Annotated in this window: 53 protein-coding genes (1 of these 53 running past the window's edge); 26 read left to right on the top strand and 27 right to left on the bottom strand. The window is 70.2% G+C overall.

Annotated elements, in window-relative coordinates:
• From ASG63_RS00250 to ASG63_RS00205, 10 genes are all read right to left on the bottom strand, one after another.
• A protein-coding gene (locus ASG63_RS00250) for an MFS transporter (RefSeq protein WP_244479774.1) crosses the window boundary here: on the bottom strand, positions 1–857 show its 5' portion. Its footprint begins 319 nt before the window's first position; only the first 857 of its 1,176 coding nucleotides appear in the window; it begins with the start codon at positions 855–857; the stop codon falls past the left edge of the window.
• A complete protein-coding gene (gene lnt / locus ASG63_RS00245; protein ID WP_056210912.1) occupies positions 854–2,530 on the bottom strand; it encodes an apolipoprotein N-acyltransferase in 1,677 nt (558 codons plus the stop codon). The genes ASG63_RS00250 and lnt overlap by 4 nt, the downstream gene beginning before the upstream one ends.
• Positions 2,531–2,540: 10 nt before the next feature.
• Positions 2,541–3,653, bottom strand: coding sequence for a hemolysin family protein (locus ASG63_RS00240; protein ID WP_056210910.1), 1,113 nt, complete (start codon positions 3,651–3,653; stop codon positions 2,541–2,543).
• 36 nt (positions 3,654–3,689) lie between these two features.
• Positions 3,690–4,232, bottom strand: coding sequence for an rRNA maturation RNase YbeY (gene ybeY / locus ASG63_RS00235; RefSeq protein ID WP_056210908.1), 543 nt, complete (start codon positions 4,230–4,232; stop codon positions 3,690–3,692).
• Positions 4,229–5,353 carry a PhoH family protein gene (locus ASG63_RS00230; RefSeq protein WP_056210906.1) on the bottom strand — a complete coding sequence of 375 codons (1,125 nt, stop codon included), beginning with the start codon at positions 5,351–5,353 and terminating at the stop codon, positions 4,229–4,231. The genes ybeY and ASG63_RS00230 overlap by 4 nt, the downstream gene beginning before the upstream one ends.
• A 132-nt stretch (positions 5,354–5,485) precedes the next feature.
• Positions 5,486–6,826 carry a tRNA (N6-isopentenyl adenosine(37)-C2)-methylthiotransferase MiaB gene (gene miaB, locus ASG63_RS00225; RefSeq protein WP_056210904.1) on the bottom strand — a complete coding sequence of 447 codons (1,341 nt, stop codon included), beginning with the start codon at positions 6,824–6,826 and terminating at the stop codon, positions 5,486–5,488.
• Entirely contained in the window at positions 6,823–7,755 is a 933-nt protein-coding gene (locus ASG63_RS00220; RefSeq protein ID WP_082487698.1) for a lysophospholipid acyltransferase family protein, read from the bottom strand. The genes miaB and ASG63_RS00220 overlap by 4 nt, the downstream gene beginning before the upstream one ends.
• A 27-nt stretch (positions 7,756–7,782) precedes the next feature.
• Positions 7,783–8,304: a GNAT family N-acetyltransferase gene (locus ASG63_RS00215; RefSeq protein ID WP_056210902.1), complete on the bottom strand. Its 522-nt coding sequence runs from the start codon at positions 8,302–8,304 to the stop codon at positions 7,783–7,785.
• Positions 8,301–8,978, bottom strand: coding sequence for a tRNA (adenosine(37)-N6)-threonylcarbamoyltransferase complex dimerization subunit type 1 TsaB (tsaB, locus tag ASG63_RS00210; protein WP_056210900.1), 678 nt, complete (start codon positions 8,976–8,978; stop codon positions 8,301–8,303). Before tsaB ends, ASG63_RS00215 begins: the two co-directional genes overlap by 4 nt.
• A 159-nt stretch (positions 8,979–9,137) precedes the next feature.
• Positions 9,138–9,704, bottom strand: coding sequence for a NifU family protein (locus tag ASG63_RS00205; RefSeq protein ID WP_056210898.1), 567 nt, complete (start codon positions 9,702–9,704; stop codon positions 9,138–9,140).
• A 270-nt stretch (positions 9,705–9,974) separates the two neighbouring features.
• Here ASG63_RS00205 and rplS point away from each other — a divergent pair, with 270 nt between their 5' ends.
• Positions 9,975–10,430: a 50S ribosomal protein L19 gene (gene rplS / locus ASG63_RS00200; RefSeq protein ID WP_056210896.1), complete on the top strand. Its 456-nt coding sequence runs from the start codon at positions 9,975–9,977 to the stop codon at positions 10,428–10,430.
• Between the two features lie 100 nt (positions 10,431–10,530).
• Here rplS and ASG63_RS00195 read toward each other — a convergent pair whose 3' ends face one another.
• Both ASG63_RS00195 and ASG63_RS00190 read right to left on the bottom strand, forming a co-directional pair.
• Positions 10,531–12,483, bottom strand: a complete 1,953-nt coding sequence (locus ASG63_RS00195) for a putative bifunctional diguanylate cyclase/phosphodiesterase (protein ID WP_156394031.1) — start codon at positions 12,481–12,483, stop codon at positions 10,531–10,533.
• A gap of 441 nt (positions 12,484–12,924) precedes the next feature.
• Positions 12,925–14,514: a catalase gene (locus ASG63_RS00190; RefSeq protein WP_056210892.1), complete on the bottom strand. Its 1,590-nt coding sequence runs from the start codon at positions 14,512–14,514 to the stop codon at positions 12,925–12,927.
• 150 nt (positions 14,515–14,664) lie between these two features.
• Between ASG63_RS00190 and ASG63_RS00185 the strand changes: the two genes are divergently transcribed.
• The 8 genes from ASG63_RS00185 (at position 14,665) to ASG63_RS00150 (ending at position 24,501) form a co-directional block, all read left to right on the top strand.
• On the top strand, positions 14,665–15,639 hold the full coding sequence (locus ASG63_RS00185) for a LysR substrate-binding domain-containing protein (RefSeq protein WP_056210890.1): 975 nt from the start codon (positions 14,665–14,667) through the stop codon (positions 15,637–15,639).
• Positions 15,640–15,687: 48 nt separating this feature from the next.
• A complete protein-coding gene (locus ASG63_RS00180) occupies positions 15,688–16,737 on the top strand; it encodes an AbrB family transcriptional regulator (protein ID WP_056210889.1) in 1,050 nt (349 codons plus the stop codon).
• 14 nt (positions 16,738–16,751) lie between these two features.
• Entirely contained in the window at positions 16,752–17,108 is a 357-nt protein-coding gene (locus ASG63_RS00175; protein WP_056211420.1) for a diacylglycerol kinase, read from the top strand.
• A gap of 145 nt (positions 17,109–17,253) precedes the next feature.
• A complete protein-coding gene (locus ASG63_RS00170; RefSeq protein ID WP_443189760.1) occupies positions 17,254–18,312 on the top strand; it encodes an asparaginase in 1,059 nt (352 codons plus the stop codon).
• Positions 18,313–18,416: 104 nt separating this feature from the next.
• Positions 18,417–20,009 carry a threonine ammonia-lyase, biosynthetic gene (gene ilvA / locus ASG63_RS00165; protein WP_082559120.1) on the top strand — a complete coding sequence of 531 codons (1,593 nt, stop codon included), beginning with the start codon at positions 18,417–18,419 and terminating at the stop codon, positions 20,007–20,009.
• A gap of 220 nt (positions 20,010–20,229) precedes the next feature.
• Positions 20,230–22,380: a methyl-accepting chemotaxis protein gene (locus ASG63_RS00160; protein ID WP_056210885.1), complete on the top strand. Its 2,151-nt coding sequence runs from the start codon at positions 20,230–20,232 to the stop codon at positions 22,378–22,380.
• Positions 22,381–22,525: 145 nt separating this feature from the next.
• Entirely contained in the window at positions 22,526–23,422 is an 897-nt protein-coding gene (gene lgt / locus ASG63_RS00155; protein ID WP_056211418.1) for a prolipoprotein diacylglyceryl transferase, read from the top strand.
• Complete coding sequence (locus tag ASG63_RS00150) at positions 23,419–24,501, top strand: class I SAM-dependent methyltransferase (RefSeq protein ID WP_056210882.1); 1,083 nt, start codon at positions 23,419–23,421, stop codon at positions 24,499–24,501. The genes lgt and ASG63_RS00150 overlap by 4 nt, the downstream gene beginning before the upstream one ends.
• Positions 24,502–24,515: 14 nt before the next feature.
• On the opposite strand, the gene ASG63_RS26735 is transcribed toward ASG63_RS00150, so the two are convergent.
• Complete coding sequence (locus tag ASG63_RS26735; protein WP_274534705.1) at positions 24,516–24,638, bottom strand: hypothetical protein; 123 nt, start codon at positions 24,636–24,638, stop codon at positions 24,516–24,518.
• 253 nt (positions 24,639–24,891) lie between these two features.
• Between ASG63_RS26735 and ASG63_RS00145 the strand changes: the two genes are divergently transcribed.
• The 4 genes from ASG63_RS00145 to rimM all read left to right on the top strand — a co-directional run bounded on the left by ASG63_RS00145 (position 24,892) and on the right by rimM (position 27,881).
• A complete protein-coding gene (locus ASG63_RS00145) occupies positions 24,892–25,116 on the top strand; it encodes a hypothetical protein (protein ID WP_056210880.1) in 225 nt (74 codons plus the stop codon).
• A gap of 38 nt (positions 25,117–25,154) precedes the next feature.
• A complete protein-coding gene (gene ffh / locus ASG63_RS00140; RefSeq protein WP_056210878.1) occupies positions 25,155–26,717 on the top strand; it encodes a signal recognition particle protein in 1,563 nt (520 codons plus the stop codon).
• Positions 26,718–26,821: 104 nt separating this feature from the next.
• Positions 26,822–27,184: a 30S ribosomal protein S16 gene (gene rpsP / locus ASG63_RS00135; RefSeq protein WP_055957770.1), complete on the top strand. Its 363-nt coding sequence runs from the start codon at positions 26,822–26,824 to the stop codon at positions 27,182–27,184.
• Between the two features lie 10 nt (positions 27,185–27,194).
• The gene (gene rimM, locus ASG63_RS00130; protein ID WP_056210876.1) at positions 27,195–27,881 is read left to right on the top strand and encodes a ribosome maturation factor RimM; all 687 of its coding nucleotides are present in this window, start codon (positions 27,195–27,197) and stop codon (positions 27,879–27,881) included.
• 118 nt (positions 27,882–27,999) lie between these two features.
• Here rimM and ASG63_RS00125 read toward each other — a convergent pair whose 3' ends face one another.
• The 3 genes from ASG63_RS00125 to ASG63_RS00115 form a co-directional block, all read right to left on the bottom strand.
• Positions 28,000–29,547 (bottom strand): sensor domain-containing diguanylate cyclase, encoded by a 1,548-nt coding sequence (locus ASG63_RS00125; protein WP_056210875.1) that lies wholly within the window; start codon positions 29,545–29,547, stop codon positions 28,000–28,002.
• Positions 29,548–30,005: 458 nt separating this feature from the next.
• Positions 30,006–31,697: a methyl-accepting chemotaxis protein gene (locus ASG63_RS00120; RefSeq protein WP_056210873.1), complete on the bottom strand. Its 1,692-nt coding sequence runs from the start codon at positions 31,695–31,697 to the stop codon at positions 30,006–30,008.
• Between the two features lie 207 nt (positions 31,698–31,904).
• On the bottom strand, positions 31,905–32,807 hold the full coding sequence (locus tag ASG63_RS00115) for a LysR family transcriptional regulator (protein WP_056210871.1): 903 nt from the start codon (positions 32,805–32,807) through the stop codon (positions 31,905–31,907).
• A 125-nt stretch (positions 32,808–32,932) separates the two neighbouring features.
• Between ASG63_RS00115 and ASG63_RS00110 the strand changes: the two genes are divergently transcribed.
• The 3 genes from ASG63_RS00110 to ASG63_RS00100 all read left to right on the top strand — a co-directional run bounded on the left by ASG63_RS00110 (position 32,933) and on the right by ASG63_RS00100 (position 35,168).
• Positions 32,933–33,334, top strand: a complete 402-nt coding sequence (locus ASG63_RS00110; protein ID WP_056210869.1) for a DoxX family protein — start codon at positions 32,933–32,935, stop codon at positions 33,332–33,334.
• Positions 33,335–33,401: 67 nt separating this feature from the next.
• On the top strand, positions 33,402–34,436 hold the full coding sequence (locus ASG63_RS00105) for an Atu2307/SP_0267 family LLM class monooxygenase (protein WP_056210867.1): 1,035 nt from the start codon (positions 33,402–33,404) through the stop codon (positions 34,434–34,436).
• A gap of 210 nt (positions 34,437–34,646) precedes the next feature.
• Entirely contained in the window at positions 34,647–35,168 is a 522-nt protein-coding gene (locus tag ASG63_RS00100; RefSeq protein ID WP_056210865.1) for a hypothetical protein, read from the top strand.
• A 20-nt stretch (positions 35,169–35,188) separates the two neighbouring features.
• Here ASG63_RS00100 and ASG63_RS00095 read toward each other — a convergent pair whose 3' ends face one another.
• Positions 35,189–36,001, bottom strand: coding sequence for a class I SAM-dependent methyltransferase (locus ASG63_RS00095; protein ID WP_082559118.1), 813 nt, complete (start codon positions 35,999–36,001; stop codon positions 35,189–35,191).
• A gap of 71 nt (positions 36,002–36,072) precedes the next feature.
• Between ASG63_RS00095 and trmD the strand changes: the two genes are divergently transcribed.
• The 3 genes from trmD (at position 36,073) to ASG63_RS00085 (ending at position 37,600) form a co-directional block, all read left to right on the top strand.
• Complete coding sequence (trmD, locus tag ASG63_RS00090) at positions 36,073–36,774, top strand: tRNA (guanosine(37)-N1)-methyltransferase TrmD (RefSeq protein WP_056210863.1); 702 nt, start codon at positions 36,073–36,075, stop codon at positions 36,772–36,774.
• A 74-nt stretch (positions 36,775–36,848) separates the two neighbouring features.
• The gene (locus tag ASG63_RS26730; protein WP_274534704.1) at positions 36,849–37,115 is read left to right on the top strand and encodes a dienelactone hydrolase family protein; all 267 of its coding nucleotides are present in this window, start codon (positions 36,849–36,851) and stop codon (positions 37,113–37,115) included.
• Positions 37,115–37,600, top strand: a complete 486-nt coding sequence (locus tag ASG63_RS00085; protein ID WP_274534707.1) for a dienelactone hydrolase family protein — start codon at positions 37,115–37,117, stop codon at positions 37,598–37,600. The genes ASG63_RS26730 and ASG63_RS00085 overlap by 1 nt, the downstream gene beginning before the upstream one ends.
• Before the next feature lie 54 nt (positions 37,601–37,654).
• On the opposite strand, the gene ASG63_RS00080 is transcribed toward ASG63_RS00085, so the two are convergent.
• Both ASG63_RS00080 and dctA read right to left on the bottom strand, forming a co-directional pair.
• Positions 37,655–38,818, bottom strand: coding sequence for a mandelate racemase/muconate lactonizing enzyme family protein (locus ASG63_RS00080; RefSeq protein ID WP_056210860.1), 1,164 nt, complete (start codon positions 38,816–38,818; stop codon positions 37,655–37,657).
• Between the two features lie 59 nt (positions 38,819–38,877).
• Positions 38,878–40,212 carry a C4-dicarboxylate transporter DctA gene (gene dctA / locus ASG63_RS00075; protein ID WP_056210858.1) on the bottom strand — a complete coding sequence of 445 codons (1,335 nt, stop codon included), beginning with the start codon at positions 40,210–40,212 and terminating at the stop codon, positions 38,878–38,880.
• Between the two features lie 148 nt (positions 40,213–40,360).
• On the opposite strand from dctA, the gene ASG63_RS00070 reads away from it, so the two are divergent.
• The 4 genes from ASG63_RS00070 to mtnA all read left to right on the top strand — a co-directional run bounded on the left by ASG63_RS00070 (position 40,361) and on the right by mtnA (position 45,497).
• Positions 40,361–41,254 (top strand): LysR family transcriptional regulator, encoded by an 894-nt coding sequence (locus ASG63_RS00070; protein ID WP_056210857.1) that lies wholly within the window; start codon positions 40,361–40,363, stop codon positions 41,252–41,254.
• 148 nt (positions 41,255–41,402) lie between these two features.
• Positions 41,403–42,581 carry a phosphoserine transaminase gene (locus ASG63_RS00065; RefSeq protein WP_056210855.1) on the top strand — a complete coding sequence of 393 codons (1,179 nt, stop codon included), beginning with the start codon at positions 41,403–41,405 and terminating at the stop codon, positions 42,579–42,581.
• A gap of 107 nt (positions 42,582–42,688) precedes the next feature.
• Positions 42,689–44,281, top strand: coding sequence for a phosphoglycerate dehydrogenase (serA, locus tag ASG63_RS00060; RefSeq protein ID WP_056210852.1), 1,593 nt, complete (start codon positions 42,689–42,691; stop codon positions 44,279–44,281).
• 118 nt (positions 44,282–44,399) lie between these two features.
• Positions 44,400–45,497: an S-methyl-5-thioribose-1-phosphate isomerase gene (mtnA, locus tag ASG63_RS00055; RefSeq protein WP_056210850.1), complete on the top strand. Its 1,098-nt coding sequence runs from the start codon at positions 44,400–44,402 to the stop codon at positions 45,495–45,497.
• 4 nt (positions 45,498–45,501) lie between these two features.
• Here mtnA and ASG63_RS00050 read toward each other — a convergent pair whose 3' ends face one another.
• The 5 genes from ASG63_RS00050 to ASG63_RS00030 form a co-directional block, all read right to left on the bottom strand.
• A complete protein-coding gene (locus ASG63_RS00050; RefSeq protein ID WP_056210843.1) occupies positions 45,502–46,497 on the bottom strand; it encodes a MaoC family dehydratase in 996 nt (331 codons plus the stop codon).
• 84 nt (positions 46,498–46,581) lie between these two features.
• A complete protein-coding gene (gene ychF / locus ASG63_RS00045; RefSeq protein WP_056210841.1) occupies positions 46,582–47,679 on the bottom strand; it encodes a redox-regulated ATPase YchF in 1,098 nt (365 codons plus the stop codon).
• Positions 47,680–47,746: 67 nt separating this feature from the next.
• Positions 47,747–48,355 carry an aminoacyl-tRNA hydrolase gene (gene pth, locus ASG63_RS00040; protein WP_056210839.1) on the bottom strand — a complete coding sequence of 203 codons (609 nt, stop codon included), beginning with the start codon at positions 48,353–48,355 and terminating at the stop codon, positions 47,747–47,749.
• A gap of 126 nt (positions 48,356–48,481) precedes the next feature.
• Positions 48,482–49,174, bottom strand: coding sequence for a 50S ribosomal protein L25/general stress protein Ctc (locus ASG63_RS00035; RefSeq protein WP_056210838.1), 693 nt, complete (start codon positions 49,172–49,174; stop codon positions 48,482–48,484).
• Between the two features lie 445 nt (positions 49,175–49,619).
• Complete coding sequence (locus ASG63_RS00030; RefSeq protein WP_056210837.1) at positions 49,620–49,847, bottom strand: hypothetical protein; 228 nt, start codon at positions 49,845–49,847, stop codon at positions 49,620–49,622.
• 714 nt (positions 49,848–50,561) lie between these two features.
• Here ASG63_RS00030 and ASG63_RS00025 point away from each other — a divergent pair.
• The gene (locus tag ASG63_RS00025; RefSeq protein ID WP_056211415.1) at positions 50,562–51,092 is read left to right on the top strand and encodes a retropepsin-like aspartic protease family protein; all 531 of its coding nucleotides are present in this window, start codon (positions 50,562–50,564) and stop codon (positions 51,090–51,092) included.
• Between the two features lie 91 nt (positions 51,093–51,183).
• Here the strand turns inward: ASG63_RS00025 and mutS are convergent, their stop codons facing one another.
• Together mutS and ASG63_RS00015 are read right to left on the bottom strand one after the other, a co-directional pair.
• Positions 51,184–53,838, bottom strand: coding sequence for a DNA mismatch repair protein MutS (mutS, locus tag ASG63_RS00020; RefSeq protein WP_244479552.1), 2,655 nt, complete (start codon positions 53,836–53,838; stop codon positions 51,184–51,186).
• 259 nt (positions 53,839–54,097) lie between these two features.
• Positions 54,098–54,400 carry a hypothetical protein gene (locus ASG63_RS00015; RefSeq protein WP_338011801.1) on the bottom strand — a complete coding sequence of 101 codons (303 nt, stop codon included), beginning with the start codon at positions 54,398–54,400 and terminating at the stop codon, positions 54,098–54,100.
• 196 nt (positions 54,401–54,596) lie between these two features.
• Between ASG63_RS00015 and ASG63_RS26725 the strand changes: the two genes are divergently transcribed.
• Together ASG63_RS26725 and ASG63_RS00010 are read left to right on the top strand one after the other, a co-directional pair.
• Complete coding sequence (locus ASG63_RS26725) at positions 54,597–54,725, top strand: hypothetical protein (RefSeq protein ID WP_274534703.1); 129 nt, start codon at positions 54,597–54,599, stop codon at positions 54,723–54,725.
• Between the two features lie 40 nt (positions 54,726–54,765).
• Complete coding sequence (locus tag ASG63_RS00010; RefSeq protein WP_056210836.1) at positions 54,766–54,990, top strand: hypothetical protein; 225 nt, start codon at positions 54,766–54,768, stop codon at positions 54,988–54,990.
• Positions 54,991–55,255: 265 nt separating this feature from the next.
• Here ASG63_RS00010 and ASG63_RS00005 read toward each other — a convergent pair.
• The coding region (locus tag ASG63_RS00005; protein WP_244479773.1) for an exopolysaccharide biosynthesis polyprenyl glycosylphosphotransferase at positions 55,256–55,859 on the bottom strand (604 nt) is incomplete at its 5' end.

The raw sequence follows: 55,859 nt of genomic DNA, 5'->3' as shown, positions 1-55,859 counted from the left end.
AGGGCCAGCACGCAGAGGGTGAGCAGGCCCGCCGCGAAGCCCCGCTGATCGCGGACCCGGGCCGCGAAGGACGGCACCAGGAGCGCGGCCGGCGCCTGCCCGATGCTCATCAGCGAGGACACGAAGCCCGCTTCCACCGCGCTGAGCCCCCGATCGTGTAGCACCAGGGGCAGCCAGCCGAACATGATGTAGGCCAGCGACGATTGCAGGCCCATGAAGCCGGTGACCTGCCACGCGAGGCGATCGCGCCATAGGGAGATCCGCGGCGCCGCGCCGGGGGCGGTCTCGGGTGCCCGGGCGAAGGGGGCCCAGGCGAGGGTGGCCGCCAGGGCGGGTACACCCCAGAGGGCGAGCGCGGTGGGCCAGCCGCCGAGCCCGTCGGCGAGGGGCACCGACAGGCCTGCGCCCGCCGCGGCGCCAAGGCAGAGCACCATGGTGTAGAGGCCGGTGACGACGCCCGTCAGGCCCGGGAAGTCGCGCTTGACCAGGCCCGGCAGCAGCACGCCCGAGAGACCGATCCCAAGGGCGGCGAGGCAGGCGCCGACAAAGAGCGGTCCCAGCCCCCCGAGGCCGCGCAGGCCGGAGCCGAGGGCGACCACCGCCACGGCGAGGAGCACGCCGCGATCGGAGCCGAGGCGCCGCATCACCCAGGGGCCGAGGGTGCAGGCGAGGCCGATGCAGAGCACCGGGAGCGTGGTGAGCAGCGCCGCCCCGGCCGCACTCAGGGCCGTTTCGGCCCGGATGCGCTCGAGGAGCGGGCCGACGGTCGTCAGGGCCGGACGCATGTTGAAGGCGACCAGCATGATGCCGAGACCGAGCAGGATCGGGCGGGCCGTGATCCGCAGGGTGGTCTTCACGCGCTTCGCCGCCGTGCCGCCAGGAGGGTCAGGAAGCATCCGACCCAGACCAGTCCGAAGGGCAGGTCGCCGAGGCGGGCATAGAGGGTCCGGCCCGGCAGGCGCGCCGGAAGATCGGCGTCGAGGACGCCCTCGACGCCCAGCGGCAGGCTGGCGGTGATCCGGCCATGGGCGTCGATCACGGCCGAGATGCCGGTATTGGCGTCGCGGACCAGGGGGAGCCCTTCCTCCACGGCGCGCAGGCGCGCCTGGGCGAGGTGCTGGCGCGGCCCCGGCGTGTCGCCGAACCAGGCGTCGTTGGTGAGGTTGAGGATCAGCCCCGGCACCGGCGGCGGACCGTTCGGCGTCGCGCCGGGCACGATCGCCCCCGGAAAGATCGCCTCGTAGCAGATCGTCGCCGCCACCGGCGGCAGGCCCGGCACGGTCATGATCCGCTGGGTTGCCCGGTCGCCCGCCGTGAAGCCCCCCGGAATCGAGACGAACTGCCGGATGTGCAGGGCGCGCAGGGTCGCGTCGAGGGGGCCCGGCAGGTACTCGCCGAAGGGGACCAGGTGGACCTTATCGTAGATGTCGCCGAATTTCGGTCCGGCGGAGAGCGTCAGGATGCTGTTGAAGAAGCGCGGCCGCTCGTCGCCCACCGGCACCTCGGCCCGGGCCGCGCCGGTGATGAGCTGCTTGCCCGGCGGGAACGCGGCGGCGATCCGGGCCAGGGCCTCGGGGTCGCGCTGGATCAGGAACGGGAAGGCGGATTCCGGCCAGATCACGTGGGTGACGTCGGCGATGCCGGTGCGGTCGGGCGCGGCGGCGCGGTCGCTGAGCTCGAGGTAGCGGTCGAGGATGTCCTGGCGGTTCTCGGGCCGGAACTTGGCGTCCTGGTTCAGGTTCGGCTGGACGAGGCGCAGGCGCACGCCCTGGACCACCGGATCCGCGGCGGCCGGCACCCGCCGGGCGCCGAAGCCCGCGAGCCCCGCGAGGGCGAGAGCGGCGAGGCCGAGGGGAACGAAGCGGCCGCGCCACGTCTCGGCGACCGCCAGGGTCGCGGGCGCGGCCGCGACGAGGATCGCCAGGACGGTCAGGCCGTAGAGGCCGACCACGGCCGCGCCCTGCATCAGCCAGAGGTTCTGGCCGAGCGCCATGCCCAGGGTGTTCCAGGGGAAGCCGGTGAAGAGATGCCCGCGCAGCCACTCGCAGGCGGAGAGGCCGAGCGCGAGGCTGACGAGGCGCAGCGCCCCCCGCGACCAGAGCAGGCGGGCCAGCGCGAAGCCGAAGGCGTAGAACAGGGCGAGCACCGCCGGCAGGCCGACGACGCCGAGGGGCAGGGCCCAGAGGAATTCCTCGGCCTCCACCAGGAAGGCGGAGCCGAGCCACCACAGGCCGGCGGTGAGGTAGCCGAAGCCCCAGGCCCAGCCGATCACCGCGCTCGCGAGAACCGCGCCGCGGGTGGCCCGGCGCCCCGTGGCAGCTCCGTCGACGAGCCAGACGGCGACGCTCAGGGAGACCACGAGGGCGGGGAACAGCCCGAAGGGCGGCATGGCGAGGGCGCCCAGCGCGCCGGAGGCTATCGCGACGGCGAGGCGGCGCCAGCCGGCGGTCAGCATCACCCACTGGGCCAGGGCGGCGAGCGGTCCCGTCGCCGGACCGCGCCCGGCGCGGTCCGCGAGGATCGAGGTCATGCCGACTCCGTCACGCGGCCGGCGATTCGGGCGCGGGCTTCGGGGCGGGCAGCGCCAGGGGCACCACCGCGGTGATGCGGGCGTCGCCGCGCTGCAGGCGCAGGCGCTTCACCCGGCGCGGATCGGCGTCGAGCACCTCGAATTCGAGATCGCCCGGCCCGCTGATGAGCTCGCCGCGCGACGGCACCCGCCCCGCGAGGGTCACGATCAGACCGCCGATGGTGTCGATCTCCTCGGCCATCTCCCCGACGGCCGCTACGAGGTCGACACCGCTCGCGGCCGAGACCTCGGCAAGGCCGGCCCGGGCATCGGCCACGAAGACGTCGCCCTCCCCGTCGACGCGCTGGACGAGGTGTCCCTCGGCAACGTCGTGCTCGTCCTCGATGTCGCCCACCACCACCTCGATCAGATCCTCGATCGAGATCAGGCCGTCGGTGCCGCCGTACTCGTCGATGACGAGGGCCATGTGGGTGCGGGTCGCCTGCATCCGCACCAGAAGGTCGATGGCCGGCATCGAGGGCGGCACGAACAGCACGGGGCGCTGGATGCGGGTGGCGGCCAGGGTGGCCGAGAGGTCGACATTGGCGAGGTTGAGGGTGCGCAGGGCCCGCGCGCCCCGTCGCGCCCGGGGCGGCAGCACGGGGGCGGCATCGCCCTCCGTCGCCGGGGCCGCGGGCGGCGTGCGACGGCTGCCGGCCTCGGCCCGGGCCGCGATGTGGTCGACGAAGTCGCGGATGTGGACCATGCCGCGGGGGTCGTCGAGGGTCTCGCCGTAGACCGGCAGGCGCGAATGCCCGGCCGTGCGGAACAGCTTCAGGAGATCGCCGAGGCTGGTCTCCATCGACACCGCGACGATGTCGGCCCGGGGGATCATCACGTCGTCGACCCGCACCTTGTGCAGGCCGAGGACGTTCTTGAGCATGGCGCGTTCGAGGGGCGAGAACGCGTTCTCGCCGGTGTCTGGCTCGGCCAGCGCGTCCTCGATGTCGTCGCGCAGCGAATCGCGTGGACGAAGGTGGAAGACGTGCAGGAGGCGGTCGTACCAGGGCTCGCGGGCCTGGCTCTCACCGTCGCCGGAACTGGGCGCGGCCTGGGCCGCGCCGCGACTTCGATCGTTTGTCATGTCTCTCTGATCTGGAGTGTCAGGCGGGATCGCCGCTCACGGGGCCGCTCGCTCGGCAGGCGGTTCTGTCGAAGAGGGGTCGGGCGCATAGGGATCGGGCACGCCGAGGGTACGGAGGGCCGCGACCTCGAGGGCTTCCATCGCATCGGCATCCGCCTCGCCGGTCTCGTGGTCCTGACCAAGGAGGTGAAGGGTGCCATGGACGAGGAGATGGGCCAGATGATCGCTGAGCGGCTTCGACTGATCCGCACTTTCGCGCAGCATCGTGTCATACGCAAGAACCACGTCGCCCAGGGGCACCGGCATGCCCGCATGGGCGGGTTGCGCCGGCGCCGGGAAGGACAGCACGTTGGTGGGCTTGTCCTTGCCGCGCCAGGTCCGGTTCAGGTCCTGAACCACCGCGTCGGTGGCCAGCAGGATGCTGATCTCGACTGGCCCCCCGGGCAGCGCGGGGGCCACGGCGAGGCCGGCCTCGACGGCCCGAATCACGAAGGCTTCGAGGTCGGGCACGACGCTCTCCCAGCGCGGGTCCTCGATCGCGACGTCGATCTCCGCCTCGCCGGCGGGGTCGGCGCTCACGACAGCGGCCTCCGGCGCGAGACCGTCTGGCGGTCGGCGTCGCCCTCCCCGTGGGCCGCGGCCTCGTAGGCGGTGACGATGCGGCGCACGAGGTCGTGGCGCACCACGTCGACGTCCCGGAAGGTGATGCGGCCGATGCCCTCGACGCCGTCGAGGACGCGCACCGCCTCGACGAGGCCGGATTTCTGGCCCGGCGGCAGGTCGATCTGGCTCGGATCGCCGGTGATGATCATGCGGGAATTCTCACCGAGGCGGGTGAGGAACATCTTCATCTGCATGGACGTGGTGTTCTGCGCCTCGTCGAGGAGCACCACGGCGTTGGTCAGGGTGCGGCCGCGCATGAACGCGAGGGGCGCGATCTCGATGACGCCGGTCTGCAGGCCGCGGTCGACGTGGCGGGCCTCCATGAAGTCGTAGAGGGCGTCGTAGATCGGCCGCAGGTAGGGGTCGACCTTCTCGCGCATGTCGCCGGGGAGAAAGCCAAGACGCTCGCCGGCCTCCACGGCGGGGCGCGACAGGATCAGGCGCTCCACGTGCCCCTGTTCCAGCAGCGACACGGCGTAGCCAACGGCGAGCCAGGTCTTGCCGGTGCCGGCCGGCCCTTCGGCGAAGACGAGTTCGTGGCTGCGCAGGGCCTTGATGTAGGCGTCCTGCGCTGCGTTGCGGGCACGTACAGCGCCGCGCTTCCGGGTGGCGAGCTGGTCGAACACGGCTCGGTCGGGCTCGGCGCTGACCTCCGCCGCCGGGAACAGGTTGCCCTGCTGCGTCGTCTCGTGGATCGCCCCGTCCACGTCGCCGAGAGTCAGGGGCAGGCCGCTCGCCTTCACCCGGGCATAGAGCCGCTCGAACACCTTGCGGGCCTTCTCGGCCGCCTCGACGCCGCCCTTGACCACGAGGTGGTTACCGAGCGCGGTGGCGGTCACGGCCAGGCGCCGTTCGATATGCGCGACATTCTGGTCGTACTGGCCGAAGACCAGGCTCGCGAGTCGATTGTCGTCGAAGGTCAGGGAGACCTCCTCGGTCTCGACCAGGCCCTCGATCCGCGCCGCCGGGCCGCGCCCGCGCAACGCGCCACCGCGTCCACTCGACCCTTCAGATCCCGGCACGCCGTCGTCCTTCATTCATTACAGGAGGTCCGCGCCGACCGTCCGAGGCCGCATCGCATCGCAGACGATTCCGAGATGGTCGCCCGGGGCGCGCCGGACAGGGGCGGATCGGCGCGGCGTATCGACCGACCGGGCCGGACCGCGCCCTCAAGCCGCCGCCGCCGTTCCGCCGAGGGCCTCGCCGAACAGGCTGTTGGAGCCGGCGCGGATCACCCGCACCGGAACGACGGTGCCAATGGTGGAGGCCGGCGCGTCGAACTGGACCGGCAAGAGATGGGGCGTCTTGCCGGCGACCTGGCCGGGATGGCGGCCGGCCTTCTCCACCAGCACCTCGACCACGTGCCCCACCGCGGCTGCGTTGAAGGCGTGGCGCTGCGCGTCGAGGAGGGCCTGGAGCGCGGCGAGCCGCTCGGACTTCACGGCTTCCGGCACGGCATCGGCGCTGTCGGCCGCCGGGGTACCGGGGCGCGGGCTGTACTTGAAGGAGAAGGCGCTGGCGAAGCCGATCTCACGCACCAGCCGCATCGTGTCCTCGAACTCGGCGTCCGTCTCACCGGGGAAGCCGACGATGAAGTCGGAGGACAGGGCGATGTCGGGCCGGGCCGCGCGCACGCGCTCGATGATTCGGCGATAGGCGTCGCCGGTATGCTTGCGATTCATCGCCTTGAGCACCCGGTCGGAGCCCGACTGCACCGGCAGGTGCAGGTAGGGCATCAGGGCCGGCAGGGTGCCGTGGGCGGCGATGAGGTCGTCGTCCATGTCGTTGGGATGGCTGGTGGTGTAGCGCAGGCGCAGGAGGCCCGGGAGGCGCTCCAGGGCGCGCATCAGCGCCGGCAGGGTCGCGCTCCCGCCGTCCTGGCCCAGGCCATGATAGGCGTTCACGTTCTGACCGATGAGGGTGATCTCGCGGACGCCGCCGCGCACCAGCTTCTCGGCCTCGGCCAGGATCGCGTCCACGGAGCGCGAGACCTCGGCGCCGCGGGTATAGGGCACGACGCAGAAGGCGCAGAACTTGTCGCAGCCCTCCTGCACGGTGAGGAAGGCCGTGACCCCGTGGGTGCGGCGGGCCGGCAGGTGGTCGAACTTGTCCTCGACCGGAAACTCGGTGTCGACCACGCGCTTCGTGGCCGAGCGCGCCAGCAGGTCCGGCAGGCGGTGATAGTTCTGCGGGCCGACCACCACGTCGACGGTGGGGGCGCGGGCCAGGATCTCGGCCCCTTCCGCCTGGGCGACGCAGCCGGCGACGACGATCCGGGTCTCGTGCCCGGCCTCGGCCCGCTCACCCTTGAGCACCCGCAGCCGGCCGAGCTCGGAATAGACCTTGTCAGCGGCCTTTTCGCGGATGTGGCAGGTGTTCAGGATGACGACGTCCGCCTCCTCCACCGCGTCGGTCGCCGCATAGCCCTCGGCACCCAGCACGTCCACCATCCGGGCGGCGTCGTAGGCGTTCATCTGGCAGCCGTAGGATTTGACGTAGGCTTTCTTCAACGGTCCGATTCCGGTGACAGCACTTCCGCGCCGCGCATAGCACGGTTCGTCTGCGGCGTCGCGATCCCTCGCCCCGGCGATGCGCCATCCTTGATGCCGGGGCGTATCCGCGGACCCGACCAGACCGGCCCCAGGGGTGGCCGGCCGGTGACGCCGCGCTGGAGTGCGGCGCGCACCGAGGCCTCCGCCAGGGCGGTGGCGCGCTTGCGATCCGTGCCGGCCTCGACGGTGATCGGCGCGCCCCAGACCACGTGGACGTCGATGGGGCCGCCGTCGAAGAAGGCGGCGAGATGGGGCGCCAGCTCCATGTCCCCGTACCAGGCCACCTCCGGGCGCTGATGGCGGACGAGCGGCAGGCCGTTACGGCGGGGATAGGTGATGGCGAGCGGCTGGAGCCGGATGCGGGCTGGCCCCTCCCCGGCGACCGCCGCGCGGGCGGCGCCGACCAGCGAGGAGCGGAACGGCAGCAGCCGGGTGCCGTCCCCGGTGGTGCCCTCCGCGAAGAGCACGATGAGGTCGCCGCGGCCGAGGCGCTGCGCCACCGTGGCGTTGACGGCGGCGGTGTCGGCCCGGCGCGCCCGGTCGATGAACACCGTGCGCTGCAGCCGCGCCAGGGTGCCGATGACGGGCCAGCCGGCGATCTCGGACTTCGCCACGAAGGACAGCGGCCGCAGGGAGCCCAGGACGATGATGTCGAGCCAGGAGACGTGGTTCGCCAGCACGAGCGCCGGTTCATCCGCCGCCGGCGGCGAGCCGCTCTGGGTCACCCGCAGGCCGAACAGGGTGACGAACACCTGGTGGAACAGCACCGGCATCCAGGCCGCGATCCGGCCGCGTCCGAAGCGCAGGCTGAGGAGGTGAGGCCCCACGATTGCGAGGAAGACCACGGCGCAGAGCGCCAGGCGGCAATACGCGCCGAGGCGGGACATCGGCTGGCTAGCACGCGCCGGGTGGCGTCACGCCAGCACCGCCGTCATGGTCAGGGCCGTCGCGCGGGTTCCGTCGGCCCGGGTGTAGTACCCCGTCCGCTCGCCCACCTGCCGGAAGCCGTGGCGCGCGTAGAGCTTCAGGGCCGGCGCGTTGCCCTCGTCGACCTCGAGGTGGACCGTCCGGACGCCGGACTGGACGAGGTGCTCGAGATGGGCGGCGACGAGCTTGTGCGAGAGGCCGCCGCCGCGGGCGGCGGGCGCCAGCACGACGGTGAGGATCTCGGCCTCGTCGGCCGCCCGGCGCGACAGGACGAAGCCCTGGATCGCGCCGTTCTTCCACAGGGCATGCGCCTCGGTCGAGCGCTCGCACAGCATGCGCTCGAACTCGTGCGCGTCCCAGGACCGCGCGAAGGCGGTGGCGTGGATGCGCGCCAGGGCCCGCGCCTGGCCGGAATCCCGCAGCAGCGTGACGTAGGGCGCCGTGCCCCAGGCTTCCCACCAGGCGGACCAGATCTCGAAGGGCCAGAACGGCGTCAGCGAACGGGTCATCGGCGGGCGAGCCTCGCGTGGTCTTGCGGCTGGGCGTCGGGACCGCGGAGGTAGAGGGGACGCGCCAGCGCCTGGGCGGGGTCCGCCAGCATGCCGAGCGAGGCGACCCAGGCGATCTCGGCCGCGCCGGTGCCGGCGACCGCCACGTCGAGGCCCCGGGCCTTCGCCGCCTGGGCGACCAGGGGCGCGCCGGAGCCGACGAGGGTGACGACGCCGTCGAGCATCGCCGCCGCCTCGGTCACCGGGAGGTGGCTCGGCGGCACGACGATCCCGTCCGTCATGCTCATCGCCTGAAGGTAGACCGATCCGTGCCGGGCATCGATCGCGGCCACGATCAGGCCCTCGCCGTTCTGGGCGAGCAGGGGCGCCAGCAGGGCCGACAGGGTGGTGACGCCGACCACGGGGATGCCGGTGGCCAGCCCCACGGCCCGGGCGGCCGAGAGCCCCACCCGCAGGCCCGTGTAGCTGCCCGGCCCGACCGTCACGGCGACGCGGTCCAGGGCTTCGAAGCCGCCCTCGGCCCGCGCGACGACCCGCTCGATCATCGGCAGCAGCGCCTCCGCATGGCCGCGGCCGAGGACCATCGACTCGTGCGCGAGGAGATCGTCGGTCGAATCCGAGGCGATGCAGACGGAACAGGCGTCGAGCGCCGTGTCGATGGCGAGGATACGCAAACTCACTCCCGATCGTGCCACACCCCCGGACCGCGCGAAGGCGTCCGGGGCCACGACTTTAAGACAAAAACGGCCGCTCCGTCAGGGCGGAGCGGCCATCGTGGAGAAATTCGGGCGAACCTGTTGCGGCTTTGCGTCGGCCGGCCGGAATGTCGGGCCTCAGATCGACTGGACTTCGCGGATCTCCGGCAGGAAGTGGCGGAACAGGTTCTGCACGCCGTTGCGCAGGGTCGCGGTGGAGGACGGGCAGCCCGAGCAGGCGCCCTTCATCTCCAGGTAGACCACGCCTTCCTTGTAGCCCCGGAAGGTGATGTCACCGCCATCGCTGGCCACGGCGGGGCGCACGCGGGTCTCGAGCAGGTCCTTGATCGTCTCGACGGTCTCGAGGTCGGCCGGGTCGAAGAACTCCTCGGCGTCGTCGCTGCCGGCGACGTGGCCCTCGGCCAGGGGCGGGGCGCCGGACTGGAAGTGCTCCATGATGGCGCCGAGAACAGCCGGCTTCACCTGCGGCCAGAGGTTGTCGTCCTCGGCCTTGGTGACCGAGATGAAGTCGTGACCGAGATAGACGCCCGAGACGCCGGGCACGTCGAAGAGCCGGCTCGCCAGGGGCGAGCGGGCTGCGGCCTCGGAATCGCGCGCCTCGAAGGTGCCCTCGGGCAGGACGACCCGGCCGGGCAGGAACTTCAGGGTGGCGGGGTTCGGAGTGGCTTCGGTCTGGATGAACATGGTGGACAGGATCCTCGTCCGCTGCGCCGGTTCAAGGCCGGCCGGGAATGGCGGCGGACGTCCCCGCCGCACCCTCCATGTGGACCGCGCGCGGGATTTTCTCAACCGCGTCCGCGCCACGCCGCCCGCGCGGGGGGGGGCGTTCACCGGCCATTGGACAAGGGGCCGCACCTCGTGTAAGGCCCGCCTCAACTCAAAACAGGATGCCGAAATCCTGACGCACGCGGTCCCATCCGGGGGCCTCGGGCGCGCACCGGCAGGAACTTGACCATGAACATCATCCAGCAGCTGGAGCAGGAGCAGATCGCTTCGCTCGGCAAGACCATCCCCGATTTCCAACCCGGCGACACGGTGACCGTGAACGTCAAGGTGAAGGAAGGCGAGCGCACCCGCGTGCAGGCCTACGAGGGCGTGTGCATCGGCCGCTCCGGCGGCGGCCTCAACGAGAGCTTCACCGTCCGCAAGATCTCCTACGGCGAGGGCGTCGAGCGCGTGTTTCCGCTCTACTCGCCGCTGATCGATTCGATTGCCGTCGTCCGTCGCGGCAAGGTGCGTCGCGCGAAGCTGTACTACCTGCGCGACCGTCGCGGGAAGTCCGCCCGCATCGTCGAGCGCGCCGACCGCCCCGCCGAGAAGGCCGCCAAGGCCGATGCCTCGAAGGCGAACAAGGACGCCCGCAAGGCCGAGAAGGCCGCCAAGAGCGCCGCGAAGACCGCCGCCGAGTAAGATTTGGGGTGAGACCCGGGCGGCGCACCGCGCCCCCGCCCCCGCCCCCGCCATCAGGCCCGCTCGAGCGATCGAGCGGGCCTTTTTTCGGTTTCGGCGATCAGGCCTGCGCGACCGCGGGGTGCGCCGCGATCGTCCAACCGCTGGCCGCCCAGCCCTGCCGGGCGATGCGCGCGGTGAGATCGTTCTCGGTGATCCAGGCCAGGGTCTGCGTCGACGGCATGGCCCGGGCGAAGTGGTAGCCCTGTACGGCCGGGCATCCGAGCTGGCGCAGCAGCTGGAACTGCGCGTTCGTCTCCACCCCCTCCGCCAGGACCGTCACCCCGAGGGTGCGGGCGAAGGCCAGGATGGCCTCCAGGAGCACGCGGTCCCGGGGACTGTCGACGATTCCCTGGATAAAGCTCCGGTCGACCTTCAGGCCGTCGAAGCGCAGGTCGCGCAGCGACCCGACCGACGAGTAGGCCACCCCGAAATCGTCCACGATGATGCCCACCCCCATGTCGATCAGGGCGTCGACGTCCTTGCCACCGCGCTCGTTCGAGTAGACCGCCTCCTCGGTGATCTCGAGGGCGATCCGGGCGGCGGACAGGCCGTGCCCGGTCAGTTCGGCCGCCACCATGTCGGCGATCGGATAGGCCCCGAACTCGTTGGGCGAGATGTTGACCGAGACCACGACGGACTCGTGCCCGTTCGCGTCGAGAACCTGCGCCATGCGGCAGGCCTGCCGCAGGATGGTTCGGGTCAGGGCCTGCGATCGACGGGTGGCGGCGGCGGCGGCGATCGCGTCCGGGGGAGAGATCCAGCCCAGCGCCGGATGCTTCCAGCGCAGGAGCGCCTCGACGCCCATGACGCGCCCGGTTTCGCAGTCGAGCTGCGGCTGGAACCAGGCCTGGACCGCGCCGCTCTCCAGCGCCTCGGGGAGATCCCGCTCGATGACGTGGCGGGCCTTCAGCTGCGCGCCCATGCTCGCGTGGAAGGGGCGCCAGGTGCCGCGTCCCGCCGTCTTGGCGGCATAGAGGGCGAGATCGGCCTGGCACTGCAGGTCGGCAAGGGTGTGGGCGTCACCCGGATACCGGGCGATGCCGACGCTGGCCCCGGCCTGCAGGGTGCGGCCGGATCCCGTGACGAGGACGGCGAGCTGCGCCACGATCTCCCCCGCCAGCCTCGGCCCGTCCTCCTTCCCGGACCGGTTGGGGATCAGGGCTGCGAACTCGTCGCCGCCGAGGCGGGCCACCACGGCATCCTCTCCGAGAATCCGCCTCAGGCGCGCGCCCGCCTCCGCCAGGACCTCGTCGCCCACGGCATGCCCGAAGGTGTCGTTGATGACCTTGAAGCGGTCGAGATCGATCAGCAGAACCGAGAATCCCATCCCATGCGCCGCCCCGTCCCTCAACCACGCCTCGAAGGCTGTCTGGTAGGCGGCGCGGTTGAGCAGGCCGGTCAGGTGATCGTGGGTCGCCGCGTATTCCACCCGGCGCAGGGCCTGTTCCGCGGCGATGTTGGCGGCTTTCAGCGATGCGGCCAACTCCGTGGCTTCCAGCTTCAGGCGGCTCGACCGCAGGTAATGTATCTCCTGATCGGTCGCGTTGCGGATCATCAGCACCGCGAGGACGATCAGGTTCGCGGCGATGAACGGCGAGCTCGGCGCGTCCTCGACGAGGAACAGGACCGTCAGGATCGTGAGGCTCGGAAGCATGAAGGCGATGGCAGGCGCGCGGGACACCTTGCTTTGGATGACCCCGACGTTCAGGCTCCAGAAGGCCAGGGCGATCGCGACGGACTGGGTCTGTCCGTTCCAGGCGAGGCCGATCAGGGCCACGGCCCAGCACAGGCCCGAGAACAGGGCCCCGATCCACGCAAAGGCCAGGATCCGGCCCGGGTGCCGGGTGGCGTGGTCCCGCTTCAGCCATCGGGCGGCGATCAGAGCGCGGGCGAGATTGAGCAGACCGTTGAGGCCGACGAAGGCGAGGATGAGCCCACGCGGCACGAGGTCCCACATCATTCCGCCGAGGGACACCGAGACCAGAACGTTCGCGATCAGCGTCGCGGGCATGCCCCGCAGAACCGCGCGCGCCCGATCGCGCTCGATGATCGTTTCGACGGAGTTTTTCTGGTTCGCGATCAATGCCGATCTCTAGTCCCGCGCCGCAATAGCCTGAAACTTCCTCATGCCTGGCATTTAGCGACCCGATCTGTAAACATATCGTGCTCAGTTCTGGAAACACATTCGCTCATCACAATAAGAGCCGCCGAATAGACTGCCCGACAAGCGTCAGTGCTCAGCGTTCCCAGAAGACGAATCCCGAGGTTCGCGACCGTCGCGCGATGTATTCGCCTCGCGTCCCGATGGATGTCGTCGCGTCGACCCCTCCGTTGAGGGCTCCTTCCGATCCGCCCTGGACCTGCCGTGCACCGGGGACCGACCAACGAAAAAGTCCCGCAGGGTCGCTTGACCCTGCGGGACTCGATCAGTCTTCGTTATGGGGAGGTCGGTCTATTCGGCGGCGATGCTGTGGGCCTGGCTGCCGTCGGTATAGGTCTCGGCCTGGAGGCGCTGGCCCGGAGCCGCGCGGCCCGGCAGCGGCGGCAGGGCACGGGCCTTATCCAGGTCGATGCCCGCACCCTCGGCGACGCGGCGGCCGTAATCCTCATCCGCATGGAGGAAGTGCCAGACCATCCGCAGCTGGATCGGCTCCGGGCACTGCTTCATGTCGCCGACGAGGTTGGCGATCAGGTCGTCGCGCTCCCAATCCTGGAACGAGCGGTAGCGCACGCCGGCCTGGGTGTAGTCGTCCTCGGTGCGCGAGGTCTGGTAGCGGCCGAGGTTGCCCTGGACCGGCTGGTGGTAGTCCTTGGCTGGCTTGGGAGCCTCCCGCAGACCCTCGGCCAGGGTCGAAGGCTCGTAGTTGATGTGGCGGTTCGGACCCGTGCCGTCGACGCCGTAGGTCATCTGGCCGTCGCGCTGGTTCGAATAGACCTTCACGCCCGGCTGCGGGGCGTTGATCGGCAGCTGCAGGTAGTTGGCGCCGACGCGGTAGCGCTGCGTGTCCGAGTAGGACAGCGTGCGCCCCTGGAGCATCTTGTCGTCCGAGAAGTCGATGCCGTCCACGAGGACGCCCGTGCCGAAGGCCGATTGCTCGACTTCCGCGAAGAAGTTGTCCGGCACGCGATCCAGCACCATGCGGCCGACCGGCAACAGGGGGAAGTCCTCCACCGGCCAAAGCTTGGTGTCGTCGAGGGGATCGAACGACAGGTGGTCGTTCGGGCCGTCGGGCATGATCTGCACGCAGAACTCCCACTCGGGGAAGTTGCCGGCCTTGATGTTGTCGTAGAGGTCACGGGTGGCGTGGCCGACATCCTTGGCCTGGATCTCGGACGCCTGGGCCGAGGTCAGGTTGCGGATGCCCTGCTTGGGCTCCCAGTGGAACTTGCACAGCACCGCTTCGCCCTGGTCGTTGACCAGCTTGTAGGTGTTGACGCCCGAGCCCTCCATCTCGCGATAGTTGGCGGGGATGCCCCAGGGCGACTTCAGGTGCGTCACCATGTGGATAGCTTCGGGGTGCTGCGCCACGAAGTCGAAGAAGCGCCACGCCTCCTGGCGGTTGGTCACCGGGTCCGGCTTGAACGCGTGGATCATGTCGGGGAACTTGATCGCGTCGCGGATGAAGAAGACCTTGAGGTTGTTGCCCACCAGGTCCCAGTTGCCGTCGACGGTCTTGAACTTCACCGCGAAGCCGCGCGGGTCGCGCTCAGTCTCGGGTGACTCCTTGGCGCCGGCGACGGTGGAGAAGCGCACGAACATCGGGGTCTTCACGCCGGTCTCGTTCAGGACGCGGGCGCGGGTGTACTTGGAGGCGGGCTCGTTGCCGATCTTGCCATACGCCTCGAAGTAGCCGTGGGCGCCGGCGCCGCGGGCGTGGACCACGCGCTCCGGAATCCGCTCCCGGTCGAAATGGGTGATCTTCTCGATGAACTGGTAGTTCTCGAGGGTCGCCGGGCCGCGCTCGCCCACCGTCCGGGTGCTCTGGTTGTCGCGAACCGGGTGGCCTTGGCGGGTGGTGAGAATCGGGCGCTGATCGCTCATGCGGTGCTCTCTCGTTCGGAACAGATCGACGCGGCGGTGACCGCATCCAGACCTTGGCTGAAAACCTGGAATGGTTCTGAGACAGCCTTATGGCCCGCCGTGAGCGATTTGGCTAATGCATCGTGGCGAACGCGATGATAGTCACAGCCTATGAATATGGCCGGCCTGTCCCTGCGGGATCTCGAATACGTCGTCGCCGTGGCGGAGGAGATGCATTTCGGCCGGGCTGCCGAGCGCTGCAACGTCAGCCAGCCGACCCTCAGCGTCCAGGTCCGCAAGCTGGAGGACCTCCTCGGCCTCGCCCTGTTCGAGCGCGGCAACCGCCGGGTGATGCTGACGCCGGCCGGGCAGACCATCGTGCGGCAGGCCCGCATCGTCATGGCGGAGGCCCAGCGCCTCCTCGTGCTGGCGAGCGAGGGGCGCGGCGCGCCGCTCACCGGCCGCCTCGTTCTGGCGGCGATCCAGACCCTCGGGCCCTACCTGTTTCCCCTGATCCTGCGGACCCTGCGCCAGGACTTCCCGCTCCTCGCCCTCGCCCTGAGCGAGGCGCGCACGGCCGAGATCCTCGAAGGGCTGCACAACGGGCGCATCGACGCCGCCCTGATCTCCTTGCCGGTGCCGGCGTCCGGGCTCACGGTGTCGCCCCTCTTCGTCGAACCGTTCCAGCTCGCCTGCCCGGCCGAGCATCCCCTCGCCCGGGGCGGCGCCCTGCGCGCCACCGACATCGCCGGCCCCGACCTGCTCCTCCTCGACGAGGGCAACTGCCTGCGCGACCAGACCGTGGCGGCCTGCGGGGCCGGCTCGGCCGCCGGGCGCCACGCCACCAGCCTGGAGACCCTGCGCTCGATGGTGGCGGCAGGGGCGGGCTACACCCTGCTCCCGGCCCTGGCGGTGCCCTCCGGTCCCGATCCCAGCGGCCTCACGGTGACGCGCAGCTTCGACGTGGACGGGCCGGGGCGCACCGTCGCCCTGGCCTGGCGCACCAGCGATCCGCGGGCCGACGGCCTCGCGCACCTGGCGGCGTTCTTCCGGGCCCACGCGCCGGCGGGCACCACGGCCTGCCGGGACGACGGCATGCCCCGTCCGCGCGCCGGGCGCCGTGACAGCGTCAGCGATCCGGTGTAGCGCCCGGCGCGACGGGCGTTCCCTGCCCGGCCCATTCCCGGCATCACCGTGCTCTCACTGCGCTTCATCGGCCGTTGGGCGCCCCTCCTCGGCGCCTCCGGCCTCCTGGCCTACGGCCTCGATCATGCGCATTTCCCGGCGGCCCTCCTGCTCGGGCCGATGGTGGCGGCAATCGCCTTCGGGGTCGGGGGCGCGAACCTGTCGGTGCCGAAGTTCGGCTTCCAGGCCGCCCAGGCGATGATCGGCTGCCTCGTCGCCCACACGGTGACGGGCGAGATCGTCGGCACCGTGGTGGATGACGGCTTCCTCATCCTCGCGGTGGTGCTCGTCACCGTCCTGGTCGGCGGGGCGGTCGGCTGGGCCCTGACCCGCCTGCGCATCCTGCCGGGGTCGACCGCCGCCTGGGGCTCGTCGCCCGGCGGCGCCGCCGCCATGGTGGCGATGTCGGAGGAATACGGCGCCGATCCGCGCCTCGTCGCCTTCATGCAGTACGTGCGCGTGGTCGCCGTGGTGCTCTCGGCCTCCGTCATGGCGCGCCTGCTCACCAACGTCTCCGACGTGGTCCCGGCCTCCGATCCCGTCACGGTGGCCCCGCTCGCCCTCCTGGCGACCCTGGCGGTCGCCGCCTGCGGCGCCGGCCTCGCCAAGCTCCTGCACCTTCCGGCCTTCGCCTTGACCGGGCCGATGCTGCTCGGCGCCGCCCTGCACGCCTCCGGCCTGGTCTCCATGGCCCTGCCGATGCCGATCCTCGACCTCGCCTACGCCACCATCGGCTGGTATGTCGGCCTGCGCTTCCGGCGCGAGACCCTGCGCGAGACACTCAGCGCCATGCCGGGCATCGTCGTGGCCACCCTCGGCGTGATCGCCCTGTGCGGCGGCTGGGCCTACGGCCTGACCTTTCTGCTGCCCGTCGACTTCCTCACCGCCTACCTCGCCACCAGCCCGGGCGGACTCGATTCGGTGGCCATCATCGCGGTCGGCTCGAAGGTCGACGTCTCCTTCGTGCTGGCGGTGCAGACCCTCCGGCTGTTCGTGGTGCTGGTGACGGGGCCGATCGTGGCGAAGTGGATCGCCCGCGGCGCCCCGGCGGCGCCCTGAGACAGCGCCCGGACATGCACGCCCTCTACCTCGCCTTCCTGAATTCCTGGCGCGGCCTCGTGCACGGCGCCCGGACCGAGCGGGCGGTGCGCCTGGAACTCGTGCTCCTCGCCCTCGGGGTTCCCCTGGCCCTCCTCCTCGGGTCGGGCCTCTGGGTCCGGGTCGCCCTGGTGGCGAGCCTGCTCCTGATGCTCGCCGCCGAGTTCCTGAACACCGCGGTGGAGAAGCTCTGCGACCACCTCCACCCGGCCCAGCACCCGAAGATCGGCATCGTCAAGGATCTCGCCTCGGCCGGGACCTTCTCCGCCCAGGGGATCGCGGCCCTGGTCTGGATCGCGGCCCTGATCGAGCGGCTGTCGGGTCAGCCCTGAAGCCCGGGGAATTTCTCCGAGAAGATCCGCCGGTTTCGTAAAGCCGCGGGGGCCGGTCCGATCTGGACAGGACCGGCACGGTCCTTCAACGCTGACCGCTCGGTCGATCCCTGATGGAACGACCGGAGTCAACCGAGGTGCGTTCATGGCCGTTGCCACAATCCTGAGACGAACACTGTTCGGCCTCAGCGGTCTACTTCTTCTCATGCCTCCAGCGAGCGCGGCGGACCTGCCGAAGATTGCGGTCATCGCCACCGGCGGCACGATCGCGATGAAGCTCGACCCCACCACCCACGCGCCGGTGCCGGCGCTCTCCGGCGAGGACCTCGTCGCGGCGGTCCCGAAGCTCAAGGACATCGCCGCGATCGCCGTGACGGAGTTCAGCAACGTCCCCAGCGACTACATGGGACCGGACCGCTGGCCCGGCCTGGCCCGCAAGGTCGACGAGATCCTGGCCGATCCCACGATCCGCGGCGCCATCGTCCTGCACGGCACCGACACGCTCGACCAGACCGCCTACTTCCTCGACCTCACCGTGAAGAGCGACAAGCCGATCGTGCTGGTGGGCGCCCAGCGCAACGCCTCCGACTGGGATTCGGACGGGTCGCGCAACCTGCTCAACGCCGCCCGGCAGATCCTCGCCGACGGTTCGACCGGCATGGGCGTGACCGTGACGCTCAACCACCACATCAACGCCGCCCGCGAGGTGCGCAAGACCCACACGAGCAACGTCGAGACCTTCAATTCCGGCGATGCGGGCTTCCTCGGCTACGTCGACGAGGATCGAGTCGTGTTCAGCCGCAAGTCCCTGCGCCGGCAGACCCTGCCCCTGCCCGACCGCATGCCGCGGGTCGATCTGGTGGCGATGTATGCGGGGGCCGACGGCAGCCAGGTGCGTCATGCGGCCGAGACCGGCGCCGAGGCCATCGTGGTCGAGGCCTATGGCTGGGGCAACATGAACGCCGAGATGCACGACGCGATCGCGGAGGTCATCGCCAAGGGCGTGCCGGTCGTCGTGGCCACCAAGGTCTATGACGGCCGCGCCCTGCCGGTGTACGGCTTCAAGGGCGGCGGCAACACGCTGCTGAAGGCCGGCGCCGTCTTCGCCGACGACCTGACGCCGGACAAGGCGCGCATCCTCACCCTGATCGCGCTGCCGAAGACCAAGGACCGCGCGGCCCTGCAGGCCCTGTTCGACCGGTAGCCCCTGCCGCCCCGCGACGGCGGCCACGCCGCCGTTGCGGGGCGGGAACCGGGCCGGCGCCCCGCGACAGCGCCTCGCTCGCTTCTGGCGCGCCGAGCGCCTATGTGCGGGGACACGTCCCATCGCACCGCAGCACCGCCGGAGCCCGTGTCTCCTTGACCGACTACATCCGCAAGATCCTCACCGCCCGCGTCTACGACGTCGCCATCGAGAGCCCGCTGGACCCGATGCCGCGCATGACGGCGCGCCTCGCCCGCCCGGTGCTCCTGAAGCGCGAGGACCTGCAGCCGGTCTTCTCGTTCAAGCTGCGCGGCGCCTACAACAAGATGTCGGGCCTGGCCCCCGAGCTGCTGGCCAAGGGCGTCGTCTGCGCCTCGGCCGGCAACCATGCGCAGGGCGTGGCCCTGGCGGCCGCCCGCCTGAATGTCCGCGCCGTGATCGTGATGCCGCGCACCACCCCGGCGATCAAGGTCGACGCCTGCCGGGCGCGCGGGGCCGAGGTCATCCTGTTCGGCGATGCCTTCGACGAGGCCCTGGGCCATGCCCGGGAGCTTGAGGCGCGCGACGGCCTGACCTTCCTGCATCCCTTCGACGATCCCGACGTGATCGCCGGCCAGGGCACCATCGGGATGGAGATCCTGACCCAGCATTCCGGGCCGATCGAGGCGATCTTCGTGCCCATCGGGGGCGGCGGCCTCGCGGCGGGCGTCGCCACCTTCGTGAAATACCTGCGGCCCGAAACCAAGGTCATCGGCGTCGAGCCGGACGATGCCGCCTGCATGGCCGCGGCGCTGGCCGCCGGGAAACGCGTGGTGCTGCCCACGGTCGGCCTGTTCGCGGACGGCGTCGCCGTGCGCGAGGCCGGCGCCGAGACCTTCCGGCTCTGCCGCGAGTACCTCGACGAGGTCATCACCGTCGACACCGACGCCATGTGCGCGGCGGTGAAGGACATCTTCGACGACACCCGCGCCATCTCGGAGCCCTCCGGCGCCCTGGCCCTGGCCGGCGCCAAGGCCTACGCCGCCCGGCAGGAGGGCGGCACCGGCACCCTGGTGGCGATCTCCAGCGGGGCGAACCTCAACTTCGACCGCCTGCGCCACATCGCCGAGCGCGCCGAGCTCGGCGAGCAGCGCGAGGTCCTGCTCGGCGTCACCATCCCCGAGCGGCCGGGCGCCTATCGCGCCTTCATCCAGACCCTCGGCCCCCGGGCGATCACCGAATTCAACTACCGCTACGCCGCCGGCGCCGACGCGCAGATCTTCGTGGGCATCAACCTCGCCGGCGGCCTGCGGGAGAAGCATGCCCTCATCGATTCGCTGAAGGCCGCCGGCTACCGCACCGTCGACATGAGCGACAACGAGATGGCCAAGGTCCACATCCGCTACATGGTAGGCGGACGCGCCACGGGCCTCGTCGACGAGCGGCTCTACCGCTTCCAGTTTCCCGAGCGGCCGGGGGCGCTGATGAAGTTCCTCGACGCCCTGGGCGACGGCTTCGCCATCACGCTGTTCCACTACCGCAACCACGGCGCCGATTACGGCCGGGTCCTCGCCGGCATCGACGTACCGCCGGCCGAGCGCGCCCGCTTCGATGCGGCGATCGAGGCCCTGCACTACCCGTGCGTCGACGAGACCGACAACCCGGCCTACCGGATGTTCCTGGACGACGGCCAGGGCATGGCCGGCGTTGCGGCCTGAAGCAGGCTGGCGGCATCGCCGGATCAGGGGCAGTGGTGAACGAGGTGTCGATCGCCCGCACGTCCCTTCGTCCGCGCAGCCACAAGACTTGACAAGCGCCGGGCGGTTGTCGCGCCCGGACTGGAATTCTGGATACGCTGCCAGATTGTCCCGAACGAAAGTTTTAATTCAACATTTCTCCGTAGCAACGACGTCCGCACTTCCTCTTCGGGCGTATCCCATGGCACGTTTGACCAGCCTCAACTTTCGTCTGCCCGCGATTACCGTCGGTCTGGCCCTCGTCAGCGCCACGGTGATGGGCGGGCTGAGCTGGTACAGCGCCCGCTCCGGCCTGGTCGACGCGGCCCGGGAGCGCCTCCAGTTCGCCGCCTCGGCCCGGAAGGCGGGGATCGAGCTGATCGCCGAACGGATCGGCGGAGACCTCGTCACGGTGGCGGGCAATCCGCAGGTCGGCGGCAACTTCGGTGATCTGGCCGAAGCTCTCGACCCCGCCAAGCCCGACTTCGCCGGGCTCGTCCGGACCTATACGGGTGGCGCGAACCTCGAGGCGCGCCTCGGGGCGGAGGCTTCGGGCACGATGTACGGGCGCCGCCACGCCAAGGTGCAGGAGGTCGCCCGCAAGCTCCTCGAGCGCCCGGGCTACGCCGATCTCGTCTTCGTGTCGGAGGACGGGCGCGTCGTCTACACCACCACCAAGGGCGCCGATTTCGGCCAGGCCCTGTCCGAGCCCGCGCTGGCCTCGACCGGCCTCGCCCGCCTGGTGGCGCGCCTGAAGAGCGCCGATTCCGACGCGACGCTGTACGAGGACTACGCCGCCTATCCGGCGGAGGCCGTCCCGTCGGCCTTCATCGGCCGGGCCATCGCCCGCCGCGCCAACGTCGCCATGGGCACCGGCCAGGAGGCCGCGCGCATCGGGTTCGTCCTCCTGCGCCTGACTCCCGCCCTGTTCGATCGCACCCTCTCGGACCGCGCCGGCCTCGGCGAGACCGGCCAGATCCTGGCGGTGGGCGCCGACGGCGCCCTGCGGTCCAACCCGCCCCTGTCCCCGGCCGTCACGGCCGGCAAGCCCGCGACCGACCTCGGCCTCGACAAAGCGGAGCTCGCCAGCGAGCACCCCTTTACCTACGCCAACGGGAGCGACCGTCGGATGGTGGCGACCGCCAAGGTCTCGGTGCTCGGCGCCCCCTGGACGATCCTGGCCGAGCAGGCCGAGGACGAGACCCTCACGGCGGTGGGCACCCTCACCCGGGCCCTGGCGGTCACGGCCCTCGCCGTCCTCGCCGCCACGGCGATCCTCGGCCTCCTCTTCGCCCGCACCATCGTGGGTCCCCTCGGCGCGCTGACCCGGGCCCTGCAGGCGCTGGCCCGGCGCGAATCCCTGGCCGAGGTGCCGGGCAGCCGGCGTGCCGACGAGATCGGCGACATCGCCCGGGCCGTCGTCACCATCCGCGACATCTCCCTGGAGGAGGCCGCGCAGCAGCTGAAGACCACCGAGGCGGCGCGCCTGCGGGAGGAGACCGAGCGGCGGACCCTGCTCCGCGACCTCGCGGACCGCTTCGAGCGCTCCGTGGGCGGCATCGTCGGCACGGTTTCGCAGGCCTCCGGCGACCTGCAGGGCGCCGCCACCGGCATGACCGAGGCGGTGGCCGGCACGGCACGGCGCTCGACTTCCGTGGCGGCCACCGCGCAGGAGACCGCGGGCAACGTCAACGCCGTGGCGGTGGCGGCCGAGGAGCTCGGCGCCACGGTCGGCGAGATCGGCCGCCAGGTCGAACAGGCCGCGACCATGTCGGCCCAGGCCGTGGACGAGGCCGGCCGCACCGCCGCCACCATGCAGACCCTGTCCGAGGCCGCGACCCGGATCGGCGACGTGGTCGGCCTCGTCTCGCAGATCGCCAGCCAGACCAACCTGCTGGCCCTGAACGCCACCATCGAGGCGGCGCGGGCCGGCGAGGCGGGCCGCGGCTTCGCGGTCGTCGCCGCGGAGGTGAAGAACCTCGCCGAGCAGACCAGCCGCGCCACCACGGAGATCGCCGAGCAGGTCGATGCCATCCGCTCGGCCACCACCGGCGCCACCGGGGCGATCCGCAGCATCGTCACGCGGATCGAGGGCATGAGCTTCGTCACCAGCAGCATCGCCGCTGCGGTGGAGGAGCAGGGCGTGACGACCCAGGAGATCGTGCGCAACATGGGCCAGGCCTCCTCGGGCACCGGTGCCATGAGCCAGGACATCGAGGCGGTGGCCCGCTCGGCCGCTGAGGCCGGCGCGACGGCGGACCAGGTGCAGCGGGCCTCCGCGGACCTCTCGCGGCAGTCCGAGCAGCTGCGCACGGAAGTGGCGAGCTTCCTCGCCACCGTCCGGGCCGCCTGATCGCGGCGGCCGGCGGTGGACCGCCGGGAGGTGATCGGGGAGGCTTGGTTACAGGGCGGGCGGCGGGGCCGGCCATGTCCGTGGCGGGGTTGACCCCCGGGCGGGCTCGGGCCCAATGCCGCGGTTCAACCGGGACACCGCCTCGATGCCGCCGCTCTTCGCCCTGCCCTTCCCCGCCATCGATCCGGTGGCGGTGGCGATCGGGCCGATCACCATCAAGTGGTACGCCCTCGCCTACATCGTCGGCCTGCTGGGCGGCTGGTACTATGCCCGCCGGCTGGTGGCGGCGGACCGCTACTGGGGCGTGGTGCGGCGCCCGAGCCTGAACGACATCGACGACCTCATCGTCTGGGTGGCGCTGGGCGTCGTGCTGGGCGGCCGCATCGGCTACGTACTGTTCTACAACCTGCCGCTCTACATCGCCGACCCCATCGAGATCCTGGCCATCCGCAACGGCGGCATGTCGTTCCACGGCGGCTTCCTCGGCGCCGTGCTGGCCATGGTACTGTTCGCCCGCTCCCGGAAGCTTCAGGCCCTCACCCTCCTCGACCTCGCCGCCGTCGTGGTGCCGATCGGGCTGTTCTTCGGGCGGATCGCCAACTTCGTGAACGGCGAGCTCTGGGGCCGCATCGCCCCGGACTTTCCCTACGCCATCGTGTTTCCCACCGGCGGCCCCCTTCCCCGGCACCCGAGCCAGCTCTACGAGGCGGCCACCGAGGGCGCTCTCCTGTTCGTGGTGATGATGATCGCGGTGCGGGCCCGCGGCTTCCGCAGGCCCGGCCTCATGGGCGGCATCTTCGTCCTCGGCTACGCCGTCGCGCGCACGTTCTGCGAGTTCTTCCGCGAGCCCGACCGCCAGCTCGGCTACCTGTTCGGCACCGAGACCTGGTCCACCGGCGGCATCACCATGGGCATGGTGCTCTGCGTGCCGATGGCGCTCGTCGGCCTCGCCGCCATCGTCCTGGCCCTGCGCGGCACCACCCGCCCGCGCGTGGCGATCGAGGACGGGGCGGCGTCGCCCGCGAAGGTCGATCCGGCGTGACGAGCCCGCTCTTCGCCGCGATCCGCGACGAGATCCTGGCCTCGGGTCCGATCGGACTCGACCGCTACATGACCCTCTGCCTCGGACATCCGGTGCATGGCTACTACCGCACCCGCGACCCCCTCGGGGCGCGGGGCGATTTCGTCACCGCCCCCGAGATCAGCCAGATGTTCGGCGAGCTGATCGGGATCTGGATCGCGGCGACCTGGGAGGCGATGGGCGCTCCCCCCGACCTCGCCCTGGTGGAGCTCGGCCCCGGTCGCGGCACCCTGATGCAGGACGCCCTGCGGGCGCTGTCCCGCGCCGCGCCGGCCCTGCGCCCGGCCCTGCACCTCGTGGAGACGAGCCCGGTGCTCCGGGGCGAGCAGGAATCCCGCATGTCGGGGGCGGCCCCGACCTGGCACGAATCCCTCGACACCCTGCCGCACGGCCCGACCCTCGTGGTCGCCAACGAGTTCTTCGACGCCCTCCCCGTCCGCCAGTTCCAGCGGGCCGAACGCGGCTGGTTCGAGCGCCTCGTCGGCCTCTCGCCGGACGGCAGCGCCCTCGCCTTCGGCCTGGCGGCGGAGCCCGACACGCGCATCGCCGCGAGCGGCCCCACCGGCGTCCTGATGACCCTGCCGAGCGCCGCCCTGGACGCCGTGCGCGGCCTCGCTCGCCGCGTGGTCGCCCACCGGGGCGCCGTCCTCCTCGTGGATTACGGCCATGTCCGGCCGGGCTTCGGCGATTCGCTCCAGGCCGTGCGCGGCCACGCCTTCGTTCCGCCGCTGGCCGCCCCCGGCGAGGCCGACCTCACCACCCACGTGGATTTCAGCGCCCTCGGCCGGGCCGCCACCGGCGAAGGGGCGATCCTGCACGGCCCCGTGGACCAGCGCGACTTCCTTCTGGCGCTGGGCCTGCGCGAGCGCGCCGAGGGGCTGGGCCGGACCGCGAGCGAGGCGCAGCGCGAGGCCATCACGGCGGCGGCGACCCGCCTGACCGATCCGTCCCGGCGCGGCATGGGCAGCCTGTTCAAGGCGATGGCGTTCTCGGATGCGACGCTCGCGGCGCTGCCGGGGCTTCCGCCGGCGGGGCGATGATCGGACAGGTCGGCTCAGTGGGCGCGGCGGGCGAACCACAGGGTCCCGAGGCCCAGCGCCAGGGCGCCGAGTGGGAACAGCAGCAGGGTCAGGGTGTGGGCGTCCATGGCCGAACCCTCGATGGCGGGACTCCCCATGCCGACGAACTCGCGCCGCGTGTCGGAGCGGCAGGATGCCCGTGCAGGCCGTGCCCATCAACCGCAAAACTTGACTCAGGCCCGCCGTCGGACTAACCGCCTCCCTATTCATTCGACGGTCTGATCGTCACCACGAACGCCGACCGGCCCTGCGAGGCCGGAGGTCAACGCCCGACAGCGCGATGCGCCCTCGGGCGGGTTTCGCGTTGGGGACAGGGCGTCGGCCCCGGCCACACCGTCGTCGCGAGTCCCGATGCCCAACGCTGCAGCGAACACGACCCTGCGCATCGAGGATGCGGTGAACGACACCTGCCCGTGGTCGGGCAAGCCGATCGCGGCCGATTCGCTCACCCTCTACAACGGCGCGGTGGTGGGCTTCTGCGACCCGGGCTGCCGGGACAAGTTCGCCCAGGCGATCCGCGGCTTCGAGGACGCGCTCCAGGCGCGCCGGGCCGAGAGCGCGGGCGTCAACCAGTGACCGGTTCGACGACGATGCCGGTCCAGGGAGCCTGACGCATGTTCGAAGGCCTGTCCGATCGCCTCTCCGGAATCCTCTCCGGCCTCACGCGCCGCGGCGCCCTCACCGAGGCCGACGTCACCGCCGCCCTGCGCGAGGTCCGGCGCGCCCTGCTGGAGGCCGACGTCGCCCTCGAGGTGGTGCGTGGCTTCACCGAGAAGGTGCGCGAGAAGGCCGTCGGCGCCGTCGTCCTCAAGTCGGTCACCCCCGGCCAGATGGTCGTCAAGATCGTCAACGACGAACTCGTGGCGATGCTGGGCTCGGAAGCCGGCATCATCGATCTCAACGCCCCGGCCCCCGTCGCCATCCTGATGGTCGGCCTGCAGGGCTCGGGCAAGACCACCACCACCGCCAAGATCGCCCGCCGGCTGGTCGCCCGCGACAAGCGCCGGGTGCTGCTGGCCTCCCTCGACACCCGCCGCCCGGCCGCCATGGAGCAGCTCGCGATCCTGGCCAAGCAGGTCGAGGTCGAGAGCCTGCCGATCGTCGCCGGCCAGTCGGCGGTTCAGATCGCCCGGCGCGCCATGGACGCGGCCCGCCTCGGCGGCTTCGACGTGGTCATGCTCGACACCGCCGGCCGCATCACCCTCGACGAGGCGCTGATGGCGGAGGCGGCCGAGGTCAAGGCCGCCACCAACCCGCACGAGGTGCTTCTCGTCGCCGACGCCCTCACCGGCCAGGACGCGGTCAACACCGCCCGCGCTTTCGACGAGCGTCTCGGCGTCACCGGCATCGTGCTGACCCGCATGGACGGCGATTCCCGCGGCGGCGCGGCCCTGTCGATGCGCGCCGTCACCGGCAAGCCGATCAAGCTCGTCGGCACCGGCGAGAAGGTCGACGCCCTGGAGGAGTTCCACCCCTCCCGCGTCGCCAACCGCATCCTCGGCATGGGCGACATCGTCTCCCTTGTCGAGAAGGCGGCTGAGACCATCGACCACGAGCAGGCGCTCCGCACGGCGGAGAAGATGCGCAAGGGCAAGTTCGACCTCGACGACCTGTCGATGCAGCTCGCCCAGATGGAGAAGATGGGCGGCATCGGCGGCCTGATGGGCATGCTTCCCGGCATGGGCCAGATGAAGAAGCAGGTCGAGAACGCCAACCTCGACGAGAAGATGTTCAAGCGCCAGCGGGCCATCATCTCGTCGATGACCGCCCAGGAGCGGAAGAATCCCGACATCCTCAAGAATTCCCGCAAGAAGCGCATCGCAGCGGGCTCGGGGACGAAGGTGGAGGAGCTGAACAAGCTCCTCAAGATGCACCGGACCATGGCCGACATGATGAAGGCGATGGGCTCGGGCAAGCGCGGCATCGGCCAGGCCCTCGGCTCGATGTTCGGCATGGGGGGCGGTGGGATGCCGGGCGGCATGCCCGGCCTGCCCCCCGGCATGCCGGAGCCGACGCCGGAAATGATCGCCGACATGCAGAAGCAGCTCGGCGGCAAGCTCCCCCCGATGCCTCCGGGCCTCGGGGGCAAGATGCCGGGCCTGCCCGGGCTCGGGGGTCCCAAGGGCCCCGGCGGCCTGCCGGGTCTCGGCGGATTCCCCTTCGGGAAGAAGAAGTAGCGACGGGGGCGTAGCGCATAGCGAGTCGGGTTCGCGCCCACGGACTCGCCATTCGCTACGCGCGCCTCGCCCTCACACGACACACCGACCTTTGGAGTAGAACCATGTCCCTCAAGATCCGTCTCACCCGTGGCGGCGCCAAGAAGCGCCCGTACTATCGCATCGTCGTCGCCGACGCCCGCGCCCCCCGCGACGGCCGCTTCATCGACAAGGTCGGCGTCTACGACCCGATGAAGGCCAAGGACGATCCGGCCCGCATCGTGCTCGAGGCCGACAAGATCCAGGCCTGGCTCGCCAAGGGCGCCCAGCCCACCGACCGCGTCCTGCGCTTCCTCGACGCCGCCGGCCTCGCCAAGCGCCCCGCGCGCAACAACCCGCAGAAGGCCGAGCCGGGCGAGAAGGCCAAGGAGCGCGCCGCCAAGCGTGCCGAGAAGGCCGCCGCCCCGGCCGAAGACGCCGCGGCCTGAGGTCCCCCGCATGGCCCGTCGTCCCGGAGGCACATCGACCCACGGTGACGGCGGGCGCCGTGCGCGGCCCGGCCGCATCGGCAGCGCGGCGGCCACCTCGGCCCACCGGCCGCGGCCCGAGGCCGACGCGCCCCTGCCGCCCACCGACCCGAGCCTCGTCCAGATGGGCGAGTTCGGGCGGGCGCACGGGCTCAACGGCGAGGTCCGGTTGAAATCCTACACCGGCGACCCGCAGGCGATCGCGTCCTATGGGCCGCTGATCGGCGCCGACGGCCGCCGCGTCGAACTCACGGACGTCCGGCAGGCCGGCGGCGCCTCCCCCGACCTGCTGGTCGTGCGGGTGAAGGGCGTCGGCGACCGCACCGGCGCGGAAGGCCTCAACCGCCTCGCCCTGTACCTGCCGCGCGAGCGTCTCGGCACCGTGTCGGACGCGGACGAATTCTTCACAGCCGACCTCGTCGGCCTCGCGGTGGTCGACACGCAGGGCACGGTCCTGGGCACCGTCGCGGACGTGCCGAACTACGGCGGCGGCGATCTCCTGGAGATCAAGCCGGCCCTGGGCGGTGCCACCGCCCTCCTGCCCTTCACCAAAATCTTCGTGCCCGAGCTCGACATCGCCGGCGGCCGCGTCGTGGTCGATCCGCCGGAGGACCTGTTCGCCCCGGCCCAGCCGCGCCCCCCGGACGAGCCCGCCTGAGGGGAAGGCGGCCGCGCGATCGCGCCGACGCCGCCGATTGCCGAAATCCCTCTTCCCCGGACGGGAAAGAGTCCTCCGCCTGCGATCTCCGCACCCGGCCGCGCGACGCACCCGGCTCTCAGGCGGCGTCGGCCTGCGCGCCCGGTGCCCCCTCGCCCGGTGCGCACGCGCTCCGCGGCGGACCGATGCAGGTCCGGTTGCGACCACTCCCCTTCGCGGCGTAGAGCGCCGCGTCGGCGACGCGGTAGAGCTCTCTGGCCCCTCTCGCCCCCGCGCGGACCGACGCGGTGCTGGCCAGGCCGATGCTCACCGTCAGGGCGCCCGCCGGGATGCCGGCGGCGGGAAGCCCGAGGCGGCGGACTTCGGCATGGACGGCGTCGGCCACCCGCTGGGCGCCCGCACCGTCCGTTCCGGCGAGCAGCATCACGAACTCCTCGCCGCCCACCCGGCAGACGAGATCGCCCGGGTGGCGCGCACTCGCCAGGAGGCAGCGCGCCAATCCCTGCAGGACCTCGTCCCCGACGGCGTGTCCGTGGCGGTCGTTCACCGCCTTGAAGTGATCGGCGTCGATGACCAGCAGGGAGAACGGCGCGCCGCCGGAGCGACCCGACCGTTCGACATCCGCCAGGGCCTCCTCGAAGCGGCGCCGGTTCGGCAGGCCGGTCAGCGGATCGGTGAGGGAGAGGCGCGCCAGTTCCACCTGCATCCGTCCCCGGTGCCGGAGCTCGCGCCCGAAGAGCAGCGAGAGGCCGGCGCAGAGCCCGCACAGGATCGACACGATGCTGCCGATCACCAGCGCCTTGGCGCGCCACTCGGCATCGATCTCGTCGGGCGCCAGGGTCACGGCGAGGATCAGGGGGAGGTCGCCGATCCGCGTGAAGGTGTGGTGGCGCGGCTCGGTGCTGCGGACGGCGCTGCCGAGGAAGCTGCCGCTGCCCTCCCGCACGAAGCGCTGAAAGGACGGCGAGGCCGCGACGCTGTCCCCGATCGCGCCTTCGAAGAAGGGGTGCCGCATGATGCGCCGCCCGTCGCGGGCATAGAGGTTGATCGCGCCCTTGGCGCCGAGGGCGAGATTGGCGAACAGGCGGCTGAAATAGGTGAGCTTCAGGGAGGCCTGGACCACGCCGCCGAAGCTACCGTCCGGCTTGTTGATCCGGCGACTGAGCACGATGATGGGGACGCCGAGCATCCGCGAGGTCATGGGCTCGCTGATGAACAGGCCGAGGTCGGCCCGGTCGCGATGGGCGCGGAAATAGCTGCGGTCGGCGTTGTTCAGGCGCCGGGCCGGGACCGCGTTCGCGTCGTAGACGGTGTCGCCGTTCTCGTCGACCACGAGGAAGACCCCCATGTCCCGTGCCGTGACGGCCCGGTCGAAGAGGATCAGCTGGCGCAGGGCCGGACTCACGGCCGAGAAGCCCGGCGCCGCGAGATTGTCGACGGCGCCGCGCAGGGAGAGGTCGACGATCTCGACGTTGCGCGCGATGTCGCGTTCGATGACCTGAAGCAGGTTGCGGGACGTCTGCGCGGCCTTGTCCCGGGCATCGTTGCGCAGATCGACCAGCATCAGGCCGGACACCACGAGGAGGCCGAGAGGCGCCAGGACGCCGAGTCCGATCCAGGCTCGCGCCGCGCTCAGGCGGCTCGTGAGATCCGGCAGCATCCGCATCGGCGACTCCGAAACCTCCGGTTGTGCATTCGAGACTCAGATGCCACGGAAAGTCCTAAGCAGAGCTTGTCCGTCCCCAAGCCGGAAACCGACGCGGTGACGCCGGAGCCCATTTGTCTCAGCAAACCACTTCGGGACGCCGAGGCCGGGAGCCGCCGGGCGGTTCCGCGGCCTGGGGGCCCCGGTGGGGCACCTTTTCGGGTCACATGGCGCGGCGATCCGACTCGGAGGAAGGGCATGGCCCCGGCCGAATCAGGCCCTGCCTGGGCTGCCGCATGCCCGCTCCGGTCGAGTCCGACGGCACCTGTCACGCGCGGGTCCCCTCTCCAGGACGGAGAGGGACGGGTGGAGTGTGGAACCGCGTCGGATGGGGCATGCCCCTCACCCCGGCCTCCGCCCGCACGGAAAAGGGGTCCTGATCCGACCGAGCCACCCGAGGCCATCCATCGGACGGGGTCTCAGGCGGCGCGGACGCCCGAGAGGAACCGGCTCACCTCGGCGCTGAGATGCTCGGACTGCCGCGACAGCTCGGAGGCCGAGGCGAGCACCTGCGTGGCCGCCGCACCGGTCTCCTCCGAGGCCCTGGCCACGCCCGAGATGTTGCCGGTGACCTCGCTCGTGCCCTGGGCCGCCTGGGCGACGTTGCGCACGATCTCCTGGGTGGCGGCCCCCTGCTGCTCGACCGCCGCGGCGATGCCGCTCGCCATTCCGTCGATCTCGCGGATCCGGCCGGTGATGCCCCCGATCGCGGAGACCGCCTGGTCGGTGACGCCCTGGATCTCGCCGATCTGGCGCGCGATCTCCTCCGTCGCCCGGGCGGTCTGCCCGGCCAGCTCCTTGACCTCCGTGGCCACCACCGCGAAACCCCGCCCCGCTTCGCCCGCCCGCGCCGCCTCGATGGTGGCGTTCAGCGCCAGCAGGTTGGTCTGCCCGGCGATGTTCGAGATCAGCCCGACCATGTCGCCGATCCGGGCCGAGGTGGTCCGCAGGGCCTGGACAAGCTGGCCCGTCTGATCCGCCTCGCCGACGGCCGCCTGCGCGAGCCCCGCCGAGCCCTGAACCTGTCGGCCGATCTCCTGGACCGAGGAGCCGAGTTCCTCGGCGGCGGCCGCCACGGTGCCGACGTTCGACGCGGCCTCCTCGGCCGCCGCTGCGACCTGGCTGGACTGGGCCGCCGTCTCCTGGGCCGTCGCAGTCATCTGCTGGGCCGTCGCCTGCAACTCCGTCGCCGAGGACGAGACGAGACCGACGATGCCGCCCACGGCGCGCTCGAAGCCGTCCGCAAGCTCGATCATCGTGCGCCTGCGTTCCGTCACCGCGGCCGCGTCGGCGATGCGGCGGATCTCGGCCTGCTCGGCCGCCTTCTGCGCCACCATCGTCTTGATGCCCTCAACCGCGCGGGCGACCGCGCCGACCTCGTCGCCGCGGCGCGCCTCCGGGATCGTCGCCTCGAAGGAGCCCTGCGCCATGCGCTCGAGAACGCCGACCAGGCTGGCCAGCGGCCGGGTGATCCCCAGGATGCCCACGAAGGCGGCGGTCAGGAGGCCGGCGAGCATGCCGAGGGTGCTGAACAGGATCAGGCTGTGGCGGGTGGCATTGGTCTGGGCGGTCAAATCGGCCGAGCCCTTCTCCATTGACGCGGCGATGTCCTCGCCGAGCTGGCTGCCTTCCTGGACCATGAGGGCGAAAGTCGGGTCGATGGCGCGGTGCACCAGAACGATGGCCTCCGCGTTCCGGTTCGCCGTCCCCAGCCGGCGGACCTCGGACACGTCTTGCACGAACCGCTCGACGCGCGCGGTCTGCGCCTCGACGCGGGTGCCGAAGGACGGGGCCTGCAGGCGCAGGTCGGCGAGGGCCTGGCGCATCGGCGCGAGCGTGGCCTCGAATCCGTCATTGGCCGCCTTCATCTGGGCGTCGTCGGTTTCCGCGATGACCCGGTAGACCCAGTAATTCATCTCGAAAACGAGCCGGTTCACCCGGCGGGCGGTCGCCGCACCCTTGGCATCCCGTGAGATGAACAGACTATAGGCATTGTCGATCTCCGTCATACGCCCCTGAGCGAACCAGACACAGACGCCGACCATTAGGGCGATGAGCGCTACGATGGCTCCCAGCTTCGGTAAAATCTTGACCCTGGATAAAAACGACATGGGAGCATCCCGAATTTTTCGGTCAAGATCCAGCACGCCGATTAAAGTTTGATGGAGATTGTGGAGGATTTCTTCGTCTAGATGAACTGAAACCCGTCATTTCGAGAGGCCCGGTGGTGCGGATCGATCCGAGACCGCTCGAAGCCGCGGATCATCCCCGATCCAGCTCGGCGCGAGCGCGGCCGAGGCCCACCTGCCTTCCCCGGATCAGGCGCCCGGGGAGACGTCGCGGAGCTGGCCGATGAGCCAGCGGCCGGCCGGGCCCGGCGGACGCTCCATCGGGTAGACGGCCCACATCGGCAGGAACAGACCGCCCTTCGGCAGGGCAGCGACGTCGAGGCGCACGAGCTGACCGTTGGCGAGATCCTCGGCCACCACGTCCAGGGGCATGCCGCCCCAGCCGAGACCGGAGCGCAGGAAGGCGTGCTTCGATCCGAGGTCGGCGAGCCGCCAAGTGCGCGGCGAGAACACGCCGAATTCCCGCCCCTTGGTCAGGTCGCTGCGGTCGGTCAGAACGAGCTGGACCTGTTCGGCGAGGTCGGCGGTGGCGATCGGGCCGGTCCGGCGGGCGAGCGGGTGAGCGGGCGCCGCGACCATCACGAGTTCGATCTGCCGCAGGGGCTCGCGGGCAAGTTCGGGAGGCAACAGCGGCGTCGCCCCCGCCACCGCGAAGGCGCAGCGTCCGTCGAGGACCGGCGCGATCACCGCCCCCAGGGTCTCGACCTGAATGCGCAGGGGCGTCTCGGGGAAGGCCGGCTGGAAGGCCGCGATCGCCTGCGTCACCACCTGGATCGGAAACAGCACGTCGAGGACGATGCTCACCTCCGGCTCCAGGCCGCCGGCGAGGTCGCGGGCCTGCGCCTTGAAGGTCTCGGAGGCCGCCACCGTGGCGCGCGCATGGGCCAGGAGCACGCGCCCGGCCTCCGTCAGCACCGGGTAACGGCTGGTGCGGTCGAACAGCTTCACCCCCGACTGGGCTTCCAGGTTGGCCAGGGACTGGCTCACCAGGGACTGCGCGCGTCCGAGCTTGCGTCCGGCGGCCGAGAAGCTGCCGGTGTCCACGGCGGCCACGAAGGTGCGGAGCTGATCGAGGGTGAGCGGGTCGAGCATCCATCTGCCTGGGTGATGGGATGCATCGAATGATAGAGGCTTCGCTGGGAGAGGGCCACCACCTAGATCGGGACTCACAGCCGAGCCGCTCCGGCCCCGGCGATCGCAGACCCGGATGATCCCCCATGTCCCTCGCCCTCACCGCCTCTCCCGCTCCCACGCGCGCCCGCACCGTCACGGCCTGGGCGCTGCAGGGTCTCCTCGCCCTCGTCTTCCTCGCGGCGGGCGGCGCCAAGCTCGCCTGCGCGCCGATGATGGTGCAGGTCTACGACCTCATCGGCGTCGGCCAGTGGTTCCGGATCGTCACCGGCCTCGTGGAGGTCGCCGGCGCCGTCGCCCTGCTGATCCCCGGCTTCGCGGGCCTCGCCGCCCTCTGGCTCGCCGCCACCATGGTGGGCGCCGTGATCGCCCACCTGGTCGTCCTGCCCACGCCCGCCGCCCCGGCCGCAATGCTCCTCGTCCTGACCGCGACCCTGGCCTGGCTGCGCCGGGACCAGACCCGCTCGGTCCTGGGCCTGCGGCGCTGATCGGCGGAAACCCTTCGCTGCCCGTCGCCCCCGCGTCACGTCGCCCCCGCCCGCGAGAAACCCCACCATGGACATCGGCATCGACAGCTTCGCCGTCACCCTCCCCGATCCGAAGACGGGCCGGACCCTCTCGGCGGCCGAGCGCATGGAACGCCTGCTCGACGAGGTCGAAGCCGCCGACCGCTCTGGCCTCGACGTGTTCGGCATCGGCGAGCATCACCGGGCGGAGTTCCTCGACGCCGCCCCCGCCGTCATCCTGGCGGCCGCGGCCGCCCGCACCCGTCGCATCCGCCTGACCAGCGCCGTGACCGTGCTGAGCGCGGCCGATCCGGTGCGGGTCTTCCAGGACTTCGCCACCCTCGACCTGATCGCCCGGGGCCGCGCCGAGATGGTGGTCGGACGGGGCTCCTTCGGCGAGGCCTACCCGCTCTTCGGCTTCGCGGCCGAGGACTACGACGCCCTGTTCGCGGAGAAGCTCGAGCTGCTGCTCGCCCTGCGCGCGCAGACCCACGTCACCTGGCGGGGCCGCTTCCGCCCCCCGCTCACCGGACAGGGCGTCTACCCGCGCCCGTACCAGGAGCGCCTCCCGATCTGGGTCGGCGTGGGCGGGACGCCGGCCTCCTTCGCCCGCGCCGGCACCCTCGGCCTGCCCCTGATGGTGGCGATCATCGGCGGCCGCTTCGAGCGCTTCCGGCCCCTGGTGGAGCTCTACCGCGAGGCCGGCCGCCGGGCCGGGCACGCCCCCGAGACCCTGAAGGTCGGCGTCCACGCCATCGGCTTCGTCGCCGACACCGACCGCGCGGCCCGGGAGGCGTTCTATCCGGGCTGGGCCGCGATGTTCGGCAAGATCGGAGCCGAACGCGGCTGGCCGAGTTCCGGCCTCGAGGAGCAGTTCGCCGCCATGTGCGCGCCCGGCGGGTCCTACCTCATCGGCGCCCCGGAGACGGTCGCCGCGAAGGTGCGGGCCGCCGACGCCGTCCTCGGCGGCCTGTCCCGCCTCACCTTCCAGATGAGCTCGGCGATGCAGGAGCCGGAGGCCATGCAGCGCTCCATCGCCCTGCTGGGCACCGAGGTGAAGCCGCGAGTGAGGGCGGCCGCCTGACGCTCCCGCCCCGTCACCGCCCCGCCAAATCGTGAAACCCGGATAACCGGCTGTTAAGCGTCGCGTGGGTAGATTTCCCACGTATCGACGGCCGGGCTTTCCCGGTGCCCCGAACCCCCGTGCGCCCCCATGAGCACCATTGCCTCCGCGGCCTCCCCGGTTTTCGCTCCGCGGCCGCCACCGCGCCCTCACGGGGCGATGAAGGAGCAGATGGCGTCGACCATCTCCAGCGAACTGTCCGCCGGCGCCCTGAGCGGCACGGACGCCACCGCCCTCACCTCGGCCCTCACGGCGATCGACACGGGCCTGTCCGCGTCGTCGAGCGGCAAGGCCGCCGGGGGAGCGGCGGCGGCACGCGATCCGGCCTCCCTGACGGACCGGATCGACGGACTGATCGCGGATCAGGTCAGCGCCGGCACCCTCACGGACGATCAGGCGGGCGCGCTGAAATCCCTCTTCGCCAGCGGCGGGCAGAGCACGCGCGCGTCGCAGGCCGACGGTGCGCGCGAGGCGGGCGGCCCGCCCCCAGGTCCGTCGCCGGACGGCGCGGCGTCCGGTTCGGATGACGGCACGACGAACGGCTCCGCCACGCGCGCCTCGGTCAGCGACCTCCTGAGCAGCTTCATCAAGCAACTGCAGAGCGTCCAGGCCACCGGGTCCGCCTACGGCGCCAACGGAACGAACCGCACCAGCAGCGCGTCCTCGGCCCTGGTCCTCGACACCAGCGCCTGACGGCGGAGTCGCCCACCCGCTCACCGCGCGCGCTTGGACGCCCCATCCTTGGCGCCCCGGGTGGTCTCGTCCCGGCAGGGGCGGATGGAACCCGGATTCGGCCGGTCGGCGGCGGCGGGCGCCGCGAAGATCGCGAGGTAGCCGACGCCGCCCTCCAGCACCGAGAAGCCGGTCTGACGGTATCCGGCGGCCGTCAGCTCGCAGGCGAGCAGCGCCGGCGGCGTGCCGTGCCGCGAGGGCACGTCGTCGGCGTCGACGATCCCGATCCGGCCGCCCGGCTTCATCATCGGCGCGAGGTTGTGGAGCAGGCCGAAGGGCTGGGCGATCTCGTGGTACATGTGGACCAGCACGGCGGCGTCGAGGGAGGCCGGCGGCAGGCGTGGATCGTGCGGCTCGCCACGCACCACCGTGACGTTGGTGAGCGCGCTCTTGGCGATGCGCCCCTCCAGCCCTGCCAGGTAGCGCGGCGTCACGTCCTCGGCATAGACGTGTCCCTGGGGACCGACCCGCTCGGCCATCCGCACCGTGTAGTAGCCGCTGCCCGCGCCGATATCGGCGACGCTCTGGCCGGCCGCGATGCCCATGAGCCGCATCACCTGCCCGACCTCGTCGACCGAATCGCGCTGCGCCTCCGAGGCCCAGAGCGGGGCGACGATCTCGGCCACCGGCCGGTCGGGCCTCGGGAAGGCCGCGGCGGGCGTACCCGCCGGGGCCAAAGGCTCGGCCGCCCGGACGGGCCGCAACAGGCCGAACCCCGTCAGGGCCAGCGCCAGGGTGACGGTCCGGACGAGGGCAACGAGGAGCCGGGGACGGAGCGAGGGGGAAGCGGCCATGCAGGCTTAACCCGCCGTCGCCGGATCGGTGCCACGTTGACCCAGCGCGCCTGCGCGCGCCAGTAAGCACCATGACCGCCAGTCCCTGGAACGCCACCGTCCTCACCCTCTATCCGGAGATGTTTCCGGGGCCGCTCGGGGTGTCCCTGTCCGGGGATGCGCTGGCGCGGGGCACCTGGAGCCTGGAGGCCCGCGACATCCGCGAGCACGGCCTAGGCCGGCACCGGGCGGTGGACGACACCCCCGCCGGGGGCGGCGCCGGCATGGTGCTGCGCTGCGACGTCCTCGCCGCCGCCATCGACGCCGCGGGCGCGCCCGACGATCCCCGGCCCCGGCTCCTCATGAGTCCACGGGGCCGCCCCCTGACGCAGGCGCGCGTCCGGTCCTTGAGCGCGGGGCCCGGCGTGCTCGTCGTCTGCGGCCGCTTCGAGGGCGTGGACGAGCGCGTGATCGCCGGGCGCGGCCTCGAGGAGGTCTCCATCGGCGACTACATCCTCTCCGGCGGCGAGATCGCCGCCCTTGTGGTGCTCGACGCCTGCGTGCGCCTCCTGCCCGGCGTGATGGGCAAGCTCGCCTCCGGCGAGGAGGAGAGCTTCGAGACGGGCCATCTCGAATACCCGCACTACACCCGCCCCCGGGACTGGGAGGGCCGGGCGATCCCGGACGTCCTCACCGGCGGCAACCACGGCGCCATCGCGCGATGGCGCCGGGCCGAGGCCCTGCGCCTCACCCAGGAGCGCCGACCCGACCTGCTGCGCTCCCGCGAGGACTGACGCGTCGCCTCCGGCCGGGTTGCCCCGCCACCCGCACCGGGCATAGTCGCCGGGATCCGAACCGGGAGAGGCCGATGCCGAACGAGCGCGTAACGATCCGGACGCCCGACGGGGATTGCCCGATGGACGTCCTGGTGCCCCCCGGCCACGGGCCGTGGCCGGCGGTGATCCTCTACATGGATGCCGGGGGAATCCGGCCTGCGATGCGCGACATGGCCCGGCACCTGTCCGAGGCCGGCTACGTCGTCGCCCTGCCGGATCTCTTCTACCGCTACGGTACGGCCCCTTCGTGCCGCGGGAGGTCTTCGCCGGCGACTTCCGCGCAACCCTCGGCCCGCTGATGGCCACGACCGATCCCCAGAAGGCGGCGGGGGATACGGACGCGATCCTGGCCTATCTCGATACGCGCGCCGACGTCGCGGGCGCGACCGTCGGTGCCGTGGGCTTCTGCATGGGTGGCGGCATGGCGCTGGCCGCGGCGGGGCGGAACCCGGATCGCTTCGCGGCGGTGGCCAGCTTCCACGGCGGCAACCTCGCCACCGACGCACCGACGAGCCCGCACCGGTTCGTCGCGAAGCTGCGGGCGGAGGTCACCATCGCGGCGGCCGAGAACGATGGCAGCTACCCGCCCGCGATGGCCGAGCGCCTGGAGGAGGCCCTGACGCAGGCGGGCGTCCGGTACTCTACCCGGATCTACCCGGCCGCCCACGGCTGGATGATGCCGGACTTCCCCGTCTACGACGCCGAGGCCGCCGCGCAGGGATGGGACGCGCTGCTTGCCCTGTTCCGCCGAACCCTGCCGGGCGGCCCCCGCGCGAGCGCATGAGGCGTGCGCGGACCGCGCGGGATGCCGCCGTCCCGCACGGCCCACGCGACCGTTTCAGGCGGCGAGGTCGCGCATCACCGCGATGAGGTCCGACTTGCCCTCGAAGCCGATGCCGGGAAGCTCGGGCATGACGATGTGCCCGGCCTCGACCCGCACCCCGTCCGGGAAGCCGCCATAGGGCTGGAACAGGTCCGGATAGCTCTCGTTTCCGCCGAGGCCGAGGCCCGCCGCGATGTTGAGCGACATCTGGTGCCCACCATGCGGGATGCAGCGCTTCGGCGACCAGCCGAACTGCTCCAGCACGTCGAGGGTGCGCAGGTACTCCACCAAGCCGTAGGACAGGGCGCAGTCGAACTGCAGCCAGTCGCGGTCCGGGCGCATGCCGCCGTAGCGCAGGAGGTTGCGGGCGTCCTGATGCGAGAACAGGTTCTCGCCCGTGGCCATCGGGCCCGGATAGAACTCCGACATCGCCGCCTGCAGGGCGTAGTCGAGGGGATCGCCGATCTCCTCGTACCAGAACAGCGGGTACTGGCGGAGCATCTTGGCGTAGGCGATGGCGGTCTCGAGGTCGAAGCGCCCGTTCACGTCGACGGCGAGCTGCGCGGCCGAGCCGATCTCCGCGAGCACCGCCTCGATGCGGCGCTGGTCCTCCGCGATCGGAACGCCGCCGATCTTCATCTTCACCACGGTGTAGCCGCGGTCGAGGTAACTGCGCATCTCGGCGCGCAGCTGGGTGTCGTCCTTGCCCGGATAGTAGTAGCCGCCCGCCGCGTAGACGAAGACGCGCGGGTCGGCCTCGATGCCCTTCTGCTCGGCGAGCATCCGGAACAGCGGCTTGCCGGCGATCTTGGCGGTCGCGTCCCAGATCGCCATGTCGAGGGTGCCCACCGCCACCGAGCGCTCGCCGTGGCCGCCGGGCTTCTCGTTGGTCATCATCGCCGCCCAGAGCTTGTGCGGGTCGAGGTTGTCCCCGGCCGCGTTCAGTACGCTCTTGGGGTCGGCTTCCAGGAGGCGATTGCGGAAGCGCTCGCGGATGAGGCCGCCCTGGCCGTAGCGGCCGTTCGAGTTGAAGCCGTAGCCCACCACCCGGCGGCCGTCGCGCTCGATGTCGGTGACGACGGCGACGAGGCTGGCGGTCATCTTCGAGAAGTCGATGTAGGCGTTGCGGATGGGCGAGGCGATCGGCTTGGTGACCTCGCAGACGTCGACGATGCGCATGGGGACTCTCCTGGGTTCACTGGGCGGAGGGAAATGGGTGGGGTGACGGGGGCGCGGCCTCAGGAGGCGAGCGCGGCGGGCAATGCCCGATCGGCTCCCGGCCGGGTCTCGGCCGGAACGACGTCGGCGGCGGCGATGGCGGCCCGGTTGCGGTAGGCCTCCTCGGCCCCGCCGCGATCGAAGGCGCCCTCCCACTGGGCGATCGCGATGGTGGCCACCGCGTTGCCGATGAGGTTGGTGACCGCCCGCGCCTCGTTCATGAAGCGGTCGACGCCGAGCAGGAGCACGAGGCCGGCGACCGGGACGGTGTGGAGGCTCGACAGGGTGGCGGCGAGGGTGACGAACCCGGCCCCGGCCACGCCCGCGGAGCCTTTCGAGGTCAGGAGCAGCACCCCGAGGACGACGAGCTGGTCGCCGAGGCCCAGTGGCGTGTTGGTGGCCTGCGCCACGAAGATCGCCGCCATGGTCAGGTAGATGCAGGTGCCGTCCGCGTTGAAGGTGTAGCCCGTGGGCAGCACCAGGCCGACGACGGATTTCTCGCAGCCCAGCCGTTCCAGCTTGGCCATCATGCGCGGCATGACGGCCTCGGTGGAGCAGGTCCCGAAGGTGATGAGGATCTCGTCCTTGAAGTAGCTCAGCACTTTGGCGAGGGAGAACCCGGTCCAGGCGCAGACCGAGCCGAGCACCAGCACGACGAACAGGATCGACGTGGCGTAGACGCCGAGCATCAGGTAGGCGAGCGACCAGACGGTGCCGAACCCGTACTTGCCGATGGTGAAGGCGACCCCCGCCCCGGCCCCGATGGGGGCCAGCCGCATCACCATGGCGACGACGCGGAACAGCGCGTCGAGCAGGCTGTCGATGACGGCGACCACCGGCTTGCCGCGCTCGCCGGCCTGGACCAGGGCGAGGCCGAGCAGCAGCGAGATCAAGATGATCTGCAGCATGGCGCCCTTGGCGAAGGCATCCACGATGGTGGTGGGGATGATGTCCATCAGGAAGCCGACGAAGCCCGGCTGCGCCTCGGCCCGCTTGGCGTAGGCGGCGATGGCGCTGCCGTCGATGTGGCTGGCGTCGATGTTCATGCCCACGCCCGGCTGCATCAGGTTGACCACGACGAGGCCGATGACGAGGGCGAGCGTCGAGACGACCTCGAAGTAGACGAGCGCCCGCACGCCGATGCGCCCGACCTCCTTCATGTTGCCCATCTTGGCGATGCCGACGACGATGGTGCCGAAGATGACCGGCGCGAGCAGCATCTTGATCAGCTTGATGAAGCCGTCGGCCAGGGGCTGGAGCGTCACGGCGACCTCCGGCAGCAAGACGCCGACAAGACCACCCAAGACGATCGCAATGAAGACCTGAACATAGAGCCTGCCGAGCCATGACTTCATGCTCTGTTTCCTCCCATCTGCCACGTTCTAGGCAGTTTCCTCGGTGATCCCTCTTGTGGGGCTTGGCGTTGTGCTTACGCCTGGACAGCTGCGCTCGGCCAATGCCATGTTCGGTTCGCGCTATGCAGGGACGGCATCGGACGGGCGGATGGACCTGGACTGGCTGAAGGACTTCCTCGCGCTGGCCGAGCAGAAGACGTTCTCGCGCGCGGCCGAGGCGCGGAGCGTGACGCAGCCGGCCTTCAGCCGCCGCATCCGGGCCCTGGAGGACTGGGTCGGTACGTCCCTGTTCCTGCGCGGGGCGCAGGGGGCGACGCTGACGCCGGCCGGACTCCACTTCCAGCCGGCGGCCCAGGACCTGCTGCGGAGCCTCGAGCGGGCGCGGCGGGAGGCGCAGGGGGTCGGCGCCCAGGACACCGCGACGCTGTCGATCGCGGCGACGCACGCCCTGTCCTTCACGTTCTTCCCGGGCTGGGTCCGGCAGGTCATGCAGTCCCGGATGCTCGGGACCCTGAACCTCGTCTCGGACAGCATGGAAGCCTGCGAGCAGATCATGCTGTCGGGCGAGGTGCACTTCCTGCTCTGCCACTTCCACGCGGATGCGCCGACGCGCTTCGATCCGGACCGGTTCGAGAGCGTCCGGGTCGGGCACGACCTCCTCGTTCCGCTCTGCGCGCCGGCTCCGGGCGGCGCGGGCACCTGGTCGCTGCCCGGATCGCCCGACGACCCGATCCCCTACCTGGCCTACAGTCAGGCCTCGGGCCTCGGGCGCATCCTCGCGAGCTGCCGGACGGACGCGTCGCTCCACCTCGCGACCCGCTTCACCTCGCACCTCGCCGCGACGCTGACGACCATGGCGCGCGAAGGCCACGGCGTCGCCTGGCTGCCGCAGACGGTGGCGGCCGAGGACCAGGCCCGCGGCCGCCTCCGGCGCGCCGGGCCCGAACCCTTCGACGTGCCTATCGAGATCCGGCTGTTCCGCTCGCCGGAGTGCCGCAACCACGCCGCCGACGCGCTCTGGGCCTATCTCCGCGACACGTGACCCGCGCCGTCATCGGGAGACCCGTTTCGCCCCGGCTCGTGTGCGGTCCGATCCCGGCCGGGCGGACGACCGCTTGCGTCCCGTGCGGCGCGGGTCCATTGGCGTCGGCGGGCCACTCCTCCCCAACGAGGAGCTCTCATCTGGAAGGATGACGCACGTGACCAACCGACCCGCCACGCGCCCCCGCGTGCCGAATTTCTCCTCCGGCCCCTGCACCAAGCGTCCGGGCTGGAGCCTCGAGGCCCTGGCCGACGCGCCGCTGGGCCGCTCGCACCGCTCGGCCATCGGCAAGGCCAAGCTCAAGGAGGCCATCGACCTCACCCGCAGCGTCCTGCAGGTGCCGGCCGATTACCGGATCGGCATCGTGCCGGCCTCCGACACCGGTGCCGTCGAGATGGCGATGTGGTCGATGCTGGGCCCGAAGACCGTCGAGGTCGTCGCCTGGGAGGCCTTCGGCCTCGAATGGGTCACCGACGCCCTGAAGGAACTGAAGATCGCGCCGCGGGTGCATGTCGGCGATTACGGCGTCCTGCCCGATCTGTCGGCCGTCGACACCCGACGAAACGACGTCATCTTCACCTGGAACGGCACCGCCGCCGGCGTCCGCGTGCCGAACGGCGACTGGATCGCCGCCGACCGCGAGGGCGTCACCATCTGCGACGCGACCTCGGCGGCCTTCGCGATGCCACTGGACTGGGCCAAGCTCGATGTCGTCACCTTCTCCTGGCAGAAGGTCATGGGCGGCGAGGCCGCGCACGGCATGATCGTGCTCTCGCCCCGCGCCGTCGCCCGCATCGAATCGAACGTCCCGGCCTGGCCAGTCCCGAAGGTCTTCCGCCTGGCCAAGGACGGCAAGCTGATCGAGGGCATCTTCAAGGGCGACACCATCAACACGCCCTCGATGCTGGCGGTCGAGGATTACCTCGACACCCTGAAATGGGCCGCGCGCATCGGCGGCCTGCCGGCGCTGCATGCCCGGGCCGACGCCAACGCCCGGGTCATCCACGACTGGGTGGCGCGGACGCCCTGGATCGGCCACCTCGCCGCCGATCCCGGCACCTACAGCAACACCGGGATCTGCCTCGTCCTCACCGACCCGGACATCCTCGCCATGGGCGACGCCGTCGTCGGTGCGGTCGCCAAGGGCATCGCCGACACCCTGGACCGCGAGGGCATCGCCTTCGACATCGGCGCCTACCGGGATGCTCCGGCCGGCCTCAGGATCTGGTGCGGCGGCACGGTCGAGTCCGCGGACCTCGAGGCCCTGACCCCGTGGCTCGACTGGGCCTTCGCGTCTGAGAAGGCGAAGCTCGCCCGGGCCGCCTGACGCCCGCGCGACCTCGACGTCACCCGCGTCGTATACCGTGCGCGCGACGGAGCCGCTGTCCGGCCCCGTCGCGCGTCGGTTTTCCCCCGCCCGAGCCGGACACCGCCATGCCCGCGCCCAAGGTGCTCATCTCCGACGCCCTCTCCGAAGCCGCCGTGCAGCGCCTGCGCGACCGCGGCCTCGACGTCGACTTCCGGCCCGAGCTCGGCCGGGATCGCGACGCCTGCGCCGCCCTGATCGGTACCTATGACGGTCTCGCGATCCGCTCCACCACCAGGGTCACGGCCAAGCTGCTGGCGCAGGCCGACCGTCTGAAGGTGGTCGGTCGCGCCGGAATCGGGGTCGACAACGTCGACGTGGCGGCGGCCAGCGCCCGCGGCGTCATCGTGATGAACACCCCCTTCGGCAACGCGATCACCACCGCCGAGCACGCCATCGCGATGATGTTCGCCCTCGCCCGGCAGATCCCGCAGGCCGACGCCTCGACCCAGGCCGGCCGCTGGGAGAAGGCCCGCTTCATGGGCATGGAGCTGACGGGCAAGACCCTGGGGATCATCGGCTGCGGCAACATCGGCGCCGTCGTCGCCGACCGGGCGATCGGTCTCAAGCTCAAGGTGATCGCCTACGATCCCTACCTCACGCCGGAGCGCGCCGTCGAGATCGGCGTCGAGAAGCGCGAACTCGACGCGCTTCTCACGCGGGCCGACCTGATCAGCCTGCACGTCCCGCTGACCGAGCGGACCCGGAACATCCTCTCGGCCGACGCCCTGGCGCGGACGAAGCCGGGCGTCCGCATCATCAACTGTGCCCGCGGTGGCCTGGTCGACGAGGTCGCACTGCGCGCTGCCCTCGAGTCCGGCCAGGTCGGGGGCGCCGCCTTCGACGTGTTCGCGACCGAGCCGGCTTACGAGAACCCGCTCTTCGGGCATCCGAACGTGGTCTGCACGCCCCATCTCGGCGCCGCGACGAAGGAGGCGCAGGAGAACGTCGCCCTGCAGATCGCGGAGCAGATGGCGGACTACCTCCTGCAGGGCGCCGTCGTAAACGCCGTCAACACGCCGTCGATCTCGGCCGACGAGGCGCCGCGCCTGAGACCCTTCGTGGAGCTGGCCGAGAACCTCGGCTCGTTCCTGGGCCAGCTCACCGACGCGCCGATCCACGGCATCCGGGTGACGTATGAAGGCGCGGTAGCGGCGATGAACACCCGCGCACTCACGGCGGCCGCCGTCACCGGCGTGCTCCGCCCCGTCCTGTCGGGCATCAACATGATCTCCGCCCCGGCGGTGGCGCGCGAGCGCGGCATCCGTGTCGAGGAGGTCACCCGCGCCGGCGGGGCACCCGATTTCGGATCGGTGATCCGCATCACCGTCGAGGCCGAGGACATGCCCCGCGATGCCGCCGGCACGGTCTTCCACGACGGCAAGCCGCGCATGATCGAGATCCGCTCCATTCCGATCGATTCCGCCTTCGCAGAGCACATGCTGTACGTGCGCAATCACGACCAGCCGGGCTTCATCGGACGCTTCGGCAACGTGCTCGGCGCAGCCGGCGTCAACGTGGCGACGTTCGCCCTCGGACGCGATGGGATGGGCGGCAATGCCATCTGTTTCTGCGCCGTCGATGCGCCGGTCTCGAAGGACGTTCTGGCTAGCATCGCCGCGATCCCACAGGTGAAGCGGGTGCGGCCGCTGCGGTTCTGAGAATTTTGCGGTCTCGACAGATCGGGCCGCAAGCTGGCCTCCCGACCGCATTCTGACGTAAACGCCGTCCAACGACGAGGCTTCTCGGCCTCGAAACCGCCAGCATCCGGATCCCCCCATGAAGATCGACGGCAAGCCCTACCGCACCATCTTCCCCGCAGAGGACGGCGCCTCCGTGGCAGTGATCGACCAGACCCGCCTGCCCTTCGCCTTCGAGCTGAAGACGCTGTCCACCCTGGAAGAGGCCGCGGTGGCGATCCGCACCATGGTCGTGCGCGGCGCCCCGCTGATCGGTGTCACGGCCGCCTATGGGCTCGCGCTCGGCCTGCGCGCGGATGCCTCCGAAGCCGGGCTCGACCGGGCCGTGGCGATCCTCGCCGCCACGCGGCCGACCGCGATCAACCTGCGCTGGGCCCTCGACCGTGTCGCCGCCAAGCTTCGCACGGTGCCTGCGGTCGAGCGCGCAGTCTTCGCCTACGCGGAGGCCGGCCGTATCGCCGAGGAGGACGTGGAGAGCTGCCACGCCATCGGCGTCCACGGTGCACAGATCCTGAGCGACCTGCACCGTCAAAAGAATCGCACCATCAACGTGCTGACCCACTGCAACGCCGGCTGGCTCGCGACGGTGGATTGGGGAACGGCCCTGGCACCCATCTACGTGGCGCACGATACCGGCGTGCCGGTCCACGTTTTCGTGGACGAGACTCGCCCTCGGAACCAGGGCGCGGCCCTGACGGCGTTCGAACTCAACGCCCACGGCGTCCCGCACACCGTCATCGCCGACAATGCCGGCGGTCACCTCATGCAGCACGGTGCCGTCGACGTCTGCATCGTCGGCTCGGATCGTACCACGGCCTCGGGTGACGTCTGCAACAAGATCGGCACCTACCTGAAGGCGCTGGCCGCCAGCGACAACCGGGTGCCGTTCTACGCCGCCCTGCCCTTCTCGACGATCGATTGGACCCTGGACGACGGCGTGCGCGAGATCCCCATCGAGGAGCGCGACGGACGCGAGGTCACGCATCTCACCGGGCGTCTGGCCGATGGCGGCTTCGCCACCGTCGAAGTCGTCTCGCCGGGAAGCCCTGTGGCGAACCCCGCCTTCGACGTGACGCCGGCACGCCTCGTCACCGGTCTCATCACGGAGCGCGGCGTCGCCGCGGCCGATGCCGAGGGGCTTCTCGGCCTTTACCCGGAACGGCGCAAGGCCGCCTGACCCCTCAGGCGTCGGATGCCCATTGCCAGAACACAGAGCCAGTGAAGGCGAAGACTTTCTCGCCGCGCTGGTTTACGCCAGTGTTCTGGTGGGAGGCGAGGCCCCAGCCGGGGCGCGACGCGGTCTCGCGCTTGTCGATCAGGGTACAGCTGTATCGGATCGTGTCGCCGGCATAGACCGGCGCCAGCCAGCGCATGTCGCGAAAGCCCGGTGAGGGACCGAGTTGCGGGACCGGACCGGTCTTCGCCGTATGGGCGATGTCGCGGCCGCGGGTGATGTGGAGCCGTTTCATCCAAGCGGCAGCGGTATGCCAACCGGAGGCGCAGAGCGCGCCGAAATGGGTGTGCTGGGCGGCCTCCGGGTCGAGGTGGAACGCCTGCGGGTCGTAGGCTTGCGCGAAGGCCATGACCGCCTCCGGCGTGAAGTGGTGGCCGCCGAGATCCCGCACGGCACCGATGGGTGTCGCTTCGAGGAAGTGGAGCTGTTCGGCATCGTCGGGCTCTGCGGACGGCACGGCGTCCGCAGGCGATACGGCCCGCGGCGGCAAGGAGGCCACGCCGCGCCGCGGAAACATCACCGTGAAGATCTGTGTCATCACGCGCTCGCCATCCCCGTTCAGGACGGTCATCGCGAAACCGACGAAGCCGCGGTCCGGCTTCGAGTTCGAGGCCCGGCAGGTGTCGACCCGGACCGAGATGCTCAGGCGATCGCCCGGCAGCACCGGCCGGAGCCAGCGCAGCTCGTTGATCCCGGGCGAGCCCATCGAGGTAGCGCCGCGGAAGACATGCTTCTGCAGGAGACGCATCCCGAAGCCGGCGGTCTGCCAGCCGGAGCCGATCAGCTGACCGACGAAGGTTTCCTTGGCGGCCTCCGGGTCGAGGTGGAACGGTTGCGGGTCGAATTCCTGAGCGAAGGCAATGATCTCGGCTTCTGTCACCGTCAGCGGACCACCCTCGATCACCGTACCGGGCGTGAAGTCCTCGAAGGTGATGCCGTTCATGCGGATCCTTTCAGGCGCTGGAACTCGACGGGCCGAGGGACGGCTCGCCGATGCGGGAGCGAGGCCGCCCTCGCCCGTGTCAGATCAGTTGGCGAAGCGGAAATGCAGCACGTCGCCGTCCTGCACCACGTATTCCTTGCCTTCGAGGCGGAACTTGCCGGCCTCCTTGGCGCCGGCTTCACCCTTCAGGCTCGTATAATCGTGGAAGGCGATGGTCTCGGCGCGGATGAACCCCTTCTCGAAGTCCGTATGGATCACGCCGGCGGCGGCGGGAGCCCGGGTGCCTTTTTCGATGGTCCAGGCGCGCGCTTCCTTGGGCCCCACCGTGAAGTAGGTGATGAGGCCGAGAAGCTCGTAGCCGGCGCGGATGACACGATTCAGGCCGGGCTCGGCGAGACCGACAGCCTCCAGGAAATCGCCCTGGTCGCCGAGCGGCATCACGGCGATCTCGCTCTCGATCTTGGCGGAGACAACGACCGCCTTGGCGTCTTCCGCCTTGGCGCGGGCCATCACGGCATCCGAGTAGGCGTTGCCCTTGTCGGCATCGCCTTCATCGACGTTGCAGACGTAGAGGACGGGTTTCGCCGTCATTAAGCCGAGGCTCTGGAACAGGTGCTCCTCCTCGGGCTTACGCTGCAAGAGGCGCGCGGGCTTGCCTTCGCGCAGCAGCGGCAGGGCACGCTGGACGAGATCGAGGGTCTCCTTGGCCTCCTTGTCGGCGCCCTTGGCCTTCTTCTCGAGGGCGATGACGCGCTTCTCGAGGCTGTCGAGGTCGGCGAGCATCAGCTCGGTCTCGATCGTCTCGATGTCGGCCGCTGGGTCGACCTTGCCCTCGACATGCGTCACGTCGCCGTCGGTGAAGCAGCGGACCACATGCGCGATGGCGTCGACCTCGCGGATGTTGGCGAGGAACTGGTTCCCCAGGCCTTCGCCCTTCGAGGCGCCGCGCACGAGGCCGGCGATATCCACGAACGTGAGCCGGGTCGGAATGATTTCCTTCGAGGCTGCGATCCTGGCGAGATCGTCGAGACGCGGATCCGGCACCGCCACCTCGCCGACATTCGGCTCGATCGTGCAGAAGGGATAGTTCGCCGCCTGCGCCGCCGCCGTCTGCGTCAGCGCATTGAAAAGGGTCGACTTGCCGACGTTCGGCAGGCCGACGATGCCGCATTTGAAGCCCATGGGTCACCTGTCCGTTCGCGGGTCCGCTGAAAAGCTGCCCGCGTGAAATCCGATGTCACCGCTGCGGTCAATCGCGCGCGTTGACCTGTTTGACGTCGTCCCAGCCGCGCCCCGCCATGGCGAGGTGGACCTTGTTCTGAAAGCTCGCATCCTCGCCACCGGCCAGCAGGGGCGCATGGTCGGCGATGGCCCGGCAGAGGTCGTCGACCCAAGCCTCCTCCGCCTTGCCGAAGTTGTTCAGCACGTAGGCGTGCACCAGAGCCTTGTCCCCTGGATGTCCGATACCGAGGCGGACCCGGCGGTAATCGTTGCCGCATTGCGCCGTGATCGAGCGCAGCCCATTGTGGCCGGCATTGCCCCCCCCCGTCTTCACCCGCAGCTTGGCCGGGGCGAGATCCAGTTCGTCGTGCAAGACGATGACGTCGGAGAGGGCGATCTTGTAGAAGCGCTGCGCTTCCTGCACGGCACGCCCGGATTCGTTCATGAAGGTCTGCGGCTTCAGCAGGATCGCCCGCTCGGACCCGAGGGCCACTTCGGCGATCTCCCCCTGGAACTTTTGGCGCCACGGTCCGGCGCGGTGCACGCGCGCGATCTCGTCCACGGCGAGGAAGCCGATATTGTGGCGGTTCCTGGCGTAGCGTGGGCCGGGATTACCGAGGCCGACGATCAGGCGCATTGCGCGAATCGATCCAGACAAGTTTTCGCATCGGAACGCCGCGGGCGTCCCCGGAAACGGAGATGCCCCGGCCTGATGGCCGGGGCACCCGCAAGGATGGGGTGAGACAGGGCTTGCGCCCCAGGCTCAATCCTCCTTCTTCTCGTCCTCGCCGGCCTCCTCGGTGGCCTCTTCTTCGGCCTTCTCCTCGGCGGCCTCGGCGGACTGCGCCTCGGCGATCGCGGCCTCTTCGGCCTCGACCTCGGCGCCAAGCACGGTCGGCGGCACGATGTTAGCGACGGTGGCGTCGGGCTCACCGGTGAAGGTGGCGCCGGACGGCAGCTTCACGTCGGTGATGTGGATGGCATCGCCGATATCACGGCCGGTTAGATCGATCTCGATGGCATCCGGGATCGCGTCGGGCGCAACCTCGAGCGCAAGCGTGTGAAGCACGACGTTGAGCGTGCCGCCCTTCTGCTTGATGCCGGGGGCCGCGTCCTCGTTCAGGAAGTGGACCGGGACCTCGACCGTGATCGACTGGCCGGCAACGACGCGCAAAAAATCGACGTGGATCGGCACGCCGGACACCGGATCCAAGTGGAAGTCGCGCGGGATTGCGCGAGTCTTCTTGCCGCCCGCATTGATCTCGAACAGGGTGGTCTTGAAGCCACCAGCGTAGATCAGCGTGCGGACGCGGACCAGGTCGACGGCGATGGACTGCGGAGCCTGACCGCCACCATAGATGACGGCGGGAACTTGACCCTGGCGACGAACGGCCCGGGCGGCCCCCTTGCCGACCCGGTCGCGTGCCACGGCCTCAAGCGTCTTGACTGCGCTCATGGCGTGATCCTTTTGAAAATGAAAATCTCGGGAAAACGCGAAAGGCCGCCCGAAACGGACGGCCATGCCCCGATCCCCGAAGCGCCCGTGCCTCCAAGGGTGTCTGGCGGGCGCTGGCGCGGCCTATACCCGCAAGTAACGCGCGGCGCAACCGAGGCGTCGTCCGGACGCGGTCATTTGGTCGCGAGCCGATCGCCCCAAGGCGATCCATCCGACCCGGATCCGCATCGTGGATCGAAGCCTGGCTGACGATATGTCGGCGTGCAGCTAGGCGAGCCCGGCCGGAGACACGAGCGCGCTATCTTACTAATCGAATCTATAGAGCGGATAATTTGAGAGATCTTTCGCTTTCGGCCACGAGGCATTAACGAAAACGCTCCAATGGGAAACGTCCCACTGGAGCGCGGATCGGAGAGATACTGCCCTGACGCACGGGGCGGTCGTCTTAACGAACGGACACGTCAGCGGTCTCGGCAATGACCCGCCGGGTGGCAGGCACGCGTGGGGTCAGGGAAGGCGTCGTCGTCAACTCGGAAGTGGGACGCACGGTGGCCGTTGCGCGGGCCTGCTCGCGATACAGCGGCGGCATAAGGAATGTACGGTCGTCCGCCATCGCAGTATTGGCAAGGCTGGCCGTTGCGAGGGTCGCGAGAATCAAGATACGGCTGGTCATGACAGGTGTCCTTCTTTTCACCGGAGGTCCATGCCTCATCCGGTGATCGCAATGTATTTGCACCGCACCATCATTCAAACAGATGATTTCAATAATTAATATCGATGAAATCAATGAGAGGGTAATGCGTATGGCTGGCCGCGTCCCCTTCAGTCGGCGCCACCGGCATCAAGCCGTGCACCCGAGCCTTTGAGGGGTGTGGTTCGCTTGACCGCAGACGGAGCCAGCAGGCTTGCTCACGGTGACAATCCCGCCCGGGGAGAACGATAGTACTTGGGCACCCGTCGTGCGGGCAGCGACGCGCTCCGTCGCGGGGAAGGTCTCGGCCGCGCCCCGATTCCACGTTTCGAAGGTTTGGCTCCAGGCTTCATCGGTGTGCAGTTCGGCAGCATCAGCCCAAGCGACGCGTTCACCCCAATTAAGCCCCGCTATCGCCGCGACGGTAGAGTAGGCGTGTTTGAACTTCGCGGCCCAGCAGGCGGCCCGCGCCGAGCAACTTGCCAACGTTGGGTAGGACACCTTTCTATCCGAGGTTGCCGACCTCCAGGGTCAGCAATTGCGGTGCCGCAGCGCGATCTCATCAATCGATCCCGTCAGCGACTCTGAAACCATAAGCCTTGGTCACAGCGAATCACGAGAAGATTCCCGCCCCAAACCGACGGCTCGTTCACCCTGGCGGATCTATTCTTCCGCATCGAGGAAGGAATGGATGCTATGACACGACCGATCGTATGGGCGCTCGGAGTGACGGCAGCCGCCGCAATGTGGGCCGTCGGGCTAGCAGAGCGATTCCAACGTCCGCTGGCCCCGGAGACTGCCATCATTGCCACGCCGCTGGGCGAGCGCGCCATGGGCGCATCGGTGCGAGGCGGCCCGAGCACCCTGACGCTCTTCTCCGATGCGCAAGGACACTTCTCGACCGATGCGGTGATCGACGGGAAGCGTCTACGCATGTTGGTCGATACCGGTGCAACAGCCTGCGCCTTCACTTACGAGGATGCAGAGCGCGCGGGCTTGCGGGTCGGCGAACACGAATTCCGCGTACCGGTCCAGACTGCCAACGGTACCATCCTGGCGGCGCCGGTGCGTATTCCTGAAATACGGATCGGCACCATCACCGTTCAAGGGGTCAACGGCATGGTCATGCCTCGCGGGCGCCTGTCCACCAGCCTCCTCGGCATGTCCTTTCTGAAGCGCTTGAACGAGTTCAGTATGAATGGAGGCCGCCTCACCCTGCGGGGGTGACCCTGTCGACGTCCTATCGGGTCCAAGGTGTCAACGATCAGGCCCCGCCCGTGGGCCCAGTCATCGGCACCTGAGACCATCCGAGACGTCCTCAATGGCCCTGGCTGACCACAGCTTTGAGCCTGTACAGGGCCTCCAGGGCCTCGCGTGGCGTTAGCGCGTCCGGATCGATGGCTTCGAGAGCGAGGCGCAGGGTGTCGTCGGGCGCTTCGGAGACCGGCTCCGGCATCGGCGGCGGCGCCAGATTGGCAAAGAGCGGCAAGTCGTCGATGCGGGGCCTTGAGGGTCGGTCGCGCTCGGCTTTCTCGAGATGCTTCAGGATCGAACCCGCGCGGGCGATCACGCCGGCCGGAAGGCCTGCCAGCCGTGCCACCTGCAACCCGTAGGAGCGCTCGGCCACGCCCGGCACCACTTCATGCAGGAAGACGACTTCGCCCTTGTGCTCGGCCACCCGGAGAGTCGCGTTGTCGAGGTGGGAAAGGCGCTGTCCAAGGGCGGTAAGCTCGTGGAAGTGGGTCGCGAACAGGGCGCGGCCGCCATTCTGCTCGTGCAGGTGCTCAAGGCAGGCCCAGGCGATGGAGAGGCCATCGAAGGTCGCGGTGCCGCGACCGATCTCGTCCAAGATCACGAGGGAGCGACGGGTCGCCTGATTCAGGATCGCAGCGGTCTCGACCATCTCGACCATGAAGGTCGATTGCCCTCGGGCGAGGTCGTCAGCGGCACCAACGCGGGAGAACAGCCGATCGACGACGCCGAGGCGAACGCGCGCCGCCGGCACGAACGCGCCGATCTGCGCCAGGACGGCAATCAGCGCGTTCTGACGCAGGAAAGTCGACTTGCCGCCCATATTGGGACCCGTCACCAGGCGGATGCGCCCGCGCCCCTCCCCCGACAGATCGCAATCGTTGGCGATGAAGGGAGCCCCGGAGCGGTGGAGCGCCGCCTCCACCACGGGATGGCGTCCTCCTTCCACCACGAAGGCGTAGCTTTCATCGACAAGAGGGCGGCGCCAGTCGCGCTCGACCGCGAGTTCGGCGTGCGACGCGGCCACATCGAGCCGCGCGAGGGCCTCGGCCACTTCAGCAATAGCGGTTGCCTGCGTCAGGACTCGTCCGGCGAGGGCATCGAACACGGCGTTCTCCAAGGCCAGGGCCCGGTCGGATGCACCCGAGATCCGGCTTTCGAGCTGGCCGAGTTCGATACTGGTGAAGCGCATCGCATCGACCATGGTCTGGCGATGGATGAAGGTCTCGCGCATCACACCTTTGAGGCAGGCCTCGCCCACCCCCTGCGGCACCTCGATGTAGTAGCCGAGCATGTTGTTGTGTTTGATCCGAAGGGTACGACAGCCAGTCTCCTCGGCGTAACGCGCCTGCAGGGCAGCGATGACCTTTCGTGAATCCTGGCCGAGCAGTCGGCTTTCGTCGATCTCCGAATCGTAGCCGGGGCGTACGAACCCCCCATCTTGACGCTTCAGGGGGAGGTCGTCGGCCAGCGCCGCACGAAGTTCCGACACCAGGGCGCGGTCCACGGCAGCAAGGCAGGTCGCGACCGCCAAGAGATCCTCCGGCAGGCGCACAAGGCTCCCACATCGATCGGCGAGATCCTGCGCCGCGTCGAGACCATCACGGAGAGCCGCGAGGTCACGTGGGCCGCCCCGTCCTAAGGCAAGACGCGAGAGGGCTCGGGCGAGATCCGGCGCTCTTGCGAGGCTGTCGCGGAAGGCGGCGCGGGTAGGCGCATCATCGACCAGGAACTCCACAGCTGCGTGGCGGTGCCGGATCGCCTCGAGATCAGTCAGGGGGCCGGCGAGGTGCTCCGCAAGGAGGCGGGCCCCACCCGCGGAGACAGTCCGGTCGATGGCGTCCAGCAGGCTTCCCTTACGCTCACCGGATAGGGTTCGGGTCAGTTCGAGATTGGCACGGGTGGATGCATCGATGGAAAGGGTCGCGGCGGAACTCTCTCGAGTCGGCGGTGACAGGGTCGGACGCGCACCGACCTGTGTACGCTCGATGTAAAGCAGTGCCGCCCCTGCGGCGGCGATCTCGGCCCGCCCGAACTGGCCGAAGCCCTCCAGAGTCGAAACCCCGAATTGCGCCTTGAGCCGCCGTTCTGCCGCGGAGAGTTCGAGTTCAGCCTGGGCCAACGGCGTTACGGGGGCCGAGCATTCGCGCCACAACCGGGCGAGCGCCGGATCGGCGTGAATGGTTTCCGACAGCACGATCTCGCGCGGATCGTGCCGGGCGATCGCGGAGTCGAGTTCGCCGGACGGCACCTCGCTCAGGGAGAAGCGCCCCGTCGAGATGTCCACGGCTGCAAGACCATAGACGGAGGCCGTTTCCCCCGCCTTACGACGGGCGATCGCGAGCAGGATATTCGCACGAGCCGGATCGAGGAGGTGATCTTCGGTGATGGTCCCGGGCGTGACAAGTCGGACCACTTCGCGCCGGACGACGGATTTTGGACCCCGCTTCTTCGCTTCGGCTGGATCTTCCGTCTGCGCACAGACCGCAACACGATGGCCGAGCGCGATGAGGCGGCTGAGGTAGTCGTCGGCGCGATCCACCGGCACGCCGCACATGGGGATGTCGGTCCCGCCGTGCTTCCCCCGTTTGGTGAGCACGATCCCCAAGGCGCGGGATGCGATTTCCGCATCCTCGAAGAACAGTTCGTAGAAATCGCCCATCCGATAAAACAGAAGGCAATCGGTGTTAGCGGCCTTGATCTCGATATACTGCGCCATCATCGGGGTGGCGCCAGCCGTCTCGAGGACGGCCGTACTGGTCGCGTAATCCGAGGGAGCGGAACCGGACTTGGCAACGGAGCGGGCGATGCGCTGTGACATGGGCTCAGCATAGCAGAGCGGCCGTCGGAGAATCAGCGCGAGGATGCGTCTCGCCTGGGGAGAAGCAAAAAAGCGCCAGCGCTGGGGAATGTGAAAAGGGCCGACGTGCTCTGCACGTCGGCCCTACGATCAACCGGACTGCTGTGACCGACGCCGATGATCAGTAGCGCGGGCCGCCTGAGGTGTTGCCCTTCTGCTGCTGATAGCCGGGCTGCGACGGATTGCGGGAATTCGGATCGCTCATCATCCGCGATCGCGGCATGCGGTGCATGCGGCGGTGATGACGGTGATAGCGCATGCCGCGGTGGTGACGGCGATAAGCGACCTGGTCGACCACTTGATCACCGGCGACGGCAAGGGCAGGCGTTGGCATCACGGGAGCGGCCGACGCAGACGTCAGTCCGATGGCGCCGAGCAGAGTGCTGGCGGCCAGAGCGATCGCAAGTTTCGTCATGAGTTCCATCTTCCGTCGACGCGCCCGTTGCGCATCCAGCGAACAAGTCCTTCCAAGTGAATCCGTTCCCATTCGTGGGCATCGAAGATGCCACTCTTTGCGAAGATTTGTTGGGATGAAAGAGACAATGGAAGCCCGCGTGCGGGGCAGCTCAGCGAGCAGTCTTCAGATGCATTGCTCTTCGACGGCAGATTCGGACGGGTTCATGGAAAAGAACGCTGTCCGGGACCCACCGGCGATTGGCGCCTTCATTGCGCGCGTGCCGGTGCTGCGTGATGCCGACTGGCTGTTGAAGCAACGCCACCGTCGACGTTTCGCCGATCCCCCCGCTTGAACGTTCAGCTGGAGAATTGGGCTTGTTTCAGGAGTAGGCGATGTCCTGGACCGTCCATTGGAGCGAATCGGTCAAAGCAGGCTTATCCGAGGAGGATGTTGTGTCGCATGTCTATCTCGCCATACGAGGCGAAGAGGAGGCGTTACGCGTCGCGTGCGAATTCTTGAATCAAGGGTTGATCGTCTGGTCGATCCGGCGGGATCATGGAATCCTGGAGATGGACCGACATCGCATCTTTCATCACTTCAATCCGCTCACCTCGTAGGTCGCCAGATCGGATCTCTGGATCTTCGCTCTGTCCTACCCCCGGGACGGGCCGGCACGCTCGTTGGATGAAGCGAGGGATCGGTATCGGGCGAGCACGAAGATTGATCGCGCTAGACTACGGGCAGAGGAAGTGAGCTTCAGAAGGCGTTGGTGCGGCGGGTGATTTCGGCCAGGACGGTGCGCAGGAGGATCTGGATGTCGAGGCGCAGGCTCTGGTTCTCGATGTACCAGAGGNGACGCTCTTCCGATCTGTGCGGCTCTGTTCAGAAGGCGTTGGTGCGGCGGGTGATTTCGGCCAGGACGGTGCGCAGGAGGATCTGGATGTCGAGGCGCAGGCTCTGGTTCTCGATGTACCAGAGGTCGAGGGCGGCGCGGCGCTGCATGTCGGCCAGGGTGGGGGTGGGCCCGCGCGAACCGTTGATCTGGGCCCAGCCGGTAATGCCGGGCTTGACGGCGAAGCGGTGGCGGTAGGTCGGGATCTCGGCGCCGTAGTAGAGGTCGTGGGCCAGGGCATGGGGGCGCGGGCCGACCAGGGCCATGTCGCCCTGCAGCACGTTGAGGAGCTGGGGCAACTCGTCGATGCTGGTCCGGCGCAGCAGGGCGCCGACGCGGGTCACCCGGGCGTCGCCCCGGGTGGCCTGGTGCACGACCGCCCCGTCATCCAGCACGCGCATGGTGCGGAACTTGTAGATCTGGAACGGGTGCCCGTCCTTGCCGGTGCGGGTCTGGCGGAACAGGACCGGGCCCTTGCTGTCGAGGCGCACCAGGAGGGCGACCAGGACCAGGAGCGGGGCGACCAGGAACAGGGCCAGGGCGGCCAGGGTCTGGTCCAGGGCGGGGCGGAGGGCCGCCAGGCTGGGACGGGCA

The organism is Methylobacterium sp. Leaf94 (genome assembly GCF_001426045.1).
GTDB lineage: Bacteria > Pseudomonadota > Alphaproteobacteria > Rhizobiales > Beijerinckiaceae > Methylobacterium.
Note: the sequence above shows the minus strand (reverse complement) of the source record. Positions and strands in the feature narration are given on the sequence as shown.

What these genes read in the sequence shown, in the direction of transcription:
- ASG63_RS26735 (WP_274534705.1), bottom strand. Translation starts at nt 24,638, where the DNA reads ATGGGGAGTCCCGCCATCGAGGGTTCGGCCATGGACGCCCACACCCTG.
- serA (WP_056210852.1), top strand. Translation starts at nt 42,689, where the DNA reads ATGCCCGCGCCCAAGGTGCTCATCTCCGACGCCCTCTCCGAAGCCGCC.
- dctA (WP_056210858.1), bottom strand. Translation starts at nt 40,212, where the DNA reads ATGAAGTCATGGCTCGGCAGGCTCTATGTTCAGGTCTTCATTGCGATC.
- ASG63_RS00240 (WP_056210910.1), bottom strand. Translation starts at nt 3,653, where the DNA reads ATGACAAACGATCGAAGTCGCGGCGCGGCCCAGGCCGCGCCCAGTTCC.
- ASG63_RS00160 (WP_056210885.1), top strand. Translation starts at nt 20,230, where the DNA reads ATGGCACGTTTGACCAGCCTCAACTTTCGTCTGCCCGCGATTACCGTC.
- pth (WP_056210839.1), bottom strand. Translation starts at nt 48,355, where the DNA reads ATGCGCCTGATCGTCGGCCTCGGTAATCCCGGCCCACGCTACGCCAGG.
- ASG63_RS00205 (WP_056210898.1), bottom strand. Translation starts at nt 9,704, where the DNA reads ATGTTCATCCAGACCGAAGCCACTCCGAACCCCGCCACCCTGAAGTTC.
- ASG63_RS00105 (WP_056210867.1), top strand. Translation starts at nt 33,402, where the DNA reads ATGGACATCGGCATCGACAGCTTCGCCGTCACCCTCCCCGATCCGAAG.
- mtnA (WP_056210850.1), top strand. Translation starts at nt 44,400, where the DNA reads ATGAAGATCGACGGCAAGCCCTACCGCACCATCTTCCCCGCAGAGGAC.
- ASG63_RS00175 (WP_056211420.1), top strand. Translation starts at nt 16,752, where the DNA reads ATGCACGCCCTCTACCTCGCCTTCCTGAATTCCTGGCGCGGCCTCGTG.
- rimM (WP_056210876.1), top strand. Translation starts at nt 27,195, where the DNA reads ATGGCCCGTCGTCCCGGAGGCACATCGACCCACGGTGACGGCGGGCGC.
- ASG63_RS00125 (WP_056210875.1), bottom strand. Translation starts at nt 29,547, where the DNA reads ATGCGGATGCTGCCGGATCTCACGAGCCGCCTGAGCGCGGCGCGAGCC.
- ASG63_RS00120 (WP_056210873.1), bottom strand. Translation starts at nt 31,697, where the DNA reads ATGTCGTTTTTATCCAGGGTCAAGATTTTACCGAAGCTGGGAGCCATC.
- ASG63_RS00035 (WP_056210838.1), bottom strand. Translation starts at nt 49,174, where the DNA reads ATGAGCGCAGTCAAGACGCTTGAGGCCGTGGCACGCGACCGGGTCGGC.
- ASG63_RS00100 (WP_056210865.1), top strand. Translation starts at nt 34,647, where the DNA reads ATGGCGTCGACCATCTCCAGCGAACTGTCCGCCGGCGCCCTGAGCGGC.
- ASG63_RS00080 (WP_056210860.1), bottom strand. Translation starts at nt 38,818, where the DNA reads ATGCGCATCGTCGACGTCTGCGAGGTCACCAAGCCGATCGCCTCGCCC.
- ASG63_RS00010 (WP_056210836.1), top strand. Translation starts at nt 54,766, where the DNA reads ATGTCCTGGACCGTCCATTGGAGCGAATCGGTCAAAGCAGGCTTATCC.
- ASG63_RS00185 (WP_056210890.1), top strand. Translation starts at nt 14,665, where the DNA reads ATGAATATGGCCGGCCTGTCCCTGCGGGATCTCGAATACGTCGTCGCC.
- ASG63_RS00110 (WP_056210869.1), top strand. Translation starts at nt 32,933, where the DNA reads ATGTCCCTCGCCCTCACCGCCTCTCCCGCTCCCACGCGCGCCCGCACC.
- trmD (WP_056210863.1), top strand. Translation starts at nt 36,073, where the DNA reads ATGACCGCCAGTCCCTGGAACGCCACCGTCCTCACCCTCTATCCGGAG.
- ASG63_RS00230 (WP_056210906.1), bottom strand. Translation starts at nt 5,353, where the DNA reads ATGAAGGACGACGGCGTGCCGGGATCTGAAGGGTCGAGTGGACGCGGT.
- ASG63_RS26725 (WP_274534703.1), top strand. Translation starts at nt 54,597, where the DNA reads ATGGAAAAGAACGCTGTCCGGGACCCACCGGCGATTGGCGCCTTCATT.
- ASG63_RS26730 (WP_274534704.1), top strand. Translation starts at nt 36,849, where the DNA reads ATGCCGAACGAGCGCGTAACGATCCGGACGCCCGACGGGGATTGCCCG.
- rpsP (WP_055957770.1), top strand. Translation starts at nt 26,822, where the DNA reads ATGTCCCTCAAGATCCGTCTCACCCGTGGCGGCGCCAAGAAGCGCCCG.
- rplS (WP_056210896.1), top strand. Translation starts at nt 9,975, where the DNA reads ATGAACATCATCCAGCAGCTGGAGCAGGAGCAGATCGCTTCGCTCGGC.
- ychF (WP_056210841.1), bottom strand. Translation starts at nt 47,679, where the DNA reads ATGGGCTTCAAATGCGGCATCGTCGGCCTGCCGAACGTCGGCAAGTCG.
- lgt (WP_056211418.1), top strand. Translation starts at nt 22,526, where the DNA reads ATGCCGCCGCTCTTCGCCCTGCCCTTCCCCGCCATCGATCCGGTGGCG.
- mutS (WP_244479552.1), bottom strand. Translation starts at nt 53,838, where the DNA reads ATGATGGCGCAGTATATCGAGATCAAGGCCGCTAACACCGATTGCCTT.
- ASG63_RS00170 (WP_443189760.1), top strand. Translation starts at nt 17,254, where the DNA reads ATGGCCGTTGCCACAATCCTGAGACGAACACTGTTCGGCCTCAGCGGT.
- ASG63_RS00095 (WP_082559118.1), bottom strand. Translation starts at nt 36,001, where the DNA reads ATGGCCGCTTCCCCCTCGCTCCGTCCCCGGCTCCTCGTTGCCCTCGTC.
- ASG63_RS00115 (WP_056210871.1), bottom strand. Translation starts at nt 32,807, where the DNA reads ATGCTCGACCCGCTCACCCTCGATCAGCTCCGCACCTTCGTGGCCGCC.
- ASG63_RS00215 (WP_056210902.1), bottom strand. Translation starts at nt 8,304, where the DNA reads ATGACCCGTTCGCTGACGCCGTTCTGGCCCTTCGAGATCTGGTCCGCC.
- ASG63_RS00030 (WP_056210837.1), bottom strand. Translation starts at nt 49,847, where the DNA reads ATGACCAGCCGTATCTTGATTCTCGCGACCCTCGCAACGGCCAGCCTT.
- ASG63_RS00025 (WP_056211415.1), top strand. Translation starts at nt 50,562, where the DNA reads ATGACACGACCGATCGTATGGGCGCTCGGAGTGACGGCAGCCGCCGCA.
- lnt (WP_056210912.1), bottom strand. Translation starts at nt 2,530, where the DNA reads ATGACCTCGATCCTCGCGGACCGCGCCGGGCGCGGTCCGGCGACGGGA.
- ASG63_RS00070 (WP_056210857.1), top strand. Translation starts at nt 40,361, where the DNA reads ATGGACCTGGACTGGCTGAAGGACTTCCTCGCGCTGGCCGAGCAGAAG.
- ffh (WP_056210878.1), top strand. Translation starts at nt 25,155, where the DNA reads ATGTTCGAAGGCCTGTCCGATCGCCTCTCCGGAATCCTCTCCGGCCTC.
- ASG63_RS00015 (WP_338011801.1), bottom strand. Translation starts at nt 54,400, where the DNA reads ATGGAACTCATGACGAAACTTGCGATCGCTCTGGCCGCCAGCACTCTG.
- ASG63_RS00145 (WP_056210880.1), top strand. Translation starts at nt 24,892, where the DNA reads ATGCCCAACGCTGCAGCGAACACGACCCTGCGCATCGAGGATGCGGTG.
- ASG63_RS00085 (WP_274534707.1), top strand. Translation starts at nt 37,115, where the DNA reads ATGGCCACGACCGATCCCCAGAAGGCGGCGGGGGATACGGACGCGATC.
- ASG63_RS00190 (WP_056210892.1), bottom strand. Translation starts at nt 14,514, where the DNA reads ATGAGCGATCAGCGCCCGATTCTCACCACCCGCCAAGGCCACCCGGTT.
- ASG63_RS00065 (WP_056210855.1), top strand. Translation starts at nt 41,403, where the DNA reads ATGACGCACGTGACCAACCGACCCGCCACGCGCCCCCGCGTGCCGAAT.
- ASG63_RS00050 (WP_056210843.1), bottom strand. Translation starts at nt 46,497, where the DNA reads ATGAACGGCATCACCTTCGAGGACTTCACGCCCGGTACGGTGATCGAG.
- ASG63_RS00195 (WP_156394031.1), bottom strand. Translation starts at nt 12,483, where the DNA reads ATGCCCGCGACGCTGATCGCGAACGTTCTGGTCTCGGTGTCCCTCGGC.
- ASG63_RS00220 (WP_082487698.1), bottom strand. Translation starts at nt 7,755, where the DNA reads ATGTCCCGCCTCGGCGCGTATTGCCGCCTGGCGCTCTGCGCCGTGGTC.